63 protein-coding genes and 1 tRNA gene (2 of these 64 running past the window's edge) are annotated in these 56,677 nt (G+C 39.6%); 35 read left to right on the top strand and 29 right to left on the bottom strand.

Annotated elements, in window-relative coordinates; all coding sequences use genetic code 11:
* The 3 genes in view from ACULLG_RS08735 to ACULLG_RS08745 are tightly spaced (at most 56 nt apart) and all read right to left on the bottom strand, a layout consistent with a single transcriptional unit that may run on beyond the window.
* Positions 1-253, bottom strand: the 5' portion of a protein-coding gene (locus ACULLG_RS08735) for an SRPBCC family protein (protein ID WP_452126374.1). Its footprint begins 260 nt before the window's first position; only the first 253 of its 513 coding nucleotides appear in the window; its start codon is at positions 251-253; its stop codon lies off the left edge, out of view.
* Positions 250-1,350 carry a serine hydrolase gene (locus ACULLG_RS08740; RefSeq protein ID WP_452126375.1) on the bottom strand — a complete coding sequence of 367 codons (1,101 nt, stop codon included), beginning with the start codon at positions 1,348-1,350 and terminating at the stop codon, positions 250-252. The genes ACULLG_RS08735 and ACULLG_RS08740 overlap by 4 nt, the downstream gene beginning before the upstream one ends.
* 56 nt (positions 1,351-1,406) lie before the next feature.
* A complete protein-coding gene (locus tag ACULLG_RS08745) occupies positions 1,407-1,664 on the bottom strand; it encodes a hypothetical protein (RefSeq protein ID WP_452126376.1) in 258 nt (85 codons plus the stop codon).
* A 70-nt stretch (positions 1,665-1,734) separates the two neighbouring features.
* Between ACULLG_RS08745 and ACULLG_RS08750 the strand changes: the two genes are divergently transcribed.
* From ACULLG_RS08750 to ACULLG_RS08775, 6 genes are all read left to right on the top strand, one after another.
* Positions 1,735-2,667 carry a peptidylprolyl isomerase gene (locus tag ACULLG_RS08750; RefSeq protein WP_452126377.1) on the top strand — a complete coding sequence of 311 codons (933 nt, stop codon included), beginning with the start codon at positions 1,735-1,737 and terminating at the stop codon, positions 2,665-2,667.
* Entirely contained in the window at positions 2,651-4,057 is a 1,407-nt protein-coding gene (locus ACULLG_RS08755; protein ID WP_452126378.1) for a peptidylprolyl isomerase, read from the top strand. Before ACULLG_RS08750 ends, ACULLG_RS08755 begins: the two co-directional genes overlap by 17 nt.
* A gap of 4 nt (positions 4,058-4,061) precedes the next feature.
* Positions 4,062-5,015 (top strand): AAA family ATPase, encoded by a 954-nt coding sequence (locus tag ACULLG_RS08760; RefSeq protein ID WP_452126379.1) that lies wholly within the window; start codon positions 4,062-4,064, stop codon positions 5,013-5,015.
* 99 nt (positions 5,016-5,114) lie between these two features.
* The gene (locus ACULLG_RS08765) at positions 5,115-7,385 is read left to right on the top strand and encodes an aconitate hydratase (protein WP_452126380.1); all 2,271 of its coding nucleotides are present in this window, start codon (positions 5,115-5,117) and stop codon (positions 7,383-7,385) included.
* Between the two features lie 76 nt (positions 7,386-7,461).
* Positions 7,462-8,022, top strand: a complete 561-nt coding sequence (locus tag ACULLG_RS08770) for a TlpA family protein disulfide reductase (protein ID WP_452126381.1) — start codon at positions 7,462-7,464, stop codon at positions 8,020-8,022.
* 4 nt (positions 8,023-8,026) lie between these two features.
* On the top strand, positions 8,027-8,590 hold the full coding sequence (locus ACULLG_RS08775) for a TlpA family protein disulfide reductase (RefSeq protein WP_452126382.1): 564 nt from the start codon (positions 8,027-8,029) through the stop codon (positions 8,588-8,590).
* Positions 8,591-8,686: 96 nt separating this feature from the next.
* Here the strand turns inward: ACULLG_RS08775 and ACULLG_RS08780 are convergent, their stop codons facing one another.
* From ACULLG_RS08780 to ACULLG_RS08795, 4 genes are read right to left on the bottom strand one after another with little or no spacing between them, the layout of a single operon-like run.
* Positions 8,687-9,136, bottom strand: a complete 450-nt coding sequence (locus ACULLG_RS08780; protein WP_452126383.1) for a beta-carotene hydroxylase — start codon at positions 9,134-9,136, stop codon at positions 8,687-8,689.
* On the bottom strand, positions 9,137-9,976 hold the full coding sequence (locus tag ACULLG_RS08785; protein WP_452126384.1) for a phytoene/squalene synthase family protein: 840 nt from the start codon (positions 9,974-9,976) through the stop codon (positions 9,137-9,139).
* A 3-nt stretch (positions 9,977-9,979) separates the two neighbouring features.
* On the bottom strand, positions 9,980-11,434 hold the full coding sequence (locus tag ACULLG_RS08790) for a phytoene desaturase family protein (protein WP_452126385.1): 1,455 nt from the start codon (positions 11,432-11,434) through the stop codon (positions 9,980-9,982).
* Positions 11,435-11,453: 19 nt separating this feature from the next.
* A complete protein-coding gene (locus ACULLG_RS08795; RefSeq protein ID WP_452126386.1) occupies positions 11,454-12,350 on the bottom strand; it encodes a MerR family transcriptional regulator in 897 nt (298 codons plus the stop codon).
* Positions 12,351-12,562: 212 nt separating this feature from the next.
* On the opposite strand from ACULLG_RS08795, the gene ACULLG_RS08800 reads away from it, so the two are divergent.
* Positions 12,563-12,976, top strand: a complete 414-nt coding sequence (locus ACULLG_RS08800; protein WP_452126387.1) for an MFS transporter — start codon at positions 12,563-12,565, stop codon at positions 12,974-12,976.
* 361 nt (positions 12,977-13,337) lie between these two features.
* Here ACULLG_RS08800 and ACULLG_RS08805 read toward each other — a convergent pair.
* From ACULLG_RS08805 to ACULLG_RS08860, 12 genes are all read right to left on the bottom strand, one after another.
* Positions 13,338-13,421 (bottom strand) — tRNA-Leu (locus tag ACULLG_RS08805).
* A gap of 80 nt (positions 13,422-13,501) precedes the next feature.
* Positions 13,502-14,215, bottom strand: a complete 714-nt coding sequence (locus ACULLG_RS08810; protein ID WP_452126388.1) for a gluconate 2-dehydrogenase subunit 3 family protein — start codon at positions 14,213-14,215, stop codon at positions 13,502-13,504.
* Between the two features lie 2 nt (positions 14,216-14,217).
* Entirely contained in the window at positions 14,218-15,936 is a 1,719-nt protein-coding gene (locus ACULLG_RS08815; protein WP_452126389.1) for a GMC family oxidoreductase, read from the bottom strand.
* A gap of 119 nt (positions 15,937-16,055) precedes the next feature.
* Positions 16,056-16,838: an ABC transporter permease gene (locus tag ACULLG_RS08820; RefSeq protein ID WP_452126390.1), complete on the bottom strand. Its 783-nt coding sequence runs from the start codon at positions 16,836-16,838 to the stop codon at positions 16,056-16,058.
* Positions 16,831-17,541 (bottom strand): ABC transporter ATP-binding protein, encoded by a 711-nt coding sequence (locus ACULLG_RS08825; protein ID WP_452126391.1) that lies wholly within the window; start codon positions 17,539-17,541, stop codon positions 16,831-16,833. The genes ACULLG_RS08820 and ACULLG_RS08825 overlap by 8 nt, the downstream gene beginning before the upstream one ends.
* Positions 17,538-18,734 carry a nitrous oxide reductase family maturation protein NosD gene (locus ACULLG_RS08830; RefSeq protein ID WP_452126392.1) on the bottom strand — a complete coding sequence of 399 codons (1,197 nt, stop codon included), beginning with the start codon at positions 18,732-18,734 and terminating at the stop codon, positions 17,538-17,540. Before ACULLG_RS08830 ends, ACULLG_RS08825 begins: the two co-directional genes overlap by 4 nt.
* A gap of 69 nt (positions 18,735-18,803) precedes the next feature.
* Entirely contained in the window at positions 18,804-19,097 is a 294-nt protein-coding gene (locus tag ACULLG_RS08835) for a cupin domain-containing protein (RefSeq protein WP_452126393.1), read from the bottom strand.
* Positions 19,098-19,105: 8 nt separating this feature from the next.
* Positions 19,106-19,549, bottom strand: coding sequence for a nitrous oxide reductase accessory protein NosL (locus ACULLG_RS08840; RefSeq protein WP_452126394.1), 444 nt, complete (start codon positions 19,547-19,549; stop codon positions 19,106-19,108).
* Position 19,550: 1 nt separating this feature from the next.
* The gene (locus tag ACULLG_RS08845; RefSeq protein WP_452126395.1) at positions 19,551-20,144 is read right to left on the bottom strand and encodes a hypothetical protein; all 594 of its coding nucleotides are present in this window, start codon (positions 20,142-20,144) and stop codon (positions 19,551-19,553) included.
* Between the two features lie 83 nt (positions 20,145-20,227).
* A complete protein-coding gene (gene nosZ / locus ACULLG_RS08850) occupies positions 20,228-22,186 on the bottom strand; it encodes a Sec-dependent nitrous-oxide reductase (RefSeq protein WP_452126396.1) in 1,959 nt (652 codons plus the stop codon).
* Positions 22,187-22,211: 25 nt separating this feature from the next.
* On the bottom strand, positions 22,212-22,793 hold the full coding sequence (locus ACULLG_RS08855; RefSeq protein WP_452126397.1) for a fasciclin domain-containing protein: 582 nt from the start codon (positions 22,791-22,793) through the stop codon (positions 22,212-22,214).
* A gap of 9 nt (positions 22,794-22,802) precedes the next feature.
* Complete coding sequence (locus ACULLG_RS08860; RefSeq protein WP_452126398.1) at positions 22,803-23,309, bottom strand: c-type cytochrome; 507 nt, start codon at positions 23,307-23,309, stop codon at positions 22,803-22,805.
* Positions 23,310-23,431: 122 nt separating this feature from the next.
* Here ACULLG_RS08860 and ACULLG_RS08865 point away from each other — a divergent pair, with 122 nt between their 5' ends.
* The 17 genes from ACULLG_RS08865 (at position 23,432) to cls (ending at position 40,113) form a co-directional block, all read left to right on the top strand.
* Entirely contained in the window at positions 23,432-23,863 is a 432-nt protein-coding gene (locus tag ACULLG_RS08865) for an RrF2 family transcriptional regulator (protein WP_452126399.1), read from the top strand.
* A gap of 142 nt (positions 23,864-24,005) precedes the next feature.
* Entirely contained in the window at positions 24,006-24,884 is an 879-nt protein-coding gene (locus tag ACULLG_RS08870; RefSeq protein ID WP_452126400.1) for an AraC family transcriptional regulator, read from the top strand.
* Positions 24,885-24,973: 89 nt separating this feature from the next.
* Positions 24,974-26,299, top strand: a complete 1,326-nt coding sequence (locus tag ACULLG_RS08875) for an L-fuconate dehydratase (RefSeq protein WP_452126401.1) — start codon at positions 24,974-24,976, stop codon at positions 26,297-26,299.
* Positions 26,300-26,325: 26 nt separating this feature from the next.
* The gene (locus ACULLG_RS08880) at positions 26,326-27,102 is read left to right on the top strand and encodes an SDR family NAD(P)-dependent oxidoreductase (protein ID WP_452126402.1); all 777 of its coding nucleotides are present in this window, start codon (positions 26,326-26,328) and stop codon (positions 27,100-27,102) included.
* The gene (locus tag ACULLG_RS08885; protein WP_452126403.1) at positions 27,103-27,963 is read left to right on the top strand and encodes a fumarylacetoacetate hydrolase family protein; all 861 of its coding nucleotides are present in this window, start codon (positions 27,103-27,105) and stop codon (positions 27,961-27,963) included. It abuts the gene before it with no gap.
* The gene (locus ACULLG_RS08890) at positions 27,960-28,787 is read left to right on the top strand and encodes an amidohydrolase family protein (RefSeq protein WP_452126404.1); all 828 of its coding nucleotides are present in this window, start codon (positions 27,960-27,962) and stop codon (positions 28,785-28,787) included. The genes ACULLG_RS08885 and ACULLG_RS08890 overlap by 4 nt, the downstream gene beginning before the upstream one ends.
* A gap of 14 nt (positions 28,788-28,801) precedes the next feature.
* The gene (locus ACULLG_RS08895) at positions 28,802-30,340 is read left to right on the top strand and encodes a sulfatase (RefSeq protein WP_452126405.1); all 1,539 of its coding nucleotides are present in this window, start codon (positions 28,802-28,804) and stop codon (positions 30,338-30,340) included.
* Positions 30,341-32,443, top strand: a complete 2,103-nt coding sequence (locus ACULLG_RS08900; protein WP_452126406.1) for an alpha-L-fucosidase — start codon at positions 30,341-30,343, stop codon at positions 32,441-32,443.
* 2 nt (positions 32,444-32,445) lie between these two features.
* On the top strand, positions 32,446-33,225 hold the full coding sequence (locus tag ACULLG_RS08905) for an SDR family oxidoreductase (RefSeq protein ID WP_452126407.1): 780 nt from the start codon (positions 32,446-32,448) through the stop codon (positions 33,223-33,225).
* 34 nt (positions 33,226-33,259) lie between these two features.
* Positions 33,260-33,592: an L-rhamnose mutarotase gene (locus ACULLG_RS08910; protein ID WP_452126408.1), complete on the top strand. Its 333-nt coding sequence runs from the start codon at positions 33,260-33,262 to the stop codon at positions 33,590-33,592.
* A 62-nt stretch (positions 33,593-33,654) separates the two neighbouring features.
* Complete coding sequence (locus ACULLG_RS08915; RefSeq protein WP_452126409.1) at positions 33,655-34,659, top strand: metallophosphoesterase family protein; 1,005 nt, start codon at positions 33,655-33,657, stop codon at positions 34,657-34,659.
* Between the two features lie 27 nt (positions 34,660-34,686).
* The gene (locus ACULLG_RS08920; RefSeq protein WP_452126410.1) at positions 34,687-35,853 is read left to right on the top strand and encodes an alpha-hydroxy acid oxidase; all 1,167 of its coding nucleotides are present in this window, start codon (positions 34,687-34,689) and stop codon (positions 35,851-35,853) included.
* A gap of 94 nt (positions 35,854-35,947) precedes the next feature.
* Complete coding sequence (locus ACULLG_RS08925) at positions 35,948-36,349, top strand: MarR family winged helix-turn-helix transcriptional regulator (RefSeq protein WP_452126411.1); 402 nt, start codon at positions 35,948-35,950, stop codon at positions 36,347-36,349.
* 46 nt (positions 36,350-36,395) lie between these two features.
* Positions 36,396-36,626 carry a hypothetical protein gene (locus tag ACULLG_RS08930; RefSeq protein ID WP_452126412.1) on the top strand — a complete coding sequence of 77 codons (231 nt, stop codon included), beginning with the start codon at positions 36,396-36,398 and terminating at the stop codon, positions 36,624-36,626.
* Between the two features lie 10 nt (positions 36,627-36,636).
* The gene (locus ACULLG_RS08935) at positions 36,637-37,533 is read left to right on the top strand and encodes an alpha/beta fold hydrolase (protein ID WP_452126413.1); all 897 of its coding nucleotides are present in this window, start codon (positions 36,637-36,639) and stop codon (positions 37,531-37,533) included.
* Between the two features lie 9 nt (positions 37,534-37,542).
* On the top strand, positions 37,543-38,424 hold the full coding sequence (locus ACULLG_RS08940) for an NmrA family NAD(P)-binding protein (protein ID WP_452126414.1): 882 nt from the start codon (positions 37,543-37,545) through the stop codon (positions 38,422-38,424).
* A gap of 279 nt (positions 38,425-38,703) precedes the next feature.
* Positions 38,704-40,113, top strand: a complete 1,410-nt coding sequence (gene cls, locus ACULLG_RS08945; protein WP_452126415.1) for a cardiolipin synthase — start codon at positions 38,704-38,706, stop codon at positions 40,111-40,113.
* Here the strand turns inward: cls and ACULLG_RS08950 are convergent.
* From ACULLG_RS08950 to ACULLG_RS08965, 4 genes are all read right to left on the bottom strand, one after another.
* Entirely contained in the window at positions 40,097-41,119 is a 1,023-nt protein-coding gene (locus ACULLG_RS08950; RefSeq protein ID WP_452126416.1) for a 2-hydroxyacid dehydrogenase, read from the bottom strand. The genes cls and ACULLG_RS08950 overlap by 17 nt on opposite strands.
* Positions 41,094-41,765: a hypothetical protein gene (locus ACULLG_RS08955; RefSeq protein WP_452126417.1), complete on the bottom strand. Its 672-nt coding sequence runs from the start codon at positions 41,763-41,765 to the stop codon at positions 41,094-41,096. The genes ACULLG_RS08950 and ACULLG_RS08955 overlap by 26 nt, the downstream gene beginning before the upstream one ends.
* A 16-nt stretch (positions 41,766-41,781) precedes the next feature.
* Positions 41,782-42,225, bottom strand: coding sequence for a hypothetical protein (locus ACULLG_RS08960; RefSeq protein WP_452126418.1), 444 nt, complete (start codon positions 42,223-42,225; stop codon positions 41,782-41,784).
* A 130-nt stretch (positions 42,226-42,355) separates the two neighbouring features.
* Entirely contained in the window at positions 42,356-42,781 is a 426-nt protein-coding gene (locus tag ACULLG_RS08965) for a hypothetical protein (RefSeq protein WP_452126419.1), read from the bottom strand.
* Positions 42,782-42,993: 212 nt separating this feature from the next.
* Here ACULLG_RS08965 and ACULLG_RS08970 point away from each other — a divergent pair, with 212 nt between their 5' ends.
* From ACULLG_RS08970 to ACULLG_RS09010, 9 genes are all read left to right on the top strand, one after another.
* Positions 42,994-43,458, top strand: coding sequence for an Hsp20/alpha crystallin family protein (locus ACULLG_RS08970; protein WP_452126420.1), 465 nt, complete (start codon positions 42,994-42,996; stop codon positions 43,456-43,458).
* A 370-nt stretch (positions 43,459-43,828) separates the two neighbouring features.
* A complete protein-coding gene (locus ACULLG_RS08975) occupies positions 43,829-46,081 on the top strand; it encodes an ATP-binding protein (protein ID WP_452126421.1) in 2,253 nt (750 codons plus the stop codon).
* The gene (locus ACULLG_RS08980) at positions 46,059-47,141 is read left to right on the top strand and encodes a response regulator (RefSeq protein WP_452126422.1); all 1,083 of its coding nucleotides are present in this window, start codon (positions 46,059-46,061) and stop codon (positions 47,139-47,141) included. The genes ACULLG_RS08975 and ACULLG_RS08980 overlap by 23 nt, the downstream gene beginning before the upstream one ends.
* Before the next feature lie 565 nt (positions 47,142-47,706).
* Entirely contained in the window at positions 47,707-48,111 is a 405-nt protein-coding gene (locus tag ACULLG_RS08985) for a hypothetical protein (RefSeq protein WP_452126423.1), read from the top strand.
* Between the two features lie 23 nt (positions 48,112-48,134).
* On the top strand, positions 48,135-48,779 hold the full coding sequence (gene deoC / locus ACULLG_RS08990) for a deoxyribose-phosphate aldolase (protein ID WP_452126424.1): 645 nt from the start codon (positions 48,135-48,137) through the stop codon (positions 48,777-48,779).
* 10 nt (positions 48,780-48,789) lie between these two features.
* The gene (gene deoD, locus ACULLG_RS08995; protein ID WP_452126425.1) at positions 48,790-49,488 is read left to right on the top strand and encodes a purine-nucleoside phosphorylase; all 699 of its coding nucleotides are present in this window, start codon (positions 48,790-48,792) and stop codon (positions 49,486-49,488) included.
* A gap of 128 nt (positions 49,489-49,616) precedes the next feature.
* A complete protein-coding gene (locus ACULLG_RS09000; protein WP_452126426.1) occupies positions 49,617-50,297 on the top strand; it encodes an FMN-binding protein in 681 nt (226 codons plus the stop codon).
* 181 nt (positions 50,298-50,478) lie between these two features.
* Complete coding sequence (locus ACULLG_RS09005; protein ID WP_452126427.1) at positions 50,479-50,988, top strand: nicotinate-nucleotide adenylyltransferase; 510 nt, start codon at positions 50,479-50,481, stop codon at positions 50,986-50,988.
* Between the two features lie 32 nt (positions 50,989-51,020).
* On the top strand, positions 51,021-51,239 hold the full coding sequence (locus ACULLG_RS09010) for a dodecin family protein (protein ID WP_452126428.1): 219 nt from the start codon (positions 51,021-51,023) through the stop codon (positions 51,237-51,239).
* A gap of 61 nt (positions 51,240-51,300) precedes the next feature.
* Here the strand turns inward: ACULLG_RS09010 and ACULLG_RS09015 are convergent, their stop codons facing one another.
* Both ACULLG_RS09015 and ACULLG_RS09020 read right to left on the bottom strand, forming a co-directional pair.
* Positions 51,301-51,561, bottom strand: coding sequence for a zinc ribbon domain-containing protein (locus ACULLG_RS09015; protein WP_452126429.1), 261 nt, complete (start codon positions 51,559-51,561; stop codon positions 51,301-51,303).
* A gap of 4 nt (positions 51,562-51,565) precedes the next feature.
* On the bottom strand, positions 51,566-52,057 hold the full coding sequence (locus tag ACULLG_RS09020; RefSeq protein WP_452126430.1) for an AraC family transcriptional regulator: 492 nt from the start codon (positions 52,055-52,057) through the stop codon (positions 51,566-51,568).
* A gap of 295 nt (positions 52,058-52,352) precedes the next feature.
* On the opposite strand from ACULLG_RS09020, the gene ACULLG_RS09025 reads away from it, so the two are divergent.
* Together ACULLG_RS09025 and upp are read left to right on the top strand one after the other, a co-directional pair.
* The gene (locus tag ACULLG_RS09025; RefSeq protein ID WP_452126431.1) at positions 52,353-52,565 is read left to right on the top strand and encodes a hypothetical protein; all 213 of its coding nucleotides are present in this window, start codon (positions 52,353-52,355) and stop codon (positions 52,563-52,565) included.
* Positions 52,566-52,689: 124 nt separating this feature from the next.
* Complete coding sequence (gene upp, locus ACULLG_RS09030) at positions 52,690-53,343, top strand: uracil phosphoribosyltransferase (RefSeq protein WP_452126432.1); 654 nt, start codon at positions 52,690-52,692, stop codon at positions 53,341-53,343.
* A 24-nt stretch (positions 53,344-53,367) separates the two neighbouring features.
* Here the strand turns inward: upp and ACULLG_RS09035 are convergent, their stop codons facing one another.
* The 4 genes in view from ACULLG_RS09035 to ACULLG_RS09050 are tightly spaced (at most 38 nt apart) and all read right to left on the bottom strand, a layout consistent with a single transcriptional unit that may run on beyond the window.
* Positions 53,368-54,738, bottom strand: coding sequence for an MBL fold metallo-hydrolase RNA specificity domain-containing protein (locus tag ACULLG_RS09035; RefSeq protein ID WP_452126433.1), 1,371 nt, complete (start codon positions 54,736-54,738; stop codon positions 53,368-53,370).
* A 7-nt stretch (positions 54,739-54,745) separates the two neighbouring features.
* Complete coding sequence (locus ACULLG_RS09040; protein ID WP_452126434.1) at positions 54,746-55,588, bottom strand: ATP cone domain-containing protein; 843 nt, start codon at positions 55,586-55,588, stop codon at positions 54,746-54,748.
* Between the two features lie 38 nt (positions 55,589-55,626).
* Positions 55,627-56,034, bottom strand: coding sequence for a hypothetical protein (locus ACULLG_RS09045; RefSeq protein ID WP_452126435.1), 408 nt, complete (start codon positions 56,032-56,034; stop codon positions 55,627-55,629).
* Between the two features lie 11 nt (positions 56,035-56,045).
* Positions 56,046-56,677, bottom strand: the 3' portion of a protein-coding gene (locus ACULLG_RS09050; RefSeq protein WP_452126436.1) for a universal stress protein. 217 nt of this gene lie beyond the right edge of the window; the window shows 632 of its 849 coding nt (coding positions 218-849); its start codon lies off the right edge, out of view; it ends in the stop codon at positions 56,046-56,048.

The raw sequence follows: 56,677 nt of genomic DNA on the forward strand, positions 1-56,677 counted from the left end.
AATCAACACCATTGGCTTTGAGCACTTTGCCTGTTTCGGTCCCATCCCAGTTGTGCCATTTCCAAGTATAAGTGTCCCCTGCTTGGATTTTTTCATCATCAGCTCTTTTTTCTCCAGAAGCCGAAATGTAGTCCGCATTGCTCAAAAACCATGAAGTTATTCCAGCGGAAGTTCCCCAACACCAATACAATTTTTCCATTGAGGCTTTAATAAAGATTTTCTTGGTGAAACAATCAAAAGTCAATTTGTTCATGGCTTACGATTTAATTCATATTGATACAATTCTCGACCTAACTGAGCTAAAAAAGGTATTCCAACAGCGTCATATTCATACACATTATCATTAAAGATACCATCTTTATTGACCAAAATGGTAGCGGTTACCATAAAATCAAGATTGTTCTTTTCGTCTTTGATGTAAGCGCTATCTGTTAAGGTGCCATAGGCATAACCCACTTTGTTATATATTTTGATATGCTCCGGCATGGGTTCGGAAGAATCCCCGAACATAAAAAATTTTACATAGCTGTCATAGTAAACCTGTGTGTCGTAGCCGAGGTCTTTTGGCAAGGTATGCATTGCTTCCAGAAGAAATTCACGTTGCAGGTTGCTTAAGTTAAATTGCTGTTCCTGGGGAAAGACATCTGGAAAAATAATGCGTTTTAGCAAAGCGTGCTGCGCTTCAATCGGATAATAATTCTTTTTTGAAAAGTCAAAGGGTCCCTCTTGCAATGAGTCATCGGAATAAAAAGCATTTCCTTTTTTGATTTTGTTCAGCTGAAGTTGTGTCGGATAGGTATTTATAATGGGTGTACTACTTGCAGTGGTTGAATCGTTTAAATAAATGATCAAAGGTTTGGTCGTCACATTATCAGCATCGGATGTAGATAGACGATGAGCTATCCGAATAGGTCCAACACCTTTGTCCAACATTCTTGTATTAAGCTCATCCTGACCTAAAAATTCGAGCAATCGGTTATTTGCAGCATTGTCCGATACTGCAAATATTTCAGAAATGGCCTTTTTGAAAGTTGTTTCCACAGAATCCCCTTCAATATAGAAACGGGTGTCCATTGTTAGTGAATCGATAGCATTCAATTTTTCCAAAGCAGCAACAGCAGCCGGAAACTTAACGGTACTCGCAGGATAGAAATAATTGTTCTTGTCAACCTGAAAATCAAAATCCTTGAATCGGATGTTATCCTTTTCCCTGTGAATCTGGGTGTACCGAATTTGAACCTCAAAATGCGCAATGCTGTCCATTACCTTTGCTATAGAAACATGCTCAGATGCAAGTACTTGTTCCAAAGGATTTGTGGATTGCTCTTTTTGACATGAGATAAAAAACATGCCAAAAAATGTAAACAAAACAAGCTTGTATTTGGATGTTTCTTTATTGAGAACCATCAAAAGTCATTCAAGTAGACCTCACCCCTATGTGGTTTCAAGATTTCACGCGCTTCATCCATTTCAAATTCGGCGACCACCAAATAGGCAATACTATGGGTGTCGCTAAAATGATTTACGCCTGTAATGTCAAACTTCAATTCTTCTATTATAATAAACTCTTCAAGGTGCTTTCTATAGTGTTCTGCAGTTTTGGCAGCTCCTGGTCCGCGAAAATCCCATATCAGTTTAATTTTTCTATCCAAGACTTTTTCCATCCTAGTTTAGTTTGTGGTTGTACTAATGTAATAAATTCCGCGGTTTAAATATCGTACTAAAAATCTGTTAATGAGAATGGAACCTGCTTGCGTGGGATGCAGTAATTGTTATTTTTGCGGAATGCTTATGCTCCAAAAAAATATAAGGCCTCTTTTGGGCTTGATTATTCTTGTATTTCTAGGTTCTTGCGGTTCCATTTTTAGGGAAAAAGCAGAAAAAGAACCGCTGGCCCGGGTAGGGGATATTTACCTTTATAAAGATGATGTAGCTTCACTCATACGAGACGATATGTCTCCACAGGATAGTGCTCTGTTTGTAACTAACTACATCAACAACTGGGCTTCAAAACAATTGTTGCTATCCAAGTCTAAAATAAACCTTCCGGAGGAGGAATTAACTGCGTTTGACCGTTTGGTCGAGGATTACCGGGCAGATTTGTATACACGGGCCTACATCGAAGCTTTGGTATTGCAGGCACAAGATACTGCGGTAACAACAGCACAACTGAGGTCATATTACGAAAGGGAAAAAGAGAACTTTAAATTGAATGAGAAGTTGGTCCAGTTGCGTTTTGTGACCTTGCCCCCTCAATTTTTGGACAAAGATCAGGTAATCGCAAAAATGAAAAACTGGGAGGAAGAGGACAAAAAATACCTCGACTCCATAGCTGTACAATTCAAAAAGTTACATTTTAACGACTCTGTTTGGGTGAGTGCATCAAGGGTAATGGAGGAAATACCTGCACTAACCTCTGTAAATGAAGCCAACTACTTAAAAAAATCACAATTTTTTGAGTTGGAAGACTCCTTAGGGGTATATTTGGGTAGGGTGAGAGAGGTTTTGGAAGTCAACGACACGGCGCCTTTTGAATATATATCTCCAGATATTAAACAGCTGATTCTAAATCGACGTAGGTTGGATTATGTACGAAAGCTGGAAACAGAAATTATTGACGAAGCAACAAAGAAGAATGAATTTGAGGTCTATGAAAAAAATGAATAAGAAACTGCTCGCACTGGCATTATTTGTCACTTTTGGATTTATTAATGCCCAGGAAAGCGATCAGGCGACGTTGGAAAAAAAGGATACCACAGTGGTTACCAAAAAAGTAAAATTGGATGGTATTGCAGCGGTGATTGGGGACTACGTAATTCTCGAATCAGATATTGAGAAAACGTTCATCGACCTAAAAAGCCAGGGAGCTTCAACTGCTGATTTTACGCGATGCAGTGTCCTTGGAAAGTTGATGGAAGATCGTTTGTATGCCCATCAGGCCGTGCAAGACAGTCTTTTGGTGTCGGATGATCAAGTAAATGCACAGAGCGATAGACAAATTCAGCAACTTACCGCTCAGGTTGGATCTATTGAAAAAGTGTTGAAGTTTTATAAGAAACCAGATATTGAAAGTTTCAGAACAGAACTGTTCGAAATTAACAAGCTTCGAATGCTTTCAGAGAAAATGCAGGGTAAGATTGTAGAGGAAATTGAGGTTACTCCAGAAGAGGTACGTCAGTTTTTCAATAAGATTCCTGAAAGTGAGAGACCCGTTTTCGGAGCGGAACTGGAGATTGCCCAAATTGTAAAACAACCTACGGCACCTGAAGAAGAGAAGCAAAAGGTAATTGACAGATTGAAACAAATAAAACAGGATGTTGAAGATAACGATGCCAGTTTTAATGTAAAGGCCATTCTATATTCACAAGATCCAGGCTCAAAATCTAAAGGAGGATTTTATAGCATGACACGAGAGACACCTTTTGTCAAGGAATTTAAAGACGTTGCCTTTAGTTTGCAGGAAGGGGAGATTTCTGAACCCTTTGAAACCGATTTTGGGTATCACATCATTTATATTGAGAAAATCAGGGGACAGGAATTAGATCTAAGACATATTCTTCTTATACCTGAAATACCCCAAAGTGCCATGGAGGCAGCCGTTAAGGAACTAGATAGTATCCGTCAACAGATTTTGGATGGTAAGTATACATTTGCCGATGCCGCATTGAACTTTTCTGAAGAAAAAGAAACCAAATTTGATGGCGGGCTGCTTCGTAACCCGATTAATTTTGACTCAAGATTTGAGTTGACAAAAATGGACCCGACTTTGTACAATCAAGTCAGAAACCTTAAAGATCAAGAAATTTCCAAGCCAATACGCGAGGATGACCAAAGAGGAGGGGCGCCCAAGTTCAAGATTATGAAGATTTCAAACCGCTACGATGAGCATCAGGCTGATTTTGCGCAAGATTATATCAAAATTCAAGAACTGGCGCTAAGGGAAAAGCAGTTTAATGCTATCAAAGAATGGATGAACGAGCATATAGATGATACGTATATCCACGTAAACACCGAAAATAGAGGTTGCGATTTTGCAAATAACTGGGTAAAGGACTAAATGCATGTCAGACGTTATTGCGGTTGAAAACCTTGTAAAAAAACATCAAACCCTAAAAAATGAAATCGCCAAGGTCATTGTTGGCCAAGATTCGGTAATTGAGCAAATTCTACTTTCAATTTATACCGGCGGACATTCCCTATTGATCGGTGTTCCTGGTTTGGCCAAAACTTTGATGGTAAATACTATTGCACAAACATTGGGGCTCGATTTTAAAAGGATTCAGTTCACCCCTGACTTAATGCCAAGTGATATTCTAGGGAGCGAGGTGCTGGACCAAAACAGAAATTTTAAATTCATCAAAGGTCCTGTATTTGGTAATATTATACTTGCTGATGAAATCAACCGAACACCACCAAAGACGCAAGCTGCACTTCTGGAGGCCATGCAGGAAAAGGCAGTGACCATCGCAGGACAACAGTATAAATTGGATATGCCCTATTTTGTATTGGCAACACAAAACCCTATTGAACAAGAAGGGACCTATCCTTTGCCCGAAGCTCAATTGGATCGTTTTATGTTCGCAATTGAGTTAAAATACCCTTCTATTGCAGAGGAGATTCAAGTGGTTAAATCCACCACCACTGATGAAGAAGTTCAACTTGATACCCTTTTTAGCGCCGAAGAAATAATTGAAGTCCAACATTTGGTGCGCAGAATACCTGTTCCTGACAATGTAATTGATTATGCGGTGAGATTGGTAAATAGGACCAGACCGGGCATGGAAGAGTCTTTGGATTTTGTAAACAATTATGTGGATTGGGGGGCCGGACCTCGAGCATCCCAAAATTTAATATTGGGCGCAAAGGCACATGCAGCAATCCATGGGAAGTTTTCTCCAGACATTGAAGATGTTAAGGCAATCGCTATGGGAATCTTAAGACATAGGATACTAAAAAACTACAAAGCGGAGGCCGAAGGCATTTCTGAAGAAAAAATTGTTTCAGAATTGTTATAAATACAAAATCCTACCGACTTATTTGCCATATTCTAATTCCTAAATCGTAGGTATTTTAGTAAATTAGCCGAATTGTAAAAATCTTAAATCCAATCTAAAATGGCATTTGACATTGACATGATCAAGGGTGTCTACGCTTCTATGGGGGAGCGCATAGAAAAAGCACGCGAACTAGTGGGGCGACCTTTGACACTTGCAGAAAAAATATTGTATTCGCATCTATGGGAAGGAACACCTTCCAATCAATTTACCAGAGGTAAGGACTATGTGGATTTTGCCCCGGATAGGGTAGCATGTCAAGATGCAACCGCTCAAATGGCATTATTGCAATTTATGCATGCTGGAAAGCCAAAAGTAGCAGTTCCCACCACGGTACACTGTGATCACCTTATACAAGCAAAAGTTGGTGCAAGTGCCGATTTAAAAAGAGCAAATGAAACCAGTAACGAGGTTTTTGATTTTCTAGAATCAGTTTCCAATAAATATGGAATTGGATTCTGGAAGCCGGGAGCTGGAATTATTCACCAAGTTGTACTTGAAAACTACGCGTTTCCAGGCGGGATGATGATTGGAACCGATTCCCATACCGTGAACGCTGGCGGATTGGGTATGGTGGCAATAGGAGTTGGAGGCGCGGATGCCGTTGATGTTATGGCCGGAATGCCTTGGGAACTTAAATTTCCCAAGTTGATTGGGGTTAAATTGACCGGGAAACTGTCTGGTTGGACGGCACCCAAAGATGTAATTCTAAAAGTAGCCGATATTCTTACGGCTAAAGGAGGAACAGGTGCTATTATCGAATATTTTGGAGAAGGCGCGATTTCAATGTCATGTACCGGTAAGGGAACCATTTGTAATATGGGAGCTGAGGTTGGTGCAACCACTTCTACTTTTGGATATGATGAATCTATGGATCGATATCTTCGAGCTACAGATAGAGCGGATGTTGCTGATGCTGCCTTGGAGGTGAAAGAGCATTTAACCGCCGATGCCGAAGTATATGCAAATCCTGAGCAATACTTTGATCAGTTGATTGAAATCAATTTAAATGATTTAGAACCGCACTTAAATGGACCTTTTACACCAGATTTGGCAACTCCAATCTCAAAAATGAGTGAAGCTGCAAAAGCTAACGACTGGCCATTGAATGTTGAAGTAGGATTAATAGGATCTTGCACCAACTCATCCTATGAGGATATTTCTAGAGCTGCATCTTTGGCAAAGCAGGTTTCGGACAAAAACTTAAAAACAAAATCAAAATTTACCATAACCCCAGGATCTGAGCAGGTCAGATTCACAATTGAAAGGGACGGGTTTATTGACACTTTTGATTCCATTGGAGCCACAGTATTCGCAAATGCGTGTGGACCATGCATAGGAATGTGGGACCGTTATGGAGATAAAGCTGCTGAAGGACCAAGAAATACCATCGTACATTCCTTCAATAGGAATTTTGCAAAACGTGCAGATGGTAACCCGAATACACTAGCATTTGTTGGTTCACCAGAATTGGTGACCGCTATTGCAATTGCCGGCAGATTGGATTTTAATCCTGTCACCGACAAATTGATTAATGAAGATGGTGAAGAAGTAATGTTGGATGAACCAAGAGGGTATGAGCTGCCCCCGGAAGGCTTTGCTGTAGAAGATGCTGGTTTTATAGCCCCTATGGAAGATGGAAGCGGAGTACAGGTTGTGGTTTCGCCAACTTCAGAGCGACTTCAATTGCTAGAACCATTTGTTCCAATCTCTTCGGACAGTCTTCAAGGAGTAAAGCTGTTGATTAAGGCTTTTGGGAAATGTACTACCGACCATATTTCAATGGCAGGACCATGGTTGAGATACCGTGGACATTTGGATAATATAGCAAATAACACCTTGATCGGTGCCGTCAACGCCTATAACAAGCAAACAAACTTTGTAAAGAATCAATTGACTGGGGAATACGGTGCTGTGCCGGATGCCCAGCGTGCTTATAAAAAAGAAGGAATAAGAACCATTGTTGTTGGTGACCACAATTATGGAGAAGGCTCTTCAAGAGAGCATGCTGCAATGCAGCCACGCCATTTAGGTGTTGCTGCAGTTTTGGTCAAGTCTTTTGCAAGGATTCATGAGACCAACTTGAAAAAACAAGGAATGTTGGCCTTGACCTTTGCTAATGAAAGCGATTATGATTTGATACAAGAGGACGATACCTTCAACTTTGTTGACATTAAGGAGTTTTCACCGGGCAAACCTTTGACTTTAGAGGTTGTTCATGCTGATGGAAGCAAGGATACCATTGTCACAAACCATTCTTACAACGAATCACAAATTCATTGGTTTAATGAAGGTTCCGCCTTAAATGTGATTAAAAAAGAGAATGCATAAAATACCTTTCGGATAATTCAAAGAAACTCCTGATATTGCATCAGGAGTTTTTTAGTTTTAACCAAACCCTAACCGAATGAAAATCAGTAAAAGGACCATTTTTAATATTGCCATTATTCTTTTTGTGCTTTCCTTTTTTGTGACTCCGATGGGTCATTATGGCAAAATTCTATTAAATCGGGTCTTTTCTTCATCACCTCCCATTATAGAAGAATCAAAGCGTGAAAAAATCACGGACTATGATTGGAAACTCAAAGATGCGGAATGGAATTTTTTCAATTTTGAGAAATCGAAAGGCAATGTAATTTTCATAAACCTTTGGGCTTCATGGCGCTTGCCTAGCGAAGCGGAATTGGCCAGTATTCAAGAAATGTACGATACCTACAAGGGCAAAATGGACTTTTACATCATTACCAATGAAAACAGACCACCTGTTGAGGAGTTTATGGCCAAACACGGATTTACTTTCCCTGTCACTTATTTAATTATTGGCGAAAAAAATCCTATCAATCCAAATGAGGTGCCTTCTTCCTACCTCATTGATAAAAAAGGCAATATTGTAATCTATAAAAGAAAGATTGCAGATTGGAGTACGACCAAGGTGTATAACCTATTGGATAAATTGATTGCCGAATAATATAATGAAACTTGCTAAAGAACATTTGGGCAATGTCTTTTGGATATTGGCCATTGTTTTAATTGTGTTTACTCCGGTTGGATTTCATGCCCGTGTTTTTGTAGGAAAGATTTTTGCAACGAGCGCCGATGTGGTCAAAACTGATAGGCAAAAGACTTTGAACAATTATAATTGGCGATTAGCTGATTTGGAAGGAAACCAAATAAACCTTGAATCAAATAAAGGACAGGTGATTCTGGTGAATCTTTGGGCTACTTGGTGTCCACCCTGCGTAGCCGAACTTCCAAGTATTGAAAAATTGTACCAAGATTATGGTAAAAAAGTGAAATTTGTACTGGTCACAAGCGAGTCCCATGAAAAGGTGATGAAGTTTCTTCAAAAAAAGAACTATGATTTACCTGTCTATTTAGAGCGCTCGCAAATTCCATACGAGTTGATGTCTGGAAGTATTCCGGCGACCTATATCATAAATAAATCTGGAAAAATTGTGGTGGACGAAAAAGGCGCCGCCAATTGGAACTCGGAAAGTATCAGGGTTCTGTTAGATCAGCTCCTTTTGGAAAAATAAACCTTGATGTCTCCTCGAGCGTAGTTGAGAGGTGAATAATTAGGTCTCGACTGCGCTCGACCCGACAGTGCGTTTTTTTAGAGAGCGGGTTAAGATTTACTTCCTAAAGTATTTAAAGGGAACCATCAACATACCAAAACATTCCCCATCCTTTTTGCCTAAATGTTTGTGATGCATTTTATGCGCCCTTCGGACTCCTTTGGCGTACCAATTGTTGGCATTTCGGAACAACTTAAACCGTTGGTGGATAAAAATATCGTGCACAAAAAAATATGCAATACCATAGGCCAATATTCCAAACCCCAGAGGCCAGCCATACCAGAAATCAGTTTCCGCACCCAAATAGAAGCAAATCATACTGACAATTGCATAAAAAATGAAAAAAGCATCATTCCGTTCAAACCACGAATCATGGTCCTTTTTGTGATGATCTTTATGCAAACTCCACAAAAATCCATGCATTACATACTTATGGGTAAACCAGGCCATAAATTCCATAACGGAAAAGGTGGCAAAAAAAATGGATATCCAAAAGAGAGTTTTCATCTAGAGCAGTTGTAATTTATAGTTTACATAAGACTCCGCCAAAAGTCCGAATTTTTGATAATTAGGCACTCGGATTCGGGTATTTTTTATTTCCAAAGGAGGTGTGCTCTGTAATTTCTGAAGCAACTTTTTATAATACCGATAGGCAGTATATACTCCAAACTTGGCCTGTTCGGGAAGTTTAAGAATGCCCGAATACCCAATTTCGAAATCTGCTTTGATCTCATCCACGATGCTCTTTTTAGACACTTCATCCAACTCCATTAAATTGGTGTTCGGGAAATAGGAACGGTCCAAATCTTCAAAATCGGCCTTTAAATCTCGTAAGAAATTCACTTTCTGAAAAGCAGAACCTAAAGCCATGGCTGATTCCTTTAGTTCTTCATACTTTTCTTTGTCACCATCCACAAAAACACAAAGACACATCAAACCCACCACATCGGCTGATCCGTAGATGTATTCTTTATATTCTTTATAAGAGGTATACTTCTTTTTTGTCAAGTCCATACGCATGCTTTTCATAAAAGCCTCAACCAGATGAATGGGGATATCATATTTGTGATAGGTATGCTGAAAAGAGTTTAAAATGGGATTTAAACTGATTTTATTTTGAATGGCAGCTTCAAATGAAGCTTCAAAATCCTCGAACAATTCTTTTTTGTTATAGTCATGAAAGCTGTCCACAATTTCGTCTGCAAAGCGAACAAAACCATAAATATTGTAAATATCTTTTCGAATTGAGGTTGATAGCATTTTTGTGGCCAAGGCAAAGGAAGTGCTGTAGGTTTCGGTCACAATTTTGCTGCAATCATAGGATACACGATCAAAAATAGTTTTCATTGCTTACGTTTTTTTAATTATCAGGTCAGCAACTAATTTTCCAGAAATTAAGGCTGGCGGAACGCCAGGACCTGGTACAGTAAGTTGACCAGTAAAAAACAAATTTTCTACTTTGCTACTTTTGAGGTTAGGTCTTAAAAAGGCAGTTTGGCGCAATGTGTTGGCTAAACCGTAGGCGTTGCCTTTATAAGAATTGTATTGTTCTATGAAGTCATTTACACAGAAGCTCTCTTTAAAGATAATGGATTTTTTGGCATCTTGACCTGTATGCTGGCTAAATCTATCCATGATAATATCAAAATATTGCTGTCTTAATTGCGGGGTATCTTGTAAATCAGGTGCTATCGGAACTAGGAAAAATCCTGTCTCACAACCCTCCGGGGCCATGGAAGCATCTGTTACCGACGGAAAATTAGCATAGAACAGAGGTTTACTAGGCCATTGTGGATTGTCATAAATTTCTATGGCATGCTGATCAAAATCGGTGTCGAAGAACAGATTATGGTGCTCGATATGATTTAATTTTTTGTCGAAACCAATGTAGAATAGCAGGGAGGAGGGAGCATAAGTTTTTTTGTTCCAGTACGTTTCGGAATATTGACGATATTTTTTGGGTAACAAACTTTCAGAATGATGATAGTCAGCTCCACTTACAACTAAATCAGCATTATGATTTTGTTCTTTACATCTGACACCTTTCACTTTTCCGGTATCGACCAAAATTTCATCGATAGCGCTGTCCGTTTGGATTTCTACGCCAAGCTCCAATGCCAAGGTTTCCATGGCTTTTATTACTTGATACATTCCACCTTTAGGGTGCCAAGTACCTAGACCAAAGTCGGCAAAGTTCATAAAACTGTAAAAGGAAGGTGTTTTACTGGGTTTCGCACCTAGGAAAAGCACCGGAAACTCTAAAACAGAAATCAACTTCGGGTTTTTGAATCGCCTTCGGACTTCGTGACTGATGGTTTTGAAAAATTGATCAACCCGAAGCACTGTTTCTTTTGTTACGAGTTCCATAGGTGACAAACCCGGACGGAGTACAACCTTGTTAATGGCGATATCATAATTGTCTTGCGCTTTGTTGATGAAGTTTTTCAATTTGATAGCACTTCCAGACTCAATACGTTCGAACTCTTCGCAAATTTTTTCCATACAATCACCTATGGTGATGGTATCGTCCTTAAAAAAAATCTTGTAGGCGGGGTCTAACTTGTCAAGCTGATAATAATCTGACGTTTTTTTACCAAAGTCTGCAAAGAAGTTATCAAAAACATCAGGCATCCAATACCAGCTGGGGCCCATATCAAAAGTGAACCCGTCTTTTTTGAATTGTCTGGCCCTTCCACCTAAGGTGGAATTTTTTTCGAACAATTCAACTGAAAACCCAGCTTGTGCCAAATAACAGGCTACAGAGAGTGAGGAAAAACCGGAACCGATAACAATTACCTTTTTCATTTTTTGATTTGGGATGTCATTACAAGATACCTATAACTTTTTCTATGGAATCAAAGATTCTGATATTCTTGGGTAAACTGTTTTCATCCACATATTGTATTTGGTGTCCCAGCACGTACAAATTTGAATTTCCAGCGTTCAAGGTCTTGGAGAATTTATCAAAATATGAAGCCAAATCATCTTTGGTGGGTGAAACCGTGAAATATGAAAGAAAAGTGAGGTTGTCGTAATACTTCGATAGGTCTTCCAAACTTTCAATGGGCATGGTCTGTCCCAAATAAATGGATTTGTAGCCCCTAAGCGTTATTTCATAATTGATATAAAGCAATCCCAGTTCATGTATTTCATTTTCGGGTAGAAAAAGCGCAAAAACCCTATCTTTTTTAATAGGCTCTACCATTTGTAACTTTTCCGTATTGATGTACAGTTTTTGTTTGATCAAATGGGTGATAAAATGCTCATGCGCGGGACTGATAGTATCCGTTTGCCACAGAAGGCCAAGCTCATTCAATAAGGGAATGAACACGTCCGAGAAAATCTCCCTGAATGATTTTTCGGAGAGCAAACTGCTATACGTATTTAGAAAAAGAGTTTGGTCAAAATTGACCATGGCTAGTTTGAATGCATTTATGGCATGACTTTTTGCGCTGTTGTTGGAAACAATTTCCCTTACCATTACCGGTATCTGGGCTTCTTCTATCTTGGCTATTTTGGAAATTTTATAGCCATTGTTGTACAGTAGCGTTACGTTTAAAAGTTTTTGAAGACTACCAATGCTATACGTTCTTATGTTCGTATCTGTTCTTTCAGGGGTAAACAGATTGTATCTTTTTTCCCAAATCCGGATGGTGTGTGCCTTGATTCCGGACAGATTTTCCATGTCACGGATACTGAAGGAAGCTTTTACATTGTTCATCTTTTATTAATAAACATTAAACAAATTTACAATTTAATTGGAGTTGGCCTAATTTAATGCCATTAAATTTGTGAAGATGGAATCAAAATGTTTTATTGTTTTAACGCAAAAGGGTAGTGTGATTGGGATTTTTGCATCCCTAAGTCTATAAATTGACTATTTTGGGTTGACCAATTTTAGTTCAAAGCGATCATCTACTCAAACCTTGGTTTATGAAGGAAAAATTAAAGACTATCAAAACAATCCATATTGGTTTTTGCTTGGGAATTGCCTTGGCTTATTTTATTCTAGGCGATTTGTATACGCTTGATTTTATCAAAATCCAAACGATTGATTCGTCTACCTTGGTTTATCTGCTCATTCCGATATCGGCCATTTTTCTTGGAAACGTGCTGTACAAGCAACAATTAAAAAATGTGGATAGGGGATTAAATATGGAAGACAAAATAGGGACTTATCAAACCGCGTCTTTAATTCGCTGGGCGTTACTAGAGGGAGCGGCATTTCTAATTTTGTTCCTAAAAAAGGAATTGCTCTTGATAGGGGTATTTTTGATACTTTATATGATTTTTCTAAAGCCTTCGGAAGAGGGAATAAAAAGAGACTTTGAGAATGTTGGAAAATAAAGTAAGAGGTTAATCCGTACTGCTATGATTGTTCTGCCCAGATTTTATAAAGTACAAATAATACGGTAAGTAATACTATGCCAATAGAGCCATAGATTTGGTTCTTTAGATGCTTATTCATGAGGTTGATTTGAGCCACTAAAATAACTTTTTTGTAAATAAAATCAATGATATGGAATCAAAAATTCTTACTTTTTTGTTAGGAATTAAAAATGATAGAGGATTTTTCTTCTTTTATAGGAATCAAGACAAGTCAATAGCAATACAATCTTGTTATTCTAAATAAAAAAGGGGATAAAACAGCCATTTTCGCCGATTTTCCCCCTTGAATTCGGAAACCCAAAACAAAACTTGGATTTTGTGCCCACGACTGGAGTCGAACCAGCACGTCCTTTCGAACACTACCCCCTCAAGGTAGCGTGTCTACCAATTCCACCACGTGGGCATTTTGAATTTGCGGGCAAATATCGATAAAATTTAACTTGTTCCAATGGGCTTTTCAAACTATTTGAACGAATGAAAGACTTATGTCAGTAGATTTCCGTTTTCATCCCATTCGGCAATTACTGCCCGCTTACTTTGATCTACACATTTGGCAAGCCATTCCTCGTCATAAGAGACATCATGTTTGGCAAGTACCTCGTCCGGAACGCCGTTCCAAACATTGGGCATATTACCTTTATAGCCCAGTTCTTCAATGCCCATTTTTGTGGTATAGTATCCAGATACGGTCAGGTTGCGCATTGTTGAGAAAAATTGGATTTCCAAGGGTTGTTCCTGCTCGGAAATTTCCGGGTCGGGGAAGGCAATTGTATCCAAAATGGCTTTTTGTTGTTCCCTTGTTGCTGATTTAAATACAACATTGTTATCTGTATTACATTTATGGTCGAGCCACATAAGTCCGCCACGTAATGGGGTTTGTAATTCTGGGATATCTTTCACCATAAACTCTATAAAATCGGGTACTTCCGCTTCAGTTGCACTACCGTATTCGTTTGTGGCGGGTAGAATCAAATCACAGAGTACAGCTATGGTATCCATTTCGTGTTCATTAAAAAACACTTCTTCCAAAAGTTCTTGGTCGCGCTCTTCCTCTTTAGGTGTTCTACCATAGGTATAGCTTTTGAACGGAACTATTTCCTCAGCTACTGATTCAGATTTTGGCTTACATCCATGAACTGCCAGTCCACTGGCCACACCTCCCAACAAAATCGATTTTAGACTTTTCCTTCTATCCATGACTAAATGTTTTGCTTTTTAAGTTCTTCAACAATATAATCCGACGCCCTCCATGCCAACGCTAAAATGGTCCATGTTGGATTTTTATCTGCTTGGGATACAAAAGGTCCAGCATCAACAATAAATACATTGTCCACATCGTGCATTTGTTGGAACTTGTTTACTACTGAAGTTTTCTTATCGTTGCCCATACGTGTGGTTCCCACTTCGTGAATGATTTCACCGGGAGCCAAAATACCATAATTTTGATCTTTCCCAGCTTTTTCACCTATCACTTGGCCACCCATATTGTGGATAATTTCCTCAAAGGTATCCTGCATATGTTTAACCTGTTTTATTTCATGATCAGTCCACTTATAATTGAATTTTAACACCGGAATCCCATATTCGTCCACTTTGGTATTATCTATTTCGCAATAATTGCTTTCTTGGGGGACTGATTCGCCTCGGCCGGCCATACCAATAGTGGAGCCATAGTATTTTTTGACATCTTTTCTAAGGCTATCGCCATAACCTCCAACTGGTAATCCAAAAAATTGGTTCAGGGCATTTGGATTAAAACCGAAGCCGTAACTGGGCATTCCTAGACCACCCCACATTTCAATATGGTACCCTCTGGGGAAATCGAGTTTCGCATTTTCCAGCCACCAAGGGGTATATACATGCATTCCTCCAACACCATCTTCATTATAGGTTTCCCGGTTCATCAAATCTGGGATGAAGCCCATAAGGTTGCTTCCTGTGGAATCGTGCAAATATTTTCCCATTACATTGCTACTATTACCAAGTCCGTTGGGGTGTTGTTTACTTTTTGAATTCAGCAATATCCTGGCAGAACTACAGGCAGAGGCGGCCAAAACAACTACTTTGCCCTTTAATTTATATTCTTTTCTGTCTTCTTTGTTGATGTAGGATACGCCTGTGGCTTTACCTTCATCATTAGTCGTCACTTCGCGAACCATACAATTGACAAAAAGATCTATTTGTCCCCCGCTTTTCTGCGCCGGGAAGATAAGACAGGTTCCCGCTGAAAAATCGGCATACACTTGGCACGCTCTTGAACATTGACCGCAATAAAAACATACGCCTCTTTCATTATTTATCCTTTTGGTAAGCATGGACATCCTGGAAGGATAGACAGGGACATTGGATTTTCTGGCTCCTTTTATATAATAAAGCTCGTGCAGTCTAGGTTTTGGAGGTGGAAGGAAAAAACCATCTGGATCATTGGGGAGGCCTTCGTTGGTACCAAAAACCCCAATTAGTTTATCCACTTTATCGTAGTATGGTTTTACATCTTCATAACCAATTGGCCAGTTATCACCCAAACCATCCTGATCTTTTCTTTTAAAATCTTTTGGTCCAAAACGCAATGAGATTCTTCCCCAGTGATTGGTTCGTCCACCTAACATGCGCGAACGAAACCACTTAAAATCGGTTCCTTCGGAATGGGAGTAAGGCTCACCTTCAATATCCCACCCGCCGTAGGCAGAATCAAAATCTCCAAAGGGTCTTGTGGTACTTGCTCCCCGTCTTGGTGATTCATAGGGCCATTTAAGCTGGGTCATCTGCTCTGGTTTTGCAGGATCAAAAAAAGGCCCTGCCTCTACAACAGCGACCTTAAGTCCAGCTTCTGAAAGAATTTTGGTGGCCATTCCACCACCTGCACCTGATCCCACAATGATTACATCGTATTCTTGGGAAGATTCGATTATTTGCATTTGCTCTGAATTACTTCAGCAAAATATAAAATATAATAGGAAATAAATCGAACTTCTAGACCAATAACTTTGGAACAAAGACAGTCAACCTCAATTTTTACATTAAAAAGGGGATTGTTTTAGAAATCTTTAGCCCTTGCTTTTCGAACCAACCACCAAACCGGAAGTACGGTCCAAAGCATCAACATAAGAAGAGAAATAATGAGACCTTGATTAGTGCCAAAAAAATCCTTGAAAACTGCGCCGGTGTATCCCAGGAGTGCTGAAATATCAAGTTTTAGCAGAATCAGGGTTCGGGATAAATCAATTGGGTTCAACATAGTTGCGACCAACGAAAAAGTGTCCAACGGATACTCCTCGAATACAATAAGCGACATTAAAAACAAGCCGTCATAAATCACGGCCATAAAGAGCCAAAGGAGTACGGCATATCCAAAACCCTTGATCTTGTTTTCGTTGGATAGGGCGATGTTGAATGAAAGCGCGGTAAAAATCAAGGTTAGAAAACCTCCAGTTACCAGCAATAAAGTAAAGTCAAAAATGGCATCACTTCGAAACAGACCATAAAAAACGAACGGAATTCCCAAACCAAGAATGAGACTAAGTGCAAGAGAGCCGGCCACGCCAAGATATTGTCCTAGAAATATTGAGCTTCGTCTTATGGGTTGCGCCAATAGCAGTTCTGTGAATTCCCTTGAGTTATAATAGTACATGACACCGAAAATGGTGCCAATCAACGGAACCAAAACAATTATAATGTTCATTAGGGTGATAACCGCTTTTGATACATCGTTGTTCAAAAAAAGCAATACAAATCCAAGCGCCAGATAGAACAGAAAATAAACGTAGCTCCATCTACTTCGTATGAGGTCGTAAAAGCTATATTTTAAAATTTTAAGCATGGATATTTTCGGAAGCTATAGCCGCAATGGCATGTTCAACATTGGTTTGCTTGGTCATGTTCTTGAGTTCTTCAATATTTCCCTTAAAATAGATTTTTCCTTCAAGTAAATAAACGATTTCATCGGCAACTTCTTCAACAAATTGCATAATGTGGGATGTGACCAAGATGGTTTTTCCGTTTGATTTTTCTTCCTGAATCAATTGTTTAAGTTGAATTAAGGCCGCAGGGTCCAATCCAGTAGTGGGTTCATCAAGAATTATCAACGGACCGTCAAACATAAAGGTCATGACAATATTTACCTTTTGCTTGGTGCCTCCTGAGAGGGTGGATAATTTTTTGTTTAAAAAGGGTTCTAGACCAAAAAGGGAAATCAATTGTTCTTCTTTGGATGGTTGTTGGTGCAAATCTTTGATCATTCGTATAAGTTCCTTGACCTTGAGGTTGCTCGGAAAGTTTGCAATTTGGGGCAGGTATTCAATATCCTGAAGATATTTCCATTTGTTTCGGATGTTTTCACCAGAGATGGTAATGGTCCCTTCATTGGGTATTACCATGCCCAAGATTGATTTGATCAAAGTGGTTTTTCCGGAACCATTTGGCCCTAAAATGGCAACAATGCCTTTCTGTTCTATGGTCAAGTTTAAGTTACGGAGCACTTGGTTTTTTCCAAATCGTTTGCAGAGGTTGTCTATCTGTATCATTGTATTTTTTTCATTAAAGGGGTTGCATCCAAAAGTTTGTCGGGTGTGAAAACAGGCGAAACTTTTTCTGAAAAATCGATAATGTCCATAAACAAGCTTCTTAACAGAACGATTGTCTCCGGGGTACGGTTTACGATGTAGGAAAAGAGTTTGACCGGTCGGTAGGGGACATCTCCTGTTCCATCCTTATCAAGATCATAACCGGTATACTTGCTCCAGTAATTTCCCTTAAAAATATTGTCGTTAAGCTTGCTATTGTAGGAAACATCAAAGGAATTATGTAGAAAGTTGTTGGCCGAAAAGGTATTGCCATAGCAGGCTCCCCTTACCTTTAGGGCCCAACCGTTGTTGGCAAAGGTGTTATTCAAATATTTGATTCGGTTGGATCCCTCTATACTGATGCCCACGGTGTTTTCTTCAAAAGAATTTCCCATTATTTCGGCATCGTTGATTTCTTTCAGCAACATTCCAAAGGAAGCTGCACCCCAATTTTTTCGAAATGTATTGTTCCGCATTATTATTTCCTTGGAGAACATGACTGCCACGCCGGAGCCATTGTTCTCAAAAATGTTGTTTTCGTATATATCGTTGTTGGAAAACATGAAGTGCAAGCCATAACGGACATTATTGGTGCTGCTATTGTTTTTAATAAGAATGTCATCAGAAAATTCCAAGTAGATACCATCACGTACGTGCTGCACAATGTTTTGTTCTACCTCAATATTCTTACTGTACCAAAGCTGAATTCCGTTGCCGGAGTTGAATTCTTCAACAGCGTCTCCAATTATTTTATTGTGATAAACTCTTCCATTGCTGGATTTTTCAAGATAAATACCGAAAAATAGCTTTTCCAAAACCACATTCTGAATGAGGAAGTTTTTACTTTTTATGACCCGTATTGCTGCATAATCTTCGGTATAGCTGGTGCCCACATTTATAATGAATAGTCCATCTATGGTAACATTGTCGGAAACCACGGTAATGATTTCACCTTGATCTCTCCCGTCGATAACTGGGTAGTTTTCACCCAAAAGAGTCAAGGGTTTGTCCACCCTAATATTGAATTCGTTGTAGGTGCCTTTCTTTATTAAAATTGTATCAAAATCAGTGGCAAGTGCAATTCCATTTTTTATACTCTTGACCTTACAGGAGGAGCATACTTCGATGGTCTTGGCATAGACAATTGAAGTCATACCCAAAAGGATGGAGAGAATTGCGCAAAAGAGCGCAGTTGGAATTGTTTTTAGAGGTTTCATCGTTATTTATCGTACAATCAAAAATTTGGAATTTCGGTTTGCTTTTACCCAGTGTTCCTCCTCCGCGGGGAAGTTAAAATGATGGTAAGCAGTAAGATTGTACTTTACTTTATTTATATGAAAGTCAATATCCCCTTCCAAAACAATCAACTGCGCATCTTTGGGTGACGTGTGTCTGGGGAATGTTGCTTCCTTTTCCAAACTGATGGTCAATATTTCCAATCCATCTGTTTTGACAAGTGAAGCCACCTGCAAGCCTTTGGTTTCTTGCTCTTTTATTTGCTCGTTTATGGTATACATTAAATGGATTATTGGTTTAATTCGATTAAAAGTTCATCCCAGGAATATAGTTTGCCCCCATGTTTGTTTTTTTCAGATTCGGCACTTGCTGGTATATCAAATGCGGTTAAAAATTCACCCATTGGACTTGGAATCCCTTCGCTTATGAGAAATGTGGCTTCAGTGACATCGATTAGTTTTCCTGGTTCGGTGTAGTAATTGCAGAGATACATTGCTATGCTATTGGAATCTACCTCCTTTAAATGGTTTACCATGCATTCAATAGCGTCAAACTTAAATGCTTTTCCTTTTGTAGTCACTATTTGTGCAGCGTGTTGTTGGTCCACAATCGTCATTCTGCAAAAGTGACATCCATCTGTTCCGTAGATAATGGGCTGTGGCTTTACACTGCAACTGCCCAAAACCAGGATCAAAAGAAAGGAAAGCAAATAAGTTCCGCCAAGGTTTTTCATATTACTGATTTTTCTGTTCTTTTTTTCCTTGCATATAGGCAACAAAGGAAAGTGCCATGCCCAATCCAAGACCGAACGCTCCAAGTTGCGGGTAGGAGTGCGCCCTAAAATTCAAAATATCCTTAGATCCAAATAATGGAGGCTGAAAGCCCATTACAGAACCATCGGGATTGGTAAACTTCATAATAGCTTTTGGATCTAGGTCATGCCCATAATCATGTTCCCATAAATAAAAATCATAAAGTCCGGCAGCACTTAACACCATCATTAAAATAAACCAATATAAATACCAACGATAGTTTGCCTTAAAAGCAATTAGCAATCCTAGAATTGTTGTGGAAATGATACCTATGGGGAATATCTTAAATTCTGGAATGGCATCTGGAATGTATTTCATGCCCACATAATGGTTCATCAGGTTGATGTTTTTGATGTCATGCGGATTTGCATCTGAAAAATCATTGATATGGATATACATTCCCAAGGGAGTTGGATATTGCGGAGCTTCCAGCGTTATTTTCCAAAGGGGAAAAACAAACAGAAGCAGTGGCAATAACACAGCAATAAACATTACGATTTTTGAGTTCTTTTTCATTTTTTAAGCACTAAGGTTTAAAAAGCGGGAGGGGACGTCCTCCCGCTTATCTAAATTAGAATCCAACAATTTGGATTATTGTGTTAGTCTTCACCCAATGACCAAGTCAGGTCAATATCTGAACTGGCAGGAGAAACCCTAACATAACCTTGCATTTCTTGGTGCAATGCTGAACAGAAATCGGTACAATAGAATGGCCAAACACCAACTTGTTTAGGTTCCCAAACAAAAGTTTCAGTTTGTCCGGGCATAATTAATAACTCTGAGGTATTTGCACCAATCATACTTACACCGTGAGGCACATCGTAGTCTTGCTCAAGGTTGGTCACATGGAAGTAAACCTTATCGCCAACTTTGATTCCTTCAATATTGTCTGGATTAAAATGGCTCCTGATCATAGTCATATAGACATGTACTTCTTTTCCGTCACGTTCTACCCTTACATTGGCATCTGAGGTTGTGGCATATTTGTGCTTGTTCTCAGTTAGGTTGTAGATTTTTCTGGAACGTGGTTTCACCAGTTCAGCCGGAATACCAGCTGCATAGTGCGGCTCACCCACTGTTGGGAAATCCAGTAGCAACTCCATTTTTTCACCGGAAATGTCATACAGTTGCGCAGATTGAGTCACCTCAGGTCCCGTTGGTAAGTAACGGTCTTTGGTAATTTTGTTCATGGCCACTACATACTTTCCATACGGCTTTCGGGAATTACCTCCAGGAATCATCAGGTGACCAACCGAATAGTAACAAGGCTGTCTGTCAACTACTTCCCAGGTCCCAACTTTCCATTTTACCACTTCGGATGAAATAAAGAAGGTGGTATATCCATTTCCTTTACCATCAAATTCTGTGTGCAATGGACCTAACCCAGCTTGTTTAACCGTTCCGGCCAATACATCTTCAAAGCTAAGAATCGGAATTCCGTAGGCTTCTCCTTCAAATTTTTCATTCTCAATGGCATCGATCATTTTAGTAAAGGAATGTACCGTTAAATCTGATGAAAGTTTTCCGTTACCCACAATGTATTCACCCGTTGGGTTCACATCGCATCCATGGGGAGATTTTGGTGTTGGTAAAAGATAAACCAAGCCTGGTAGTGCGGAAGCATCTAGTATACGAACTTCCTTTTTCATTGTAGATGTAGCTGTATGGGTGTGTTCATCATAGACGTTGTGCGCATAGTTGGCGGGCATGGTGGTAAACTTACCTTCCTTAATGTACTCCTCTGCTTTTTTCCAGTTAACAGCTGCTATAAAATCCTTATCATTTTGGGAGGCATTGACTTCCATCAAAGTGTGTGATTCTTCGGAATTATATGTTGAGAAGAACATCCAACCATGGGAAGCACCTCTACCCGGGTGAGCCAAATCGTAGTCGAAACCTGGCATCAGTATTTGGAAGGATAGATCCATCCCACCATCTTCAGGATCAACACTTATAAAAGAAAGCGACCCTTTAAAATTACCCTTGTATTCTTTAATGGAAATATCTTGCTGCGGAATCGGAACTGAAAAACGCGTTCCGGCCACAACGTACTCCGTATTTTCTGTTACAAAAGCGGAGCTGTGGTTACCAGCACTGTTTGGAATTTCAATAATCTCCGTAGTTTCAAAGACACTAAGGTCTACTTTGGCAATTCGTGGTGTATTGTTTCCATTGATGAAAACGTATCGACCGTCAATTTCACCATTGGTCTGGGAAATATCGGGGTGGTGGGCATCATCCCAAGGTACAAATCCGTGGGAAGTGTTTAGCATGGGCTTCGTTTCTTCATTATATCCCCAAGCTTTTTCAGCATCTTGGGAAAAAACAGGGATAACTTTGAACAATCGACCTGAAGGGAGTCCATAAACGGACATTTGTCCACTGAAACCTCCAGAAATAAAGGCGTAGAAATCGTCGTGCTCTCCTGGGGCCACATATACCTTTTCGGCTGCGCTCGATGACAATGCACCATTTGAGCTTTTGCTCTGCTGATTGCAACTCGTAAACAGTAGCGAAACGCTTGCAAGTGCAAATATTAAATAATGGATTTTTTTCATTGTTATTATTTTTAGTTGTTCTTAATTATTGACTGGGTGGTAACATTACTTTGTCGACCACATGCACAATTCCATTTCCACAGGGAACACTGGCAATTATTTTTGCTCCTCCAACAAAAACATCATCCCCTTTTACTTCGACCTGAACATTTTGATTGTTTGCCTGTCCCAGTTTTTTGAATTTTTTGAGGAATTCCTTAGAGTATTTCCCGGGAGTTACGTGGTATTGAAGAATACCAGCCAAATCGGCTTTGTTCTCGGGTTTGAGCAGATTTTCCACAGTGCCTTCGGGTAAAGCGTCAAAAGCAGCATTGGTAGGGGCAAAGACCATTAAGGGCCCAGCATTTACTAGAGCATTTTCCAATTCGGCAGCTTGCACCGCGGCCACAAGGGTAGTGTGGTCCTTGGAGCCAATGGCGATATCCAACACATTGGGTTGGGCTTCATCATCCTTGAGGAAGGCCTGTCCCTGCTTTTTGTCACTTTCTTTAGCCTCCACATTGGTCGTGGTAGTAGTTTCGGTTTTGGCTTCGTTCTTGCAGCTGTTCATAATAAACAGCACCAAGAGCGAACCTAGAAATACTTTGATTTTGGTGATTACTTGCATAGTTAATTGTTATAAGGTTCTAAAATATTCAAGGACGGCCCTTGCCTGTTCCTCGGTAAGACCTTGATTGGCCATAGGAGATCCGTTGAATTCCATAAGAAGTTCTTTGGCCAAAGGGTCTTCTTTTACCATGACCTCTGGATTTAAGATCATGTTCATGACCCACTCGGGTGAGCGTCGTTCCAAAATGCCGTTCGGTGCTGGGCCAATGAACTTTTTTCCAACCCTGTGGCATGCTAGGCACATCTGTTCAAATATGACTTTGCCCTCTTCGGACATAGCCGTATCAATGTCATCGTTTAAAGTCAATGATTTTATCGGGCCAACTCCCTTGTTGGCAAGATCGACCCTTTCAGAGGGTTTTACAGAATTTGTTTCTGGTTGTGAATCAACTTTCTCGGTAGTGGATTTCTGTCGTTGTACCTGAAAACCTTCTTTTTTCTTTTCCTCTTTTCCTCCACAACTTATAAGGAAGACCAGAAGAAGGAATGCACTGCTTTTTACAATAATTTTCATTGGATTACAATTGTTAGATTTTAAGGCCAAAAATATCGCCTCAAAAGAAGGTAGAATATGATAAATGTCAGATTTCAGACAAAAACATCTTTTTTATATTTGTGGCTTACTATCAAATAGTTATGCTTACAACCTCTTCAAAGTATGCCATTAAAGCTGTGTTATTTTTGGCTCTGCATTCCAGTGAGAACCATAAATTGATGGTCAAGGATATTTTTGATAGAATCAATGTTCCAAAGGAGTATTTGGCCAAGATTTTACAGGTACTTTCCAGGCAAGGGATTATTTCTTCATCAAGAGGGCCAAAGGGAGGTTTTTACCTCAGTGATGCAAATAAAGAGCTTCCATTGATTTCAATTGTTGATGTTATTGAAGGGAGACAACGATTGGTTTCATGCATGCTCAGTATAAGAGAATGTGATAGTGAAAACCCATGTGCCTTGCATGATCTGGTTGGAAATGCCAACAGTTACTTATTAAAAAATCTTGAGGAGACCACTATTGCGAAACTTCTAAAGGACATACAGGAAGGCAAAGCAGTTCTACCACTATAACTCCTAAGATTCATTGCCAAATGGGGGTATTTCCTCTCCTTTAACAATATTCAATACTTTTTTTGCTTTTTATGTGAAAAAACATTAAAAATGGTATGTTTAACGGAGGAAATTGCTTAATTTGAGATCATAACCACCAAGCATGAAGCTACATTTATTAAATAGGACTAGTCCCAATAATAGTTCTTTTATGGTAAGCCATAATTTATACCCACATTTTTTAAAGATTTGGCACTACCATCCGGAACTCGAGTTGATTTTGGTTGAAAAAAGCTCAGGAACCCAGTTTATTGGGGATAGCATTGAAAAATTTGACGAAGGTGAGGTAATTCTTATTGGTAAAAACCTACCCCATATGTTACTTAATGATGATATCTATTTTGAGCCTTCATCACAAAGAATGGCAGAATCTGTGGTGGTGCATTTTAAAAAGGAGTTTTTGGGAATGGGTTTTTTATCTGTTGCGGAAACAAAACCAATAACCGATCTGTTGGAGCGCGCCAATCGAGGAGTGAAATTTACGGAAGTTGACAAAGATACCCTTGATGATATCAGAAGTTTGTTGAATCTTGAACCATTTGAAAGATTATTGAAGTTTATTGAAATTCTGAATATTCTTGCCAAACAAAGACCCTACAAGCTGCTTTCCAGTATGGGATATATCAATTCCTTTTTAAAAACGGAGAACAAAAGACTTCACAAAATCTATGAATACGTGTTCAAGAATTTTAAAAATTCCATTGGAGCGAGTGATGTTGCTTCCGTTATCGGAATGAATTCTTCCGCATTTAGTAGGTTTTTCAAACAAGTACATCGCAAGACCTTCACTCGGTACCTTAATGAGATACGAATTGGGTATGCTTGCAAGCTACTTCTGGAAGATAAATTGAATATTACTGCAATAGCATATGAGTCGGGATTCAATAATATCTCCAACTTTAACCGTCAGTTTAAAATGATAATCGGTAAATCGCCAAGTGCCTATATTCAATATCATACCGATAAGATGGAATATGCCTAATACCGGGCAAAAATAGTATTGCCCTTAGTAGTTTATTAGGTAGCTAAAGCTTTGGTCAGCGGTTAGCTTTGTCTTAAACAAATGTAATAATGTCCCATTCAATATTGATTACTGACATCGAAGCACGGGATATCCGATTTCCTACGAGCAAGAACATGGATGGGTCGGATGCAATGAATCCCGACCCGGATTATTCGGCCGCGTATGTGGTTTTGAAAACCAATCATCCAGAAGGAATAGAAGGACATGGTTTAACCTTTACCATAGGTAGGGGCAATGAACTTTGTGTGGCAGCCATAGAATCCCTATCCCCTTTGTTGCTGGGGAAATCCCTTGAAAGCTTTACCCAAAACATGGGAGCTTTTTGGAAAATGATAACCGGCGACAGTCAATTAAGATGGCTGGGACCCGAAAAGGGTGTCATTCATTTGGCAACAGGAGCCTTGGTCAATGCCGTTTGGGATTTGTATGCCAAGGTGGAAAAGAAGCCCTTATGGAGATTGTTGGCAGACATGTCCCCGGAAGAACTCGTAAACTGCATTGATTTTACGTACATTACCGATGCGGTTACCCCGAAGGAAGCCTTGGAAATCTTTAAAAAACAGGAAAGTACAAAACAAGAACGTATTAATAAGTTGTTGCAATCGGGCTACCCGGCGTATACTACATCAGCGGGATGGTTGGGGTATTCTGATGAAAAAATGAGACGACTGTGCAGGGAAGCGAAGGAGGCTGGATTCAAACATATGAAAATCAAAGTGGGAGCCGACTTGGAAGATGATATCAGGAGAGCTGGGCTCATTCGTGAAGAAATGGGTCCGGATCTGCAACTGATGATGGATGCCAATCAGAAATGGGATGTGGATGAGGCCATTTCCAATATGGCCGAGCTAAAAAAATTCAATCCATGGTGGATTGAGGAACCAACCAGTCCTGACGATATTCTTGGGCATGCAAAGGTGGCCAGGGCCGTTCATCCTATAAAAGTTGCTACCGGGGAACACTGTCAGAATCGGGTAATGTTCAAACAGTTAATGCAAGCTGATGCCATCGGCATATGTCAAATAGATAGTTGCAGGGTAGGAGGGGTAAACGAGAATTTGGCAATTCTGCTAATGGCCGCAAAATTTAATATTCCGGTGTGTCCACATGCCGGTGGAGTGGGCTTATGTGAATATGTTCAACATCTTTCCATGTTCGATTATATTTCCGTCAGTGGAACTATGGAGAATAGGATCATAGAATATGTGGATCATTTGCATGAACATTTTTATGACCCCGTGGTCATTAAGAACGGAGCATATATGCCACCAACCATGCCAGGGTTCAGCATTCAAATGAAAAATGAATCACTGGATCAACACCAGTTTCCCAATGGGGTGGTTTGGCAGGAAGAATTGGAAAAGGTGAATTAATAGATTGATTTTCAAACAATAATGCTATGGAGCTGTTTAGTCTAGAAGGGAAAAATGCGGTGATAACAGGAGGAGGCAGTGGAATTGGAGAAGCAATTTCAAAAACCTTTGCAAAGCAAGGAGCTGTAGTGCATATTTTGGAATTGGATTCAGACAGAGCTAAATCTATTGAAGAAGAAATTAAAAATTCCGGAGGAAAAGCAGTTGGACATAAATGCGATGTTTCAAATCAAGAAGAAACAAAAAGAGTAATAAATTCCATCTCAGAAAAGTCTAAGATTGATATTCTCATCAACAACGCAGGCATAGCCCATGTAGGAAACATTGAAGGTACCACCGAAGCGGATTTGGATAGGCTTTATCAAGTCAATATAAAAGGAGTTTATAATTGTATCCTTTCCTGTATTGAGACCATGAAAAATCACGGAGGGACTATTTTGAACATGGCTTCCATTGCATCAACAGTTGGAATATCCGACCGTTTTGGCTATTCCATGACCAAGGGTGCTGTGCTGACAATGACTTATTCCGTGGCCAAAGATTATCTGGATTATGGAATCCGATGCAACAGTATCTCCCCAGCAAGAGTGCACACTCCTTTTGTGGATAATTTCATTAAGAAAAACTATCCTGGGGAAGAAAATGAAGTGTTTCAAAAACTCTCGAAGACACAACCTATTGGTCGTATGGGAAAACCAGAGGAGGTGGCCCATTTGGCGCTGTACTTATGCTCGAACGAAGCATCCTTTATTACAGGAACAGATTTTCCCATAGATGGCGGATATATAAAATTGAACGGATAAATGAAATTAATACGATTCGGTAGCCCAGGAAACGAAAAACCGGGCGTGGAACTTGAAAATGGAACTCGAATAGATGTTTCCGCTTTTGGGCAGGACTACAATGAGAACTTTTTTGCAAATAATGGGGTAGAACAACTCCAGAATTGGTTGAGCAAGAACATTTCAAATTGTCCTGCTATAAAAACGGATGTGCGCTTGGGCCCACCATTGTGCCGTCCCTCAAAAATTGTCTGCGTTGGACTTAATTATGCAAAGCATGCAGCGGAAAGTGGTATGGCTATTCCTTCCGAGCCTGTGCTATTCTTTAAGGCCACTTCGGCTATAGTAGGACCGAATGATGATCTGGTCATACCAAAGGGAAGCAAAAAAACCGATTGGGAAGTGGAGCTTGGTGTGGTCATTGGTAAAAAGGCTTCCTATGTAAGTCAAAATGAGTCCATGGACCATGTTGCCGGGTATGTGCTGCATAACGATTACAGTGAACGGGAATTCCAGTTGGAGCGCGAAGGTCAGTGGGTAAAGGGAAAGAGCAATGATACATTTGCCCCGTTGGGTCCGTTTATTGCCACCAAAGATGAAATTGAAGATCCCCATAACCTTAACCTTTGGTTAAAACTCAATGGTGAGACCATGCAGAATAGCAACACTTCCGATTTTGTGTTCAACATTCCGCATCTTGTAAGTTACATTAGCCAGTTTATGACACTTTTACCGGGAGATATTATTTCCACGGGGACACCTTTTGGAGTGGGATTGGGGCTAAATCCACCAAAATACCTTAAACCTGGCGATATCGTGGAGTTGGGTATCGATGGATTGGGAAGCTCAAAACAACATGCAAAGGCTTATAACGGAGAATGATCATAGACAGCCACCAACATTTTTGGAAATATGATCCGATCAGGGATGATTGGATAGATGATTCCATGGCTGTTATCAGAAGAGATTTCCTTCCGGCTGATTTAAAACCCATTTTTGAAGCCAATGGAGTGGATGGATGCGTAGCAGTTCAGGCAGACCAATCCGATGAAGAAACCCAATTTTTGTTGAATCTGGCTAAAACTCACAATTTTATAAAAGGGGTTGTAGGTTGGGTAGATTTTTTGGATGCCAAAGTGGAGGAACGATTGGAGTATTTTGCTTCCCACAATTTAATCAAAGGATTTAGGCATATTGTCCAAGCAGAACCTGACCCAAATTTTATGCTAAGGGAAGATTTTTTATCAGGGATAGGTTGCCTGTCCAGTTTTGGATTTACCTACGATATTTTGGTGTATCCACATCAACTACCTGCAGCGATTGAAATGGTAAGGAAGTTTCCAAACCAGAAATTTGTTGTAGACCATATTGCCAAACCCGAGATTTCCAAAGGAATGGACAAGAAGTGGGAACAACAGATAAAAACCTTGGGGGAAGCTCCCAATGTGTTCTGTAAACTATCAGGAATGGTAACCGAAACCGAAAGTTTTAAGTGGAAGGAAACCGAGTTTTACCCCTTTATGGAAGCTGTGCTGGATGCATTTGGAACCGATAGGATTCTATTTGGTTCCGATTGGCCGGTTTGTCTGGTTGCGGGAACATACGAAAACGTTGTTTCCATTGTGGCCAATTTTGTCCAGCAATTATCACCCTCGGAACAGCAGAACATTATGGGATTGAATGCCGTTCGTTTTTATAATCTTTAACTATGTGTATGACCATGAATAACAACCTTTTATTACTGTTCTGTTTGATCGTGTTTGCAAGTTGCCAACCGACAAAAAAACCAGAACCAACCCCAACGCCGAACATTGTTTTGTTCTTTGTGGATGATATGGGTTGGCAGGACACTTCCGTTCCCTTTTGGAACAAAAAGACCGCTTTCAATGAACTTTATATAACACCCAACATGGAGCGTTTGGCCAAAGAGGGGATGAAATTTACCCAAGCATATTCCACTGCGGTTTGCTCACCAACTAGAGTTAGTTTAATGACAGGAATGAATGCGGCCAGACACCGGGTTACCAATTGGACCTTAAAAAAGGATATGTTGCAACCCATGGAAGTCAACCATAAAACCCTTCAATTCCCGGAATGGAATGTAAATGGAATGAGCCCTGTAGCCGGGGATAGCAAAGCGGTACATGCAACCCCATTGCCACAAGTATTAAAAAATGCGGGATATTTTACCATTCATTCAGGGAAAGCCCATTTTGGGGCCATAGGCACCCCTGGCGAAGACCCATTGAATCTTGGTTTTGACGTTAACATTGCAGGACATGCCGCTGGAGCACCCGAAAGTTATTTAGGCACTGAAAACTTCGGAAATGGAAAAGAAGGAAAAGAAATTTGGGCAGTACCCGGTCTGGAACAATACCACGGAAAGGATATTTACTTAACAGAGGCAATTACGCAGGAAGCATTAAAATCTTTGGACACTGCAGTGGAAAAAGAACAACCATTTTTCTTGTATATGGCCCATTACGCAGTTCATACCCCGATTATGGGTGATGACAGATACCTGCAAAAATATTTCGAAAATGGCATGGATTCCACCGAGGCCAAATACGCTTCCATGGTTGAGGGGATGGACAAAAGTTTGGGAGACATTATGGATTATTTGGAGGCCAAAAGTTTGGAAGAAAATACCATTATTCTATTTATGTCTGACAACGGAGGTCTTAGTGCAGTTGCCCGTGGAGGTGAAAAGCACACCCATAACAAGCCTCTGGCCAGTGGAAAGGGATCAGCCTATGAAGGCGGTATTCGTGAACCCATGTTGGTAAAATGGCCAGGAAAAGTGGAACCTAGTTCTGTTTCTGCTAGCTATCTCATTATTGAGGATTTTTATCCTACAATCCTCGAGATGGCAGGAGTTGAAAATCCAAAATTGGTGCAGGCCATGGATGGACAAAGTTTTATGCCAATGCTCACCAAAAAAGAATCAAATAGCTCCGAACGGCCATTATTTTGGCATTACCCCAACGAATGGGGACCTGACGGACCTGGTATAGGCGCATCGAGCACGGTAAGAAAAGGTGATTGGAAGCTCATTTACTTTCATGAGGACCAACATTTTGAATTGTTCAACCTAAAAACGGATATAGGAGAAACCAAGAATTTGACATCGGAACACCCTGAGAAAGTGGGAGCATTGGCTAAAACGCTTTCGGACCATCTTAGAAAAGTAGATGCGCAAATGCCTTCATTCAAAGACTCAGGAGAACCCGTCCCATTTCCAGATGAAATAACATTATAAATGAAAAAAATCAACATTCTATTTTCCGCTTTTATAGTATTTGTCGGCCTCTTTTCCTGCTCAAAGGTTGACCCTCCTGCGCCTGTGGGGCCAACACCTTCTGAAAGACAATTGGAATGGCATAAAATGCAATACTATGCTTTCATCCACTTCAATATGAACACCTTTACCAATATGGAATGGGGTTTGGGTGGAGAATCTCCAGAACAATTTAATCCTACAGAATTGGATACCCGCCAATGGGCGCGTGTTGCAAAAGAAGCCGGGATGGAAGGAATAATAATTACCGCCAAACACCACGATGGGTTCTGTTTATGGCCAACCAAAACCACCGAACATTCCGTTAAGAATTCACCATGGAGAGATGGCAATGGAGATTTAATTCAAGAGCTTTCCGAAGCTTGTAAGGAATTTGGACTCAAATTTGGGGTCTATCTCTCCCCTTGGGATAGAAACCATGAAGATTACGGCCGACCAGAATATGTAGCCGATTTCCATGAACAACTTCGAGAGCTTTTGACCAATTATGGCGACATTTTTGAAGTTTGGTTCGATGGTGCCAATGGAGGGTCAGGTTATTACGGAGGGGCCAATGAAACCCGGAAAATTGATAACAAAACCTATTATGAATGGGATAAAGTAACCAATATAGTCCGAGAATTACAGCCTGATGCTGTAATCTTTAGTGACGGAGGCCCTGATATTCGTTGGGTCGGCAACGAAGAAGGATGGGCCAACGAAACCCATTGGAGTATTATGCGTCGAGATGAGATTCATCCGGGGTGGCCCAGATATGTAGAGTTGAGAACAGGACATGAAGATGGTACCCACTGGCTTCCTTCGGAAGTTGATGTTTCCATTCGACCTGGATGGTATTACCACCCATCGGAGAATCATCAGGTGAAATCCCTGGAACATCTGGTTAAAATTTATTACGAGTCCGTAGGAAGAAACAGTAACCTGTTGTTGAACCTTCCCGTAGACGATAGGGGATTGGTACATGAAAAAGACGTGGAACAACTCCTACGACTTCGAGAACAATTGGACAAGGATTTTGCGATTGACTTGGCTAAAGGTCAGAAAGCGACAGCAACGGAAGTTAGAGGAAACAGCGCGGATTTCAAAGCAAGTAATGTTACAGATGGAGATGATAAAACATATTGGGCCATCAATGATGGTAGCACTACTGCCTCAATCACTCTTGAGTTTGACAAGCCAGAAGAAATAAACCGAATTTTGCTTCAGGAGTACATTCCTTTGGGACAACGAGTTCAAAAATTCACTGTCGAAGCTCAGGTAAATGGAGATTGGGTGGAACTGGCCAATCAAACTACCATTGGAAATAAACGCATCTTACGGTTTGATAAAGTAAGAACATCAAAATTAAAGGTGAACATTACGGCAGCCAAAGGACCACCCACCCTATCCAATATTTCTTGCTACAATGCGCCCAATTTATTGACCGAACCTATTATCAAAAGAAATAAAGATGGAATGGTAAGGTTGGGGTTGGCAGATAAGAATATTGAGGCATTTTATACCATTGATGGGTCTGACCCTTCTACATCCTCCCAGAAATATAATGGACCGTTTTTAATTAATCAACCTACAACAATCAAAGCTATAGCTGTTGACCCTGCCGACGGCAGGACAACAAGTGTGGGTTCCAAGTATTTTGATGCTTCCAAAAAAGATTGGAATGTGGTTAAGGTATCATCAGGAAATAGTGGTGAGGCAGCCAAACTTATCGATGACAATCCAGAGACCTTCTGGGCTACTGATGCAGAAGGAAAACAACCAAGCGAAGTGATTGTAGATTTGGGAAAAGCGCATGAATTAAGTGGATTTACCTATTGGCCCATACAAGAACGTTGGTCTTTTGGGATAATTATGGAGTATGAGTTTTTTGTGAGTACAGACAATCGCAGCTGGAAAAGGGTTTCGAAAGGTGAGTTCAGCAATGTGGTCAACAATCCCATAGAACAGACCATACATTTTGATGCTACCAAAGGTAGATTTATTAAATTAAGGGCTACAAAGGTGGCAGGTGAGGATACCAGGGCGTCTTTCGGTGAGATTGGGATAATTACAGCGAATAAATAGATATGGATTTACAATTAAGGGATAAGGTCATAATAGTTACCGGCGGATCCAAGGGCATTGGAAACAGTATAGTAAACATTTTGGCTGCCGAAGGGGCAATTCCGGTAATTGTAGGTCGCACCAAAGAACATGTCCTGAAAGCCGTGAAAAACATTGAAGATAAAGGTCAAAAAGTATTTTATGCTTTCGCGGAGTTGACCGACCCCGAACAATGTAAAGACGCGGTGGCCAAGGTGGTGGAAAAATATGGGAGAATCGACGGTTTGGTGAACAATGCAGGAATCAATGATGGTATTGGATTGGAAGATGGGAATTATGACGATTTTGTTGCATCAATCAGTAAAAATCTTACCCACTATTACCTGATGGCGCACCATGCACTGCCCGAACTTAAAAAAAGTAAAGGCGCTATTGTCAACATTGGCTCTAAAACCTCTATTACCGGCCAAGGAGGTACTTCGGGCTACGCAGCTGCCAATGGAGGCCGCAATGCCCTTACCCGCGAATGGGCGGTGGAATTATTGCCCCATGCCATTCGTGTAAACGCAGTTATTGTGGCAGAATGCTATACACCGCTTTATGACCGATGGATAAAAACATTTCCAAATCCAGAAGAAAAATTGAAAAAAATAACGGATAAAATCCCTTTGGAGAACAGAATGACATCTGCGGAGGAAATAGCCAATATGGTTGCATTTTTGCTATCGCCAAAGTCGAGTCACACCACAGGGCAGTTGATTTTTGTGGATGGAGGGTACACCCATTTGGACAGAGCTTTGTAAGCAAGTTAATCCTGATAAACCAAATAGATTAAAAATGAAACGCTATGCGCTTGCTCTAGATCTTAAAGATGACCCAAACCTGATAGCCGAATATGAGGCTTATCATAAGGAGGTTTGGCCCGAGATTAAAAAAAGCATCTTGGATTCAGGTATCCAAAGCATGGAAATATATCGGCTGGGAACCAGACTTTTTATGACTGTTGAAGCTGACGATAATTTTTCATTTGAAAGCAAGGCGGAGGCGGACTTAAACAATCCGAAGGTGCAAGAGTGGGAAGAATTGATGTGGAAATACCAGCAGGCATTGCCTATGGCAAAGCCAGGAGAAAAATGGTTGTTGATGCAAAAGATTTTTGAGTTGAAGTAGAGTTCAACAAACTTGAAAAAAGGAATACGGTGTTTCTGCCGGATCAATAAATTGAAGATACAATGGAACGTAGAAAGTTTATAAATCAGATTGGGACTGGGTCGGCCGCTTCATTTTTAGCACCCCTGTTATTGTCATTCAAACCCTCAATGCTTTCCGATGTCCAGGGGTCTCTTCGTTTCGGAATTGTAGCTGATGTGCATAAAGATTTAATGCCAGATGCAGACCAGCGTTTGGAGAAATTTATCTACGAGGCCGTTCAGATGGATGTAGATTTTATTATCCAGTTGGGCGATTTTTGTATGGCCGATTCGAAAAACCGTGATTTTCTCCACATTTGGGAAACCTTTAAAGGCCAAAAATATCATGTACTTGGCAACCACGATATGGATAGGAACTCAAAACAGGAAATGTTGGATTTCTGGGGCATGCCCAAAACATATTATTCCTTTGATTTTCATAACTATCATTTTGTTGTATTAGATGCCAATTTCTTATATCAAGATGGGAAGTTTACAGATTATGAAAAATCCAATTTCTATGTGAACAGTAACCTCCGAACTTTTATTGATGATGAACAAATAGAGTGGTTCAAAGCTGATTTGGAGGCCACACAGTTACCAACCATTGTATTTTCCCATCAAAGTTTATGGCATTACCAATGGGGAGTGAAAAATCGTTTGACCCTTCAGAAAATAATGGAGGCCCATAAAGAAAAGGTAATATGTTGCATGAACGGCCATAATCATATCGATTTTCACCATCACCAGAATGGCATCGATTATATCGAAATCAATAGCATGTCATACCAATGGATGGAAGATAAGTACAAGAATATGGAGCGGTATCCCAAAGAAATGTACGAGCAATATAAATGGCTCCCCAATATGGCCACCTATAAAGACCCTTTATACGCATTTGCCGAATTGCGGTCAGAGGGCACGCTTGCCATTGAAGGTGTAAGAAGTGAATGGATGCCACCATCGCCTTATGAGGCAGGAATGCCCAAACCTATTTATGGTAATGCGTATTCACCAGAGATTTCGGATTATAAATTAAGGTTTTAGCAAACAATTATTTTGAAGTTGTAAAACATGAGAGTCCATAAAACAAATAATTTGGAGTACAATACCAGATATCCTTCCATAGAAGATTTGAGAACAAGGGCTAAGCAACGAATTCCTAGGTTTGCATTTGAATATTTGGATGGAGGTTGTAATGAAGAGGTAAATCTTCGAAAAAACACTTCAGAAATACGTGAGGTGGAACTGAAACCAAAGTATCTCAATGCCAATCCAAACTCATCGTTAAAAACAGAACTTTTTGGACACGAATATGACGCTCCTTTTGGAATAGCTCCCGTCGGATTACAGGGATTGATGTGGCCAAACGCCTCCGAAATTTTGGCAAAAGCCGCTTTTGAACACAATATTCCCTTTATTTTGAGTACCGTGACCACATGCAGTATTGAAAAAGCCAGTGAACTGACAGAGGGGAAAGCCTGGTTTCAGCTATACCATCCAACCGAAAATAGTGTCAGGGACGACATGATAGCAAGGGCTCAAGCAGCCGAATGTCCTGTTTTGGTGTTGTTGTGTGATGTGCCCACATTTGGATTTCGACCCAAAGAAATCAAGAATGGACTTTCAATGCCCCCAAAAATGACCATCAACAATATGCTTCAGATTTTGGGTAAACCTAGATGGGCCATGGAGACTTTATTGCATGGTCAACCTAATTTTGAAACATTAAAACCCTATATGCCCAAAAATCTCAATCTTAAACATTTGGGGCTTTTTATGGACAAGCTTTTTTCGAAACGAATGCCAGAGGAAAAAATCGGCCCGATTCGTGACAAATGGAAAGGGAAATTGGTACTTAAGGGTGTGGCAACGGAGGAAGATGCAGAACGGGCAATAAAATTGGGACTGGATGGAATCATTGTTTCCAATCATGGTGGAAGACAGTTGGATGCTGGTGAATCCACTATAAAACCGTTGACCAGAATAGCAGAAAACTATGGAGACCAGATTAAGGTAATGATGGATAGTGGAATACGTTCCGGACCTGATATTGCGCGAACCATGGCAAGCGGAGCCGATTTCACTTTTATGGGACGTTCCTTTATGTATGGAGCGGCTGCCTTGGGTAAAGAAGGAGGAAACCACACTATTTCGTTGTTAAAGACCCAACTACAGCAGGTAATGCACCAAATTGGGTGCGAGCGCACTACCGATTTTCCGAATCATTTAAAAACTTAAGCTTATTATATCGCATTGAATGGAAGTTAAATGTTAGAATAATAAAGTTCTGTTAAAAAGTTGTATATACAACATAGGAAATTATCTTTGCGGTATGAAATATCAATTAAAGCATTGTATTGGGTCTAGATTGAGACGTTTATCCAGGGTTGCGGATGGGCATATCAGAAGATTTTTGGGGGAATATAAGATTACTGAAAATCAGCTAACGATCTTATTCACCCTGCACGAACTTGGATTGGTTGAACAGGGAAAAGTTGGAGAGGTACTCTGTCTAGAAAGATCAACCGTTAGCAGAAATGTAAAGCTACTTGAAAAAAGGAGTCTGCTTGAACGATCTGCTGAATATAGACCGGAAATTCAATTAACAAAGAAAGGAATGAATTTGGTAAAAGAACTTATTCCCCAGTGGGAGATGGCTATGGATATTTTGGTTGATAAATTAAACGATGATGGACTGCAAAGTCTTCAAAAGTTGGAAAACAGATTACAATAAAAAATTTACTTAACATGTTGTATATACAACTTTCAAATATTTTAAAATGAAACGGATGATTCCATGGAAACAGGCCCTAATAACAGCTTTGGCGGTGTATCCCTTATTGCTCTTCTTTGAATGGTTTGTGAAACAAATTCTTCCTGTGGATCAAATGGACCGCAGGGCTGTACTTTTTGTTGTGGTGGCATTGATCGCTACCTCTATGGTATTTGTAATAATGCCCTTGTTGGTCAAATTGCTTGGCCCATGGCTTTTTAAAAACAATAACAATTAAAATTGATTCTATGAAAACAAATCAACAACAGTCAAAATTATTACGTACAAAAAAGGTACAGATTGAAAAGTTTGGATTGAGCATTCGCTATGCAGAATTGGGAGACAGTGAAAACCCCACCATACTCTTATTGCATGGAGTTCCTGAAAATCTTCATACCTGGTATGACGTTGCTCCGGCATTATCTAATGACTATCATGTTCTGGCGATGGATTTTCCTGGTTTTGGGGGTAGCGAAGCGTTCGAAGAGCTAAATGACCACAATCCAAGAAATTTCGCAGCCGTAGGGATGGATTTTTTGGACACCCTCCAAATTGACTTTGCACATATCATGGCAACTGATATTGGTCTATCCCCAGCATTGATTATGGGCGTTGAAAATCCAAATCGAATAGGAAGAATTATCGTAATGGATGGTATTCCTTTTCCAACTACAGCATTTTCCTCGTGGGAGGTTAAAAGTTTTGGAAGGAAAAATTCCATTCGGGCAAAGGCCCTTATCAAGTGGTTTCCTAAGATTTCCGCTCAGATTGCATATAACAAAGGGTTTTATCGGAACAATAACATTCCCAGGGAAGTACAGAAAGAATTTCTTGCCGATGGTTACAATAAAATCACCCAAGATGCCTTTCTGTCTTATTTTCAAAACAATGCTCCAGGACAGGCGTATTTGGAAAGTAGGATACATGAAGTTAAGCAACCAGTTTTGGTTGTTTGGGGCAGACATGATCGTTTTATCAATTTCAAACTTGGAGAATTATTGGCTGAGAGATTGCCTAATGCCCGCTTGGAAGTGATCGAAGATTCCGGACACTTTGTCCAAATGGATAAACCAGATAGACTTGTGGAACATGCAATGGGATTTTTAAAAGAAGCTAGACATGAGCCTAGAATTATTAATATTTAAAAAAACAAGATGAAAACTGAGATTTTAATTACCGGTGCAACCGGAACGACAGGCCAGTACGCTGTAAAACATTTACTGGAAAAAGGAAAAAAAATTAGGGCCATGGTTCGTACATTGGATCAAAGAAGCGAAGCCCTAGAGTTCCTTGGAGTAGAGGTGGTGAAAGGAGATTTTATGGACCTGAATAGTTTGGAAACTGCCATGAAAGGAATAAAAAGGGCCTATTTTTTGTATCCTTTCTTAGACTACTTGCCCAAAGCAACGGCTTATTTTGCCAAAGCAGCCAGAAATAACAATTTGGAAATGGTAGTTGCTATGTCGCAAATGGGGGTAAGTGAAAATTCACCAAGTCCGGCTACACAAAATCATAGCATAGCGGAACGTATTTTAGATTGGGCAGATGTGGGAGCCGTGCATATCAGACCAGCTCTTTTTGCATGGAATTATTTAGGTTTTGCTGCCCCTACTGTTTCAGACCATCAAAAATTCTATTATCCACTGGCCGATGCCCAATATTCCATTGTGCACCCTAAGGATGTGGGTGAAGTAGTCGCAGAAATTCTATTGGATGCCAATTACACCACACATGTGGGAAAGCGGTATGAACTAACAGGACCAACAGTTCATTCGGCAAAACAGGTTGCTGAAGACATTTCAGAAACAATAGGTAAAGATGTAGATTATGTGCCTATTCCGGTAGAAACTTGGATTGAGAATATCAAATCCCATCCAACAGTTAATGAATTTTTGGCAAAACATTTAAAAGAATTCAGCTCGGAAGTAGGGGATGGACGGTTCAATAGAACAACGGCAACCGTGCAAGAAATCACAGGGCATAAACCCCGCAGTTTTAAAGCGTATTTAGAGGAACATAAAGAAATGTTTACTTAGAAAGGTATTAAGCATTTGGAATTAGTTCTCCAAAACAAGTATCTATATAAAAAACCTGTAAAAAAGCTTACAGGTTTTTTACATGGTTGATACCTTGTAAAAGTTTTATGGAGCTTAAAATTGATAAGATGTTTTCCATAATTAATATTTTGTAATGTTTTGGGAATTATGTTCTGCATGCCATTTGTTCCAGTGCATCGTATTGAGCTGACCTTAATCATAATTAAAAAGTTACGTACTTCCTATATTGACCTTTGGGACCGAAAAAATCTAAAAAAAATGACACTTACAGTTGTCATACTGGTTTTATATATACTGATTGCAATTGCAATGGTCATCGGTATTTTGGTCAATGGTGCAAGGCCATCAAAAACATTGGCCTGGCTTTTGGCTATTTTTACAATTCCTGTTGGCGGGATTATACTCTATCTTTTGTTGGGTAGAAACAGAAGGAAAAATAAGATACTCAGAGAAAAACAAGCGGCTTTTTCTAGGAAGCTGACGCCCATTCCTAATGAAATATTGAATACACATACAGAATATGGTCGTCTTATGGCTCTTATCAATAATAATTGCAGATTTCCTCCAACATTCAAAAATTCCACAACCTTGTTGAAGGATGGAAAGACTACGTTTGAATCAATTTTCAAAGCGCTTGAAGAAGCAACCCAATACATTTATTTACAGTACTACATTTTTGAAGATGGTGAATTGGCGGACCGTCTTTTGAAATTATTCAAATCAAAAATAGTTCAAGGGGTCAAAGTACGAATGATCTATGATAGCATTGGCAGTTATACCTTGAGCAAAAAGTATGTAAAAGCCCTTAAATCAGTAGGAGTGGATGTATATCCTTTTCTTCCTTTTCGTTTCGATTATTTTCTTTCCTCACTTAACTACCGAAACCATAGAAAAATAATTATTATTGATGGGATATATGGATTCACCGGAGGTATAAATATTTCGGACAAATATCTGAGGGGAGACCCCAACCTTGGAACATGGCATGATATTCATTTACTGCTCTCCGGCCCTGCCGTCAAACAATTGGAAGAGGTATTCATTGCAGATTGGTTTTTAGTGGCAGAAGAACAGTTACAATTGGGGAATTGCGCTAAGGAAAAGTTCAAAATCCATGGAAGCCAGATTGTTCAAGTTGTTTCAAGTGGTCCTGAAGATGATTTTCCCAACATACAACAGGTATATTTTGAGATAATCAATGAAGCCAAAAAATACTTGTATATCACAAATCCATATATCATTCCTGGAAATGAAATTTTGTTGGCGTTGCAGACCGCTTCATTGAGCGGGGTGGATATTCGTATTTTGGTGTCGGAACAAGCAGATAGCAACCTAGTGGGTTGGACAGTCCGTTCTTACTTTGAACCCCTGCTAAAAGCTGGGGTTCGTTTGTTTCTTTTTCCAGATGGTTTCCTGCACAGTAAAGTTATTGTCAGCGATGATGCGATTGTTTCCATAGGGACCGCTAATATTGATGTTCGAAGCTTTGAACATAACTTTGAAGTTAATGCACTGATCTACGACACGGATTTTTCGCAGAAACTTAAGACAGATTTTTTAGAAGATTGTGCCAAAAGCAGTGAACTGACCTATTATGAGCACAAACAAAGATCGGGTGTAACAAGACTAAAAGAGGGAGCAGCAAAAATTTTCAGTCCCATTCTGTGATACTTTCCTCCGGCTGCAGCTCATTTACACATTTTTTCCGATTAGCCCAGGCATCGATGTTTTCAAAGGTGGTTTGAGCAATATTGCGTACCGCTTCGGTGGTCATAAAGGCTTGATGTGGAGTCAACAGAACATTGGGCAAGGAAAGCAATTTTTTTAATCGTTCATCAGAAATGCCGCTCTTTGAGTTATCAGTAAAAAAAAGCCCTTTTTCCTTTTCATAAACATCTGTTCCGTAAGCAGCGATATGCTTATTTTCTAGGGCCTCAATCAATGCTTCGGTATGGACAACAGCTCCCCGCGCAGTATTGATCAGTACAGTATTGGGTTTCATCAGGGCCAAGGTTTTTGAATTGATGAGATCATAGGTCTGTTGGTTTAAGGGTACGTGCAGACTTATAATATCGGCATCGGCACATAGCGTTTCCAAATCCACATAGTTTACATTGTATGAATCCACTAAATTTGAGTTGGGTGTCAGGTCGTTCGCCATAATCTCACAACCAAAACCGTGCATGATCTTGCACATTACCGATCCTATGTTTCCAGTACCGATGATTCCAACAGTCTTTCCTTTTAAATCAAAACCCATAAGACCATTCTGTAAAAAATTAAAGGCATGTACCCGTTTGTTTGCATTAATAATTTTTCGATTGAGTGCCAGAAGTAGTGCAACTGCATGTTCTGCTATGGCGTAGGGAGAATAATCGGGCACGTTGGCCACTCTTAACTTATATTTTTTTGCGGTTTTAAGTTGAACATTGTTGTATCCAGTGGAACGCAGTGCGATATATTTTACCTCAAGATCTTTTAAAGTTTCCAAAACGATGGAGGAGGCGTCATCGCCAGAGAAAATGGATATGGCCCTATACCCAACAGACTTAAATGCCGTATCCAGGTTCAGGGCCTCTTGGAGGTAAGTTACTTCGTAACGACCATTGTTGGCCTTTTCCAGATAAGGAATTTCAAAATCTTTGGCACTATAAACCAATACTTTCATCGCCATCGTCCTTAATTTCCTTTCTGAAAATAATATCCTGTTCCTCTAGGGCGAACACAACTAACTTGATATACTCGTCTATGGTCTTTTCTATATTTACCGGGTCTGTAATATCTATTGCGCCCCTCCATATCAATTCTCGTTCCTTGTCAACACAAATACAATACAAAGAAGTCTCTGCGTGGTACACGGTGTATTTATCGTAATAATCGGTTTCGTAATATATGGGTTGGTATTCGAGGTAATCCTCCCTAAATTTTCCATAGAGGCCATCTATTTCAGACATTCGCTTTCGAAATTTGGTAAAATCCTCCGAGCCTATGACCTTGGTAAAGAGAATAGCATCAAAATCTTTGTCCAATAACTGCTGTTCCACATCATCAAGTTCTTCTTCGGATTTGGCCGAATCTGTAAACGAAACATCAAAGAGGTCAATGCTGCGCATGGCCTCAATGTCCCTTTTTCTGAACTCTCGTCTGAGTTTGGTTTCAAAATCTATTCTGGCATCCTCGTTTTGGGTCATTCCCACAATGAGTACTTTACTTGCATCGAAAATAACATAGTCCGGATTTTTCCAATTACTCACTAGCTGGGTTGTAGCGCAACTGCTCAAAAGTAGAATTGCTATTCCTATTGAAACTAAATTTCTCATGACGGTGTTTTTAATGTTAATTGAGAAGTCTTTTTTGTTTTTGCGATTTCATTATTCCTGATAAAAGAGCAAACATTTTCTTTTTAAGGTTCCTATATGTAACCAAATAATGGTGAATGTCAGTTGTAAGATCAATGTGTGTTTCCACGTAGGCCTTCTCCATTTTGATTTGGTCAATATCATCGACCATTATTTGTAATAACCTTTCATGGGCCTGTACCAACTCTACCAGCCTTACAAGCTGTTTTTCGTGGTCCAAAAGCTCATTGACCAATTTTTTACTTTCGGCAAAAATGCTTTTATCTGTAAGCTGAAGGGTATAAGATTTCACCAACCCGTTTAAAAATGTTTGTTCATCGGCGCAAAAATGTAGTTGGGATAACCAATCCAAGGATTCTGTGTGCATTTCATCGGCACTCAGCCATTCTGCATAACGGTATCGTTTTTTTGATTTGTCCATTGTGTAACAAATTAAATTAGTTATTGTCCAATTTTTTAAACCGCTTGTGGAAGCAACCTAGTGTTTACTAATGTAGACCACATTGCTCGAATGAAGAATGACAAAAATCAGTTTGGCGGTTGCTCCCAAATCAGTGGGTTGGTTTATTCTTTCTTAGGATACCACCAGCGTAGTTGAAAATTTCCAGTTTCAGGTTTTGAAAATCTTCTATACATGCCATAACTTCAGCTTTGATACTTTCATGTTCTTTTTGATAAGCTTTATCGCACGATTTTGCCAAACATTCCAAAAGGCCACCTAGTTCACTTTCATGCACTACCAACCTTGTTTTGGCTTCATTTTTTTTCTCTTCCACCTTCTTGATTCTGGATTTGTAATCCATGAGTCGCTCAAATAAGTTGGGTGTGTTTGGTTCAAAAACATAGGAGTTAAGTAATCGATTGATAAAAAGTAGCTCATCTTCCATCAAGAGAAAATGGGATTTCCACTTTAAGGATTCCCAATGGAATTTTTCAACCGTTTTTTCGGGTTCCTTTTTTGTCAAAGAATTTTTCATGGCCTCATTTTTACACAATTTAGGCCATTGTAAACCCCTATAAAATGATGTGTATCAATGCCATATCCGAATCGCTGGATAATACCAAGACAGAGATGTGATCAAAACGGTCAGTTTTTTGGGATTGACCTAGATCATTTCAAAATGAAGGATTCACTCCTAATTTAGATTCAGTTAAATGAAATGAAGCGTGTAACCTAAAACTCAGTATTATGTCATTAGTAAAATTTAAAAGAAGACCTTTTCGGAATCTTATTTCATCGGATTTTTTTGATATGGATGATTTTTTTGACAATCGCATGTGGGACCGCAGTTTATTAAGTGGTCGTTTTTGGAATGGAAAAACCATTGATCCTGCAATGAACATTAAAGAAACGGATGATAATTTTGAAATTGAATTGGCAGCTCCCGGTTTTGCCAAAAAGGATTTCAATGTAACCATTGATAATGGGTGCTTAAATATTTCTGCTGAAAAATCAACCTCCGAAGAAGAAGAGGATGATACCTATACACGTAGGGAATTCAGTTACGATTCTTTTGAGCGTTCCCTACAACTTCCTGAAAGTGTAAAACAAGAAGAAGTAAAAGCAAAATACAACGATGGTATCCTTAGCTTTAAGTTGGCCAAAAAAGAGGAAGCCAAAAAACAAAAACCAAAGGTGATAGAGGTTTCATAGCTGACCCTTTGTAAAGAATCCCTGTTGCCATAAAGTATTAATACTACTGCTTTTGGTAACGGGGATTTTGTGTTGTTTAAATTGATGGTTACTTTCTTATCAGCCCCACCTATTCAATTTTCCGTATTGTTTTTTTATCCAAGTCGTATGTAGATATGACCAATGTCATATGTCACCCGCAGGTAACCAAATATCTTTGAGAGATTTCAATACGCGAAACCATCTAACCCAATAGATTTTGTAATGGAGCCTTGATTATCCCATGAAACTCCAGGTGGATTAAGTATGTAGTTAAAGATGGACAATTGCAAGAACCAAGACTTGAGGTCTATAAGCAGTTGAATAAACCACGGTATCAAAAGTTGTTTTGATGAACGAGCTTGATTTCGAGAAACGAAGAGTCCCGAAAACTCCTTTAAAAGACTTGGAAAGGGAGAAATTAAAAAATTCCATTTCCCAAATGAGCTACGAAACCATATTGGAAATAGGAAGTGGGGTATTGGATGCGGTAAACAGCGGCATCGTAATAGCCGATGCCAAAGCCAATAGGTTTCCAATCATATTTGTAAATAAGGCTTTTGAAGAAATTACGGAATACAAGTTAGAGGAGGTATTGGGCAGAAATTGCAATTTTCTTCAAAGCGATGACCGCCACCAAAAAGAGATTACGGTCATACGAGACTCTTTAACTGCAGGGACTTCTTGCAACGTTACCCTTCGTAATTATAGAAAAAATGGTTCCATGTTTTGGAACGAACTTGCTATTACCCCCGTCCGTAGCAAAAAAGGAGAGCTGACTCATTTTGTTGGTATCCAAAATGATGTTACCCAGAAAAAGAAATTGGAATTGCTTCGAAAGGCTAAAGGTGAGATTCTTGAAATGGTTGTTAAAAAGAACCCTATTACGCACATTGTCAAGGCAATCCAAGAGACCTTGGAGCAGCAAATTCCAGGCGGAATTGTTGCCATAATGATTGCCGATCAGGTTAAAAGAATATTATCCGAAGTCAACGCACCAAAACTTTCAAAGGACTTGACCACAACCTTATTGGAAAATGTACCCATAAAACCCAATTTCTGCTGCTGTGCGTCGTCAGCTTACCATAAAAAGAGAGTGATTCAGCAAAATATTCAAGAAGAGATAAAATGGGAAAAATATCTTGATTTTATCAATGACAGCGGATTGAAATCTTGTTGGTCATATCCCATGTTGGATGCCAATAATGAGATTTTAGGAGTACTGACCATTTTTCACAAAAGCACCACAACTCCAGCCAAAACCAATGAGGAGCTCATTTGGGAAATGGTGAACTTGGTAAGCTTGGTGGTTGAGCAGATAAATATAAGGGAACAATTGCAAGCTAATCTGGTTGATTTGGAGTCCTACTCAAAAGGATTGGAGCAAAAAGTAAGAAAAAGGACAAAAGACCTAAAAAAAGCTGTAATGGACTTGGAAGTTACCAATGTTGAACTTATTGGGCAGACTAATGAGGCAAAGGCAGCGGAGCTACGAGCTGAAACCAATGAAGCCATTTTAATGGCCATTATTAAAGAATTTCCAAAAGGGGCCATCTTGTTGGTAGATGCTCAAATGCATATCCATTTTATGGAAGGTGCGGAGCTGAAGGACATTCAGCAACAGGTAAAAGGTGTCCGAAGAATTAAAATTGACAAATTGAAAGGCTTTTCAGACCAGCGTAAAAAGTTGTTTGTTCAATATGTACAACGTACCCTTAAGGGTGAACATCTAAGCTTTGAAACAGAGTATCGCCGAGTGCCATTTGTCATTAATACAACCCCACTTTCCACAGAGAATGGCAATATTACCCACGCCCTTTTTGTTTTGTTGAACATCACCGAAAGAAAACAGAATGAAAGAAAAATGCTCCAAAACCTTGAAAAGGAAAAGGAGTTGAGTGATTTAAAATCGCGTTTTATTAGCACGGCGTCCCATGAATTTAGAACACCCCTGAGTGTTATTCTCTCTTCCGCCACCTTGATTGAAAAACAGAATGAACAGGGCATGGAAGATAGAAGGTTGAAACACCTGAACAGAATAAAGTCAAATGTCCAGCATTTGGTAACAGTCCTCAACGATTTTCTTTCCTTGAGCAAATTGGAGGAAGGCAAGACCGTTGCAAAACCCGAATGGTTTAATCTTATTGATTTTTCAAAATCAATGGTGGACCAAATGCAACTGAATAGAAGAGCCGGTCAACGTATCTTTTTTGAATATGATAATTCTAAAATACCGGTGTACCTAGATGGGAAACTTATGCGACATGTGTTTTTGAACCTCCTTGGCAATGCCATTAAATATTCGGGAGAGAACCAAAAGATTTCCTTAAAAATAACTGTGGATGACAAAAAGATATCCATTTTGGTAAAGGATGAGGGTATGGGCATACCGCTAAATGAACAACAATATCTTTTTCAACGTTTTTTTAGGGCGAAGAACAGTTTGAATATTGCAGGAACAGGCCTCGGGCTCCATATCGTAAAACAATATGTGGAGCTTATGACAGGAACCTTAAGTTTTGAAAGTACAGAAAATGTGGGGAGCACTTTTACAGTGGAATTTCCTAAAATCAATCAAGAAAATGAAAAAAGTATTAGTAATTGAGGATTATAAAGATGTTCGCGAGAACACCATGGAAATTCTGGAACTGGCTAACTATACAGTAATGTCCGCAGAAAACGGAAAAATAGGTGTCAAAATGGCCAAAGAATGGCTTCCAGATATCATTGTGAGTGATATTATGATGCCCGAAATGGACGGATACGACGTTTTAAAAATCTTGTCCCAGGATGAACAAATCGCTGGAATTCCGTTTATTTTTTTGACCGCTAAAGATGAAAAAGGTGACTTGAGAAAGGGAATGAGTCTTGGTGCGGACGATTATCTTTTTAAACCCTTTGAAGCACAAGAACTATTGGATGCGATAAAAATGCGTCTAAAAAAATCCGATTTTCTGCAGCAAAAATTTTCCAAGACAGCAAATGGGGTGAATCACTTTTTCAAAGAGGCATCAACCTATTTGGGAATAGAATTACTATCCGATGATAGAAAACTTCAAGAATTCAAGAACCGCGAAGAAATTTATCAAGAAGGAGATGCAGCACACCACCTTTATTTCATTCAAGAGGGAAGCGTAAAGGTGTTTAGGGTCACCGAAAGTGGTAAGGAAATGGTGACAGGAATGTACGGTGAAGGTGATTTTATTGGCCAACTTTCCCTTTTAAACAGTGAAGGAACCTATTTAGATACGGCAATTGCGTTGGAACGCGCAAAAGTTATGAGTATTCCCAAAGAAGATTTTACGAAGTTGGTGTATAAGAATAGGGAAGTGTCCAATAAATTTTTGGACATTATTTCCAATAATATGATCCATTTACAAGAGCAACTGGTCGATGTGGCCTATTCCACGGTAAAACAAAGAACAGCAAGGGCGTTGTTGGAACTTCATAAAAAAGGTTTTATTGAAGACAAGGATAGCAAAGAAAGAATGGGAGTGGAAATACTCCGGGAAGATTTGGCAGGAATGATAGGAACGGCAAAAGAAACAACCATTAGGGCCATTACCGATTTTAGGGAACAAGGATTGGTGGGTGTGGGTAAAAAAAGAAAGTTGGTCCTGCTAAATAAAAACAGGTTGAAGCACATTGCGGATTTTGGAAATTAAAGCAAACAAAAACAGGGAGTCTAAACTCCCTGTTTTCTATGAATAAATCAAATCTCTCATCAATACAAAAACCAAACGTTTACAAAATTTTATCGCTAAAACTCAATAATCAAATAATTTTGGTATCTCCAGAAATAATCCATTCACTCTGGCAATTGTCACCTTACGACGGCAATCACCATTTTCCTTGCTTTTTAAAAGAGACCGGAATACCTAAATACCCCGGTCTCACAGCAGGTGTTGCATCCATTTTATCACCACTTATTTTAACTTTCAGTGGCCTGTGAAACAGGCGGAAAACCAAATGGGCGGTAAAACTTTTGTTTTCCCCGCTTAAGTCATGAATCTATTGCTATCTCCATGACCCTTACCAATACTTTATGTGTGAGAACGTATAATTATGGTGCTAATTTATGTACATATGCCTGAGTGCGAAATGATCTGGATCATTCCACAATATTTTTTTTAACCGTAAACAATATGGTTTACTATTGATTACTGACACATGTCATTAAAATTGAGAAGATGTCGACCTATTTTTGTTTGTGAATAAATGCTTCTTTATATGTTGAATTCAGAAAAAGTAGGTAACGAATTTTACCAAAGTTTGGGCAAATTATACTATGCCATGGCCATGACAGATGGTACTGTAAGGCCAGTGGAAGTAAAAAGATTACGAAAATATGTGCGTCAACATTGGCTGGATGTTGATGGCATGGAAGATGAATTTGGAACAGATTCCGCTTTTCAAATAGAAATTGTCTTTGATTGGTTACAAGAGGAGGAAAAGGAAGGAAGTACCTATTTTTCGGAATTTGAGTCATTCTATAAAGAACATCCTGAAAAATTTTCACCCAAGGTTAAAAAACTTATTATAGAAACCGCTGACTCCATCGCTTCCTCATTTGCAGGCAAAAACAGGTCCGAAATCGTATTTTTGCAAGAGTTGAAAGATATTTTGGGCGACTGATCAATATCACCATATAACAATATATGCATTTGCAAGAGTACATAGATCACACCTTATTGGCCCCAACCGCTACAGTTGCTGATATTAAGAAGTTGTGCCAAGAAGCCATTCAATATCAATTTAAGGCGGTATGTGTACAAGGCTGCCATGTTGGTTTGGCCAAGAATGAATTGAAAGGCACCCCGGTACAATTGGCTGCCGTGGTGGGCTTCCCCCTGGGAGGCATGTCTACAAGATCCAAGGTTTATGAAGCCCGGGAATGTATAGAAAATGGAGCGGATGAGGTGGACATGGTCATAAACATTGGCTGGCTGAAATCGGGTTTGGACCAGCAAGTTAGGGATGAGATATTCCAAATTAAACAGGAATTGGGTGATAAAACGCTTAAAGTGATTTTGGAGAATTGCTACTTGTCCGATACGGAAATAAAAAAAGCATGTGATTTAGCAGTTTCGGCAGGAGCTGATTTTGTGAAGACCTCCACAGGCTTTGGAAATGGAGGGGCCACGTTTAAAGATATAGCTTTGATGAAGGAAGCAGTTGGCGATAGAGTTTTGATCAAAGCTTCCGGAGGTATCCGCGATCGAGAGAAGGCCCTTAAATATATTGAAATGGGCGTGTCAAGAATTGGGACGTCTTCAGGGCCAAAACTCATGGAGGAATCCTAAAACAAAGCTTATGAGTTTACATATTGAAGCTAAAAAAGGAGAAATAGCAGATACGGTTCTATTGCCAGGAGATCCTTTACGGGCCAAATGGATAGCAGAAACTTTTCTTGAAGATACCCATTGCTACAACAACGTACGTGGTATGTTGGGGTATACCGGTTTCTATTTAGGCAACAGAATCTCCGTTCAAGGAAGTGGCATGGGCATACCTTCTGCCTTGATTTATTTTCATGAATTAATCAACAACTATGGTGTAAAAAACCTCATAAGGGTTGGTTCCGCCGGATCATATCAACAGCATGTAAAGCTTAAAGATGTTGTCATTGCCATGTCCGCATCAACAACTTCTGGCATTAACAATACACGTTTTGTAAATTCAGATTATTCCCCTACCGCAAGTTTTGACCTTTTTAAAAAAGCTGTCGAATATGCCCACGAAAAGGATATACCCATACATGCCGGTAATGTGCTTTCCTCTGACGAGTTTTACGAAGATGACCCCGAAGCCTATAAATTATGGGCCAAATATGGAGTACTTTGCGTAGAAATGGAGGCTGCGGGGCTTTATACCGTAGCAGCGAGACACAAGGTGAACGCTCTAGCTATAGTAACTATTTCAGATTCCTTGGTTACTGGTGAGCAATTGACCGCATCAGAACGGGAAACCTCTTTCAACGATATGATAAAAATTGCTCTTTCCCTTGCTTAAATACCTTTGTTCAAGTATGATCTAGGTCATTTGGTACAACCGCGTTGGCATGCATCTTTGCTATAAAATTATTTGTTCATTCAAATAAGTTGGCAAAAGAGGAACAGAACCACTAATACCATAAGGTCATGAGAACAAGATTCATGCTACTTGCACTACTCATTTTAATAGTACTTGGTTGCAAAGAAAAAACAGAAAAAGAAATACAAAAGCCTATAACTGTTGAGGTTGAGAAACCGAAAAAACTACCATCCGAGATTATTAAAATCGCACATTTTGCTGGAATTTCCCTTTCCGATAGTATTGACATCAGTTCGAGGATTGGTTTCAAGACACTTGATTCCAGTGGAAAAATTGATAGTGTAGACATGGGTAAGGCGATTAAGTTATACAAAGCATGGCTCAAATCTGGCCAAAACAATGCTTATCCCCTCTTTGAAATCAAGGATGCCGATGATGTGATTATAACTACAGCGAGTAAAGGATATGGCGGCAATATAAGAGGCACATTTTTAATTAATAGAACCTCATTGGAAATTAAAAAAACGGAGTTTGAACATATGGCAGAATCGGAAGGATATGGCGCTGCAATAGCTAATTCCTCCTTTGAAGATCAGTTTGTGGGGGCAATCATTGGTTTTGATAGAAACTCTTTCGGATTAAACCAAAATGGAAAGCAAATATTGAAAGGCATAAAGACCATAGATGGAATTTCCGGAGCTACAACGACCAGCCAACTTACGGTTAAAATGGTCAATGACGAGTTAGGAAAGTATAAAGGGTACTTTTTGGGTCATAAAGGGCAATAGATTTAAATCCTTGAACCTCTTCCTCCTCAACTTTTCATTTTTGAAAGATTTTGAAGATCAATGATAATCAGAATGTTGAACTGACCCAGATCATTGCCCCTCAAGGTATTACCCAATACTTTTAGTTATAGGAACAGAGGTTGTTCCATTATGAATTGATAACTTATAAATAAGAAATGTCATGAAAAAACTACTATTAGGTCTATTGGCTTTAGGACTGACCACTCAAGCGTATTCCCAAATCGTTAAGACAGAAGAACTATCCGAAGTGATAGTATATGCAACCAATTATAAATATTTGACCAATGTAAATACCCAGGAAGTTGCATCTATTCCCGTGACCATGTTAGAGCGAAAGGCCGCGGCCTACAATATTAAAAACTCTGATATCTATCATGATGAATACGATTTCTATGAAGTCACTTTCTACATTCCGGACGGCAAAATCTTGGCTGCATATGACAAGAATGGGAAAATTATGAGAACAGTGGAAAAGTATAAGGACATCAATTTACCCAATACGGTAAAAAAAGCGGTATATAAAAGATTCCCTGGATGGACAATCACCAAAGATGTTTACTTGGTACGTTACCATGATGATAAAGGAATAACCAAAAAGTATAAACTTAAACTGGTAAATGGTGATAAGGTGTTACGCACCAAAGTGGATGCTGGAGGAAATTTTCTATAAGAAAATCAGACACGAACCATAAATATTAAATCATGGCTGTTTTAAAAGTGATAGAAATTTTGGGAAACTCTACTAGGAGTTTTGAAGATGCAGTTCAAAATATTGTAACAGAGGCATCACAAACGGTAAAGGATATCAAATCTGTATATATAAAAGAAATGCAGGTGACGGTGGACGATAATAAAATTGTGGAATACAGGGTAAATGCCAAAGTGTGTTTCGGAATTTTGGAGCATACTCCAACCGCGTGATAACCAAATTGGGCATCCCAATTTAAAAGGGATGCCCAATTGTTTTAAGTTAGACGGTGTTTTACTTTTTCCAGCGGTGCAATTTTGGAAGTCGGGAAACCATCATAGAGGCAAAAAAACTGGGAACGCCCTGTTCCATGATTTTTTGTGTGCAAAACTGTTTCATTTGCTCAACGGTGAAATCGGGCTGGGTAAAAGCTCCATTTTCATAACAATAGCTACAATACATTTTGCTTTTGGAGCCATCTACGTTGGAGCCGCCTTTTTTTGGGTCTTTTTTAATGGGCATGCCACAGCTTTGGCAATTTCTATATTTCTTCATACCCTTAGTTTTTCAGTGCCAAACAAATGTCTACAATGTGTTTTCCCTCTGGATGCTGTGTTGGATCATTTTTGTATGATTCATACATGGCCCCCTCTGCCATATTCAAATGCTCTTCCTTAAGATAATCGTACATTTCCAACCAAGCTGATTCATATTCCGTTGGCAGAATTTCAAAAGACCCCACCAAATACTTGCCTTTGGGCAAAGTCATCATTTTGATATCATCAGTTGGCTCATAAGCTTCAGGAATTGTGTAACCTACACTTATTCGTTGTTGATCAACCGGAACCATTTCAGAGTCATGATATACCGTAATTGTCTCCATTTCGGGATTAGCTGCCAATCCTTGGGATTTAATCCATTCCAATGCCTTGGTAAAAAGTCTTCCAAAAAGTTCAGTATCCCCTTTATATGGCCCAATATGGGTTATATAGGCCAGTGTACGTTCGGGAAAATCACGTATTTCCACCTTTTGTACTTTTGTTGCTTCCATAGTATTATTTATTTATATGATTTTCTTTTTCCAAAGGATTCAAGTGCCTCAGCACCTAATGTCAAGAATCAAAATAAGAATGAAAGTGGATGAATTCAAATGACCTAGATCAGTCATATTGATTGAAATTTATGGTTGATAGGGGTCATTTCAGCGCTGACAACGGTGAAGTATATTGGATATACTTTTTAAAAGATGTAAAACCACAAAACCAACGGTAACTGAACAGATAAGAAGTACTGTGAACATTTGTCACAAGGGATTTGAACTTAAGTTACCCTAAAAAAATATAGTGATGAAAGAGATGAAGGAAATTTTAAGCGAGATCGTTCTCTTGACCAACCAGATTGAAATGGAGCATCCGGAACTGTATAAGTTTCTTGATGAACAACCTATGACTATACCCGTTGAAGATAAGCCCGAAATAGACCAAAAGACTATGGAAGAATATCTTTTGGGACTAAGGCAGTTGTTGGAACATTATGTGGAGGAGCATCAATTTAGATGAGTTTTGAATGCTTTCAGAGATTAGGTTTAATTGAATCATGCGAAAGAATAGTATAAGATTTTGAGCAAAATTTATTAGTTTCATTGCAATTCCGCTTTATTTTCGAAGGCAAAACCTGATGTAGATGATAATCCACCAATTTGACCAAAAAAACTCACTCCTAAAAAAGTTTATTTCTGAAATACGAGATGTAGAGATACAAAAGGATGCCATGCGATTTAGAAGAAATATAGAACGAATAGGGGAGGTTTTAGCTTATGAGTTGAGCAAGACCCTAGATTATGAAAGTACTATGGTGAATACCCCTTTAGGAACCAAAAAAACAGCCTTGCCTACCGATGAACTTGTTTTGTGTTCGGTACTCAGAGCTGGTCTGCCCTTGCACCATGGTCTTTTGAGTTATTTTGACGGTGCGGAAAATGCATTTATTTCAGCCTATAGACATCACCCAAATGACGCCGATGAATTTGAGGTTATTGTCAAGTACCTGGCTGCACCATCCCTTGAGGGAAAAACCCTGGTGCTCACCGACCCCATGTTGGCAACAGGTAAAACTTTGGAAAATGTGATTCAGGCCATGAAAAAGCATGGAACACCAAAAAAAATCCATATCATCTCCGTAATTGGTTCTCGGACAGGGGTTTCCCATGTGGAAAGGGTGTTTCCGAAGGAAACACAACTATGGATCGCCGCCATTGACGAAGAACTGACCAGTAAAGGATATATCGTTCCTGGATTGGGAGATGCTGGTGACCTGTCCTATGGGGTTAAATTGTAGGACCATCATTCACTTACCTCTAGTTTATAGAAAAATATCGACTGTTTCATACAATTGGGGAATATGACATTTCCATCCCTTTTCATCTACTATTTTTACTTTAAAGGCATCTAGGGCAGTTGTTTCACCGTGTATAAGAAAAACCCTTTCAGGGATATTCTTGATGCCATTTATCCAATGCAAGAGTTCTTGTTGGTCGGCATGGGCAGACAGACTTTCCAAATGAACAATTTTGGCTTTTACAAGATGGTACTTTCCAAAAAGCTTAAGTTCATGAGCGCCCTCCAACAGTTGTCTTCCCCGGGTTCCCTCGGCCATGTAACCCACGAGCAATACCGTTGTTGAAGGCAAATCGATTAGTTGTTTTAAATAGGTCAATACCCTTCCTCCGGTCACCATACCGCTTCCGGCTATCACAATTTTGGGTCTTGGGTTGTCTATGGTCTCCCAGGTTTCCCTATATGAGCTTATAATGGATACATGATTGACCATGTTGTTGTACTCTTGGGGGTTGAGTTTGAGCCAGTCAGGAAATCGCTCAAAGACATCCAATACATTATTTCCCATAGGGCTATCCACAAATATGGGAATGTTGGGAATCTTGTTCTTTTTGTAAAGTCTCCAAAGTAGGTACATTAGAGACTGCAATCGTTCAACCGCAAATGATGGGATTATCAATGCCCCTCTTTCATTGATGGTCCTGGATATTAAATCGATAAGAATATCCTCCGAATCCTCTTTTGGATGATTTTTGTTGCCATATGTACTTTCTATGAACAGATAATCTGCCCAATCCGGTCGTAGCGGTGGGTCCAAAAGGTTATCTTCCATTCTTCCAACATCCCCGGAGAAAACAAAATGTTTGCCATACAGGTCCAATTCAACAAAAGTAGATCCGATAATATGGCCATTACGTCTAAACCGAACTTTGCATTCAGAATTCAATGTTATCCATTCTTCATTGTTTACACTTTGAAAAAGATCCAGGGTTTTAGTTACATCATGCAAAGTGTACAAGGGTAATGGGGGTTCATGTTTGCTATAACCTTCTCTATTGGCTTTTTCAGCTTCTTCTTCATGGATTTTGGCACTGTCCTTCAATATGATTTCGGTAATGGCCAAAGTTGGGGAAGTACCTAAAATGGCACCTTTAAACCCTTCTTTTACCAACTTGGGCAGGTATCCTGTGTGATCTAAATGTCCATGGGTCAACAGTACCGTATCTATTTTGGATGCATCGATGGGCAGGGGAAGCCAGTTTTGTTCGCGAAGTACTTTCGCGCCTTGGAACACTCCACAATCCACCAATAGGTTGAGGTCAGGTCCTTCCAAATAAAATTTAGAACCGGTAACCGTTCCTGCTCCTCCCAAAAAATGGATTTGAACCTTTCTCATGAACGCACTAAAGCTGACATAATAAATCCATCTCCTTCAAAATTCTTTCTTTCCGTCCATTGGAAATTCCCAAATGGTCTAGATAAAACAAATCTCCCAACAATTGCCTACACAATACGATGTCCCTGCTTAATAGAAATTGTTTTTCACGGTTGGTAAGTAGCGTGGATACGGTAATAGGATACAGGCCCAGTCTATCGATTCTATCCCTTAACCCATCTCCATGTGGATAATCCCAGCTTAACAAATAAAGTTCAGCACACTTTCCATAATTAAGTGCATCGGTAGTAAAACGGGTATTTGTCACAACCCACCCTAAAGTGGTTTCATTTGCTGCCTTTTTGTTGGATTCCATATGTCGGATTACATCGTTGAACCGGGAATGGACATAAAGCGGCACCTTAACATTACATTTTCGACCTTCTTCTCCATGAAATTTACATTCAATAATGTTCAAAACGCCATTTTTGGTCGCCATAACATCAATTTCATGTGGAACGCACTCCCCTTGAGCCACCGTGCCCACTTCAGTATCGTAGCCAGAGTATTCTAAAATTCCACTAACAAAGCGTTCGAATGGAAAACCGGTGGGACCCAGCTCGTAAATGGCTTTTTTTAACTTGTATTTTGAGGCATAAACGGATTTTTGCTTTTTGAGCATTGAAAAGGCACGATTGTAGATTTCTTTGGTGGAGATGCCCACATAAAGCTCATCCATCACTTGAGCTACAATTTCATTCACCACCGTATTATGGGCTCCACTTGCCATCAATGAGTTGCGAAGTTTGTCTATTGAAAACTTCACGGTTTCCCCTGAAGATTTTATAATATCGAATTCTTTTTCGTCCATTCACGCTTAGTTGACAGATTTATTGGGATGTGGGGATGTTAATCGACCTTGAAAAAATCACGAATCATAGCTTTGACCTGATTGTCGGTCATACTATCTTTTTTGGTCGCTATTTTTACCTTTTTTGCGATTTCAGGATAGTTTTCTTCCAATTCAGTGTGGAATTTTTCAAAAATTTCTGCTGGACCGAATAGTGCAACACCCTTCGCATCCTTCAAATAGGGGAGCAAATTCTTGAAATAGTTTCTCATCTGGTGCTTTTCCCGTTCTAAATATTTACTATCCTGAACCACATCCTGGGGCCCCCATCTGGTTTTGGAGCGAGAGCCTCCCTTTGGATTAAAAAACTCAATTTCAGAAAACAGGGTTTCCATACGCTCCTTACCGTCTTTAAGCGTTACGATTTTGGCCTTTTCCTTGTCCATCCAAATACCAATATTTTTCATAAGACTTTGTTTTATCGGTTATCGTTTAGTTCTAAAATTGGAATTGTGGCGTCATAACCCAGTTCTTTGATAAGCGGATTGGCAAGAATACTGCCGAAGAACCAATGCTTTTTATTGACAAAGACGACCAAATCACAATTTTTGTTTTCCATAAAAGAGAAAATGGCTTCGGGAACCTTGCCTTTTGGGAGAACATGGTTTTCAAAATCGACACCTAATAAAATATCTTCTAAAAGCTCTTTATTGTTCTCTTGTTTGCTACTGAGTTTGGATTCGCGTTCTACATGCACCACATGAATTTGGGAATTATGGAGTTTTGCTATTTCCAATAGATACTTTAGTTCCCTTCTCTTAAAATTGGCCTTATAATCGGTTGGAAATACAATTTGCTTTGGAGGGGTGTAGTCAAATTGCTCAGGAATGGCCATTACGGGGCATTGCACAATTTTCTCCATGATATTTACGGTATTGGTGCCGAACGCCTTGGATTCAGAACCTGTAAGGCCCTTGGTGCCCATCATTACCAGATCAATATCTTTTTTGGCGATGGTGTCGCGCACTGCTTCCAAAAGATAGTTAAAGGTGGAAATGGTGTGGTAGGTATGTTTTGGGTTATCTTCCTGGAGATTCAGGATGGCTTTGA

The sequence above is a fragment of the Flagellimonas sp. 2504JD1-5 genome, from assembly GCF_053618295.1.

What these genes read in the sequence shown, in the direction of transcription:
- ACULLG_RS08910 (WP_452126408.1), top strand. Translation starts at nt 33,260, where the DNA reads ATGAAACGCTATGCGCTTGCTCTAGATCTTAAAGATGACCCAAACCTG.
- ACULLG_RS08800 (WP_452126387.1), top strand. Translation starts at nt 12,563, where the DNA reads ATGAAGGAAAAATTAAAGACTATCAAAACAATCCATATTGGTTTTTGC.
- ACULLG_RS08755 (WP_452126378.1), top strand. Translation starts at nt 2,651, where the DNA reads ATGAAAAAAATGAATAAGAAACTGCTCGCACTGGCATTATTTGTCACT.
- ACULLG_RS08880 (WP_452126402.1), top strand. Translation starts at nt 26,326, where the DNA reads ATGGAGCTGTTTAGTCTAGAAGGGAAAAATGCGGTGATAACAGGAGGA.
- ACULLG_RS08935 (WP_452126413.1), top strand. Translation starts at nt 36,637, where the DNA reads ATGAAAACAAATCAACAACAGTCAAAATTATTACGTACAAAAAAGGTA.
- ACULLG_RS08875 (WP_452126401.1), top strand. Translation starts at nt 24,974, where the DNA reads ATGTCCCATTCAATATTGATTACTGACATCGAAGCACGGGATATCCGA.
- ACULLG_RS08790 (WP_452126385.1), bottom strand. Translation starts at nt 11,434, where the DNA reads ATGAAAAAGGTAATTGTTATCGGTTCCGGTTTTTCCTCACTCTCTGTA.
- ACULLG_RS09010 (WP_452126428.1), top strand. Translation starts at nt 51,021, where the DNA reads ATGGCTGTTTTAAAAGTGATAGAAATTTTGGGAAACTCTACTAGGAGT.
- ACULLG_RS08975 (WP_452126421.1), top strand. Translation starts at nt 43,829, where the DNA reads ATGAACGAGCTTGATTTCGAGAAACGAAGAGTCCCGAAAACTCCTTTA.
- ACULLG_RS08905 (WP_452126407.1), top strand. Translation starts at nt 32,446, where the DNA reads ATGGATTTACAATTAAGGGATAAGGTCATAATAGTTACCGGCGGATCC.
- ACULLG_RS08925 (WP_452126411.1), top strand. Translation starts at nt 35,948, where the DNA reads ATGAAATATCAATTAAAGCATTGTATTGGGTCTAGATTGAGACGTTTA.
- ACULLG_RS08835 (WP_452126393.1), bottom strand. Translation starts at nt 19,097, where the DNA reads ATGTATACCATAAACGAGCAAATAAAAGAGCAAGAAACCAAAGGCTTG.
- ACULLG_RS08955 (WP_452126417.1), bottom strand. Translation starts at nt 41,765, where the DNA reads ATGAGAAATTTAGTTTCAATAGGAATAGCAATTCTACTTTTGAGCAGT.
- ACULLG_RS08950 (WP_452126416.1), bottom strand. Translation starts at nt 41,119, where the DNA reads ATGGCGATGAAAGTATTGGTTTATAGTGCCAAAGATTTTGAAATTCCT.
- ACULLG_RS08780 (WP_452126383.1), bottom strand. Translation starts at nt 9,136, where the DNA reads ATGAAAACTCTCTTTTGGATATCCATTTTTTTTGCCACCTTTTCCGTT.
- ACULLG_RS09020 (WP_452126430.1), bottom strand. Translation starts at nt 52,057, where the DNA reads ATGGAAGCAACAAAAGTACAAAAGGTGGAAATACGTGATTTTCCCGAA.
- ACULLG_RS08985 (WP_452126423.1), top strand. Translation starts at nt 47,707, where the DNA reads ATGTTGAATTCAGAAAAAGTAGGTAACGAATTTTACCAAAGTTTGGGC.
- ACULLG_RS08745 (WP_452126376.1), bottom strand. Translation starts at nt 1,664, where the DNA reads ATGGAAAAAGTCTTGGATAGAAAAATTAAACTGATATGGGATTTTCGC.
- ACULLG_RS08855 (WP_452126397.1), bottom strand. Translation starts at nt 22,793, where the DNA reads ATGCAAGTAATCACCAAAATCAAAGTATTTCTAGGTTCGCTCTTGGTG.
- ACULLG_RS08845 (WP_452126395.1), bottom strand. Translation starts at nt 20,144, where the DNA reads ATGAAAAAGAACTCAAAAATCGTAATGTTTATTGCTGTGTTATTGCCA.
- nosZ (WP_452126396.1), bottom strand. Translation starts at nt 22,186, where the DNA reads ATGAAAAAAATCCATTATTTAATATTTGCACTTGCAAGCGTTTCGCTA.
- ACULLG_RS08965 (WP_452126419.1), bottom strand. Translation starts at nt 42,781, where the DNA reads ATGAAAAATTCTTTGACAAAAAAGGAACCCGAAAAAACGGTTGAAAAA.
- ACULLG_RS08865 (WP_452126399.1), top strand. Translation starts at nt 23,432, where the DNA reads ATGCTTACAACCTCTTCAAAGTATGCCATTAAAGCTGTGTTATTTTTG.
- ACULLG_RS08740 (WP_452126375.1), bottom strand. Translation starts at nt 1,350, where the DNA reads ATGTTTTTTATCTCATGTCAAAAAGAGCAATCCACAAATCCTTTGGAA.
- ACULLG_RS08930 (WP_452126412.1), top strand. Translation starts at nt 36,396, where the DNA reads ATGAAACGGATGATTCCATGGAAACAGGCCCTAATAACAGCTTTGGCG.
- cls (WP_452126415.1), top strand. Translation starts at nt 38,704, where the DNA reads ATGACACTTACAGTTGTCATACTGGTTTTATATATACTGATTGCAATT.
- ACULLG_RS08920 (WP_452126410.1), top strand. Translation starts at nt 34,687, where the DNA reads ATGAGAGTCCATAAAACAAATAATTTGGAGTACAATACCAGATATCCT.
- ACULLG_RS08785 (WP_452126384.1), bottom strand. Translation starts at nt 9,976, where the DNA reads ATGAAAACTATTTTTGATCGTGTATCCTATGATTGCAGCAAAATTGTG.
- upp (WP_452126432.1), top strand. Translation starts at nt 52,690, where the DNA reads ATGATAATCCACCAATTTGACCAAAAAAACTCACTCCTAAAAAAGTTT.
- ACULLG_RS08760 (WP_452126379.1), top strand. Translation starts at nt 4,062, where the DNA reads ATGTCAGACGTTATTGCGGTTGAAAACCTTGTAAAAAAACATCAAACC.
- ACULLG_RS08885 (WP_452126403.1), top strand. Translation starts at nt 27,103, where the DNA reads ATGAAATTAATACGATTCGGTAGCCCAGGAAACGAAAAACCGGGCGTG.
- ACULLG_RS09000 (WP_452126426.1), top strand. Translation starts at nt 49,617, where the DNA reads ATGAGAACAAGATTCATGCTACTTGCACTACTCATTTTAATAGTACTT.
- ACULLG_RS08970 (WP_452126420.1), top strand. Translation starts at nt 42,994, where the DNA reads ATGTCATTAGTAAAATTTAAAAGAAGACCTTTTCGGAATCTTATTTCA.
- ACULLG_RS08830 (WP_452126392.1), bottom strand. Translation starts at nt 18,734, where the DNA reads ATGACTTCAATTGTCTATGCCAAGACCATCGAAGTATGCTCCTCCTGT.
- ACULLG_RS08770 (WP_452126381.1), top strand. Translation starts at nt 7,462, where the DNA reads ATGAAAATCAGTAAAAGGACCATTTTTAATATTGCCATTATTCTTTTT.
- deoD (WP_452126425.1), top strand. Translation starts at nt 48,790, where the DNA reads ATGAGTTTACATATTGAAGCTAAAAAAGGAGAAATAGCAGATACGGTT.
- ACULLG_RS08890 (WP_452126404.1), top strand. Translation starts at nt 27,960, where the DNA reads ATGATCATAGACAGCCACCAACATTTTTGGAAATATGATCCGATCAGG.
- ACULLG_RS09045 (WP_452126435.1), bottom strand. Translation starts at nt 56,034, where the DNA reads ATGAAAAATATTGGTATTTGGATGGACAAGGAAAAGGCCAAAATCGTA.
- ACULLG_RS08895 (WP_452126405.1), top strand. Translation starts at nt 28,802, where the DNA reads ATGAATAACAACCTTTTATTACTGTTCTGTTTGATCGTGTTTGCAAGT.
- ACULLG_RS08765 (WP_452126380.1), top strand. Translation starts at nt 5,115, where the DNA reads ATGGCATTTGACATTGACATGATCAAGGGTGTCTACGCTTCTATGGGG.
- ACULLG_RS08960 (WP_452126418.1), bottom strand. Translation starts at nt 42,225, where the DNA reads ATGGACAAATCAAAAAAACGATACCGTTATGCAGAATGGCTGAGTGCC.
- ACULLG_RS09025 (WP_452126431.1), top strand. Translation starts at nt 52,353, where the DNA reads ATGAAAGAGATGAAGGAAATTTTAAGCGAGATCGTTCTCTTGACCAAC.
- deoC (WP_452126424.1), top strand. Translation starts at nt 48,135, where the DNA reads ATGCATTTGCAAGAGTACATAGATCACACCTTATTGGCCCCAACCGCT.
- ACULLG_RS08900 (WP_452126406.1), top strand. Translation starts at nt 30,341, where the DNA reads ATGAAAAAAATCAACATTCTATTTTCCGCTTTTATAGTATTTGTCGGC.
- ACULLG_RS09015 (WP_452126429.1), bottom strand. Translation starts at nt 51,561, where the DNA reads ATGAAGAAATATAGAAATTGCCAAAGCTGTGGCATGCCCATTAAAAAA.
- ACULLG_RS08940 (WP_452126414.1), top strand. Translation starts at nt 37,543, where the DNA reads ATGAAAACTGAGATTTTAATTACCGGTGCAACCGGAACGACAGGCCAG.
- ACULLG_RS08750 (WP_452126377.1), top strand. Translation starts at nt 1,735, where the DNA reads ATGAGAATGGAACCTGCTTGCGTGGGATGCAGTAATTGTTATTTTTGC.
- ACULLG_RS08915 (WP_452126409.1), top strand. Translation starts at nt 33,655, where the DNA reads ATGGAACGTAGAAAGTTTATAAATCAGATTGGGACTGGGTCGGCCGCT.
- ACULLG_RS09005 (WP_452126427.1), top strand. Translation starts at nt 50,479, where the DNA reads ATGAAAAAACTACTATTAGGTCTATTGGCTTTAGGACTGACCACTCAA.
- ACULLG_RS08870 (WP_452126400.1), top strand. Translation starts at nt 24,006, where the DNA reads ATGAAGCTACATTTATTAAATAGGACTAGTCCCAATAATAGTTCTTTT.
- ACULLG_RS09035 (WP_452126433.1), bottom strand. Translation starts at nt 54,738, where the DNA reads ATGAGAAAGGTTCAAATCCATTTTTTGGGAGGAGCAGGAACGGTTACC.
- ACULLG_RS08980 (WP_452126422.1), top strand. Translation starts at nt 46,059, where the DNA reads ATGAAAAAAGTATTAGTAATTGAGGATTATAAAGATGTTCGCGAGAAC.
- ACULLG_RS08810 (WP_452126388.1), bottom strand. Translation starts at nt 14,215, where the DNA reads ATGGATAGAAGGAAAAGTCTAAAATCGATTTTGTTGGGAGGTGTGGCC.
- ACULLG_RS08860 (WP_452126398.1), bottom strand. Translation starts at nt 23,309, where the DNA reads ATGAAAATTATTGTAAAAAGCAGTGCATTCCTTCTTCTGGTCTTCCTT.
- ACULLG_RS08775 (WP_452126382.1), top strand. Translation starts at nt 8,027, where the DNA reads ATGAAACTTGCTAAAGAACATTTGGGCAATGTCTTTTGGATATTGGCC.
- ACULLG_RS08820 (WP_452126390.1), bottom strand. Translation starts at nt 16,838, where the DNA reads ATGCTTAAAATTTTAAAATATAGCTTTTACGACCTCATACGAAGTAGA.
- ACULLG_RS08825 (WP_452126391.1), bottom strand. Translation starts at nt 17,541, where the DNA reads ATGATACAGATAGACAACCTCTGCAAACGATTTGGAAAAAACCAAGTG.
- ACULLG_RS08840 (WP_452126394.1), bottom strand. Translation starts at nt 19,549, where the DNA reads ATGAAAAACCTTGGCGGAACTTATTTGCTTTCCTTTCTTTTGATCCTG.
- ACULLG_RS09040 (WP_452126434.1), bottom strand. Translation starts at nt 55,588, where the DNA reads ATGGACGAAAAAGAATTCGATATTATAAAATCTTCAGGGGAAACCGTG.
- ACULLG_RS08815 (WP_452126389.1), bottom strand. Translation starts at nt 15,936, where the DNA reads ATGCAAATAATCGAATCTTCCCAAGAATACGATGTAATCATTGTGGGA.
- ACULLG_RS08795 (WP_452126386.1), bottom strand. Translation starts at nt 12,350, where the DNA reads ATGAACAATGTAAAAGCTTCCTTCAGTATCCGTGACATGGAAAATCTG.